The 54,844-nt window shown below is 69.3% G+C and carries 55 protein-coding genes (1 of these 55 cut by a window edge); 23 read left to right on the top strand and 32 right to left on the bottom strand.

Features of this window, described 5'->3' with window-relative positions; all coding sequences use genetic code 11:
• The 6 genes from DID98_RS10790 to kynB all read right to left on the bottom strand — a co-directional run.
• Positions 1-865, bottom strand: partial view of a sugar-binding transcriptional regulator gene (locus DID98_RS10790; protein WP_044844466.1) — the 5' portion only. Its footprint begins 92 nt before the window's first position; only the first 865 of its 957 coding nucleotides appear in the window; it begins with the start codon at positions 863-865; its stop codon lies beyond the left edge, outside the window.
• A 116-nt stretch (positions 866-981) separates the two neighbouring features.
• Positions 982-2,463, bottom strand: coding sequence for a xylulokinase (xylB, locus tag DID98_RS10785; protein WP_124570669.1), 1,482 nt, complete (start codon positions 2,461-2,463; stop codon positions 982-984).
• 127 nt (positions 2,464-2,590) lie between these two features.
• A complete protein-coding gene (gene dalD, locus DID98_RS10780) occupies positions 2,591-3,985 on the bottom strand; it encodes a D-arabinitol 4-dehydrogenase (RefSeq protein WP_124570668.1) in 1,395 nt (464 codons plus the stop codon).
• Positions 3,986-4,562: 577 nt separating this feature from the next.
• A complete protein-coding gene (kynA, locus tag DID98_RS10775) occupies positions 4,563-5,489 on the bottom strand; it encodes a tryptophan 2,3-dioxygenase (RefSeq protein ID WP_124570716.1) in 927 nt (308 codons plus the stop codon).
• 92 nt (positions 5,490-5,581) lie between these two features.
• Positions 5,582-6,838: a kynureninase gene (gene kynU / locus DID98_RS10770; RefSeq protein WP_409362336.1), complete on the bottom strand. Its 1,257-nt coding sequence runs from the start codon at positions 6,836-6,838 to the stop codon at positions 5,582-5,584.
• A gap of 55 nt (positions 6,839-6,893) precedes the next feature.
• The gene (kynB, locus tag DID98_RS10765) at positions 6,894-7,535 is read right to left on the bottom strand and encodes an arylformamidase (protein ID WP_124522983.1); all 642 of its coding nucleotides are present in this window, start codon (positions 7,533-7,535) and stop codon (positions 6,894-6,896) included.
• A gap of 130 nt (positions 7,536-7,665) precedes the next feature.
• Between kynB and DID98_RS10760 the strand changes: the two genes are divergently transcribed.
• A complete protein-coding gene (locus DID98_RS10760; RefSeq protein ID WP_044844460.1) occupies positions 7,666-8,166 on the top strand; it encodes an Lrp/AsnC family transcriptional regulator in 501 nt (166 codons plus the stop codon).
• Here DID98_RS10760 and DID98_RS10755 read toward each other — a convergent pair.
• The 3 genes from DID98_RS10755 to DID98_RS10745 all read right to left on the bottom strand — a co-directional run bounded on the left by DID98_RS10755 (position 8,153) and on the right by DID98_RS10745 (position 11,050).
• A complete protein-coding gene (locus DID98_RS10755; protein WP_044844459.1) occupies positions 8,153-8,662 on the bottom strand; it encodes a flavin reductase family protein in 510 nt (169 codons plus the stop codon). The two genes, DID98_RS10760 and DID98_RS10755, sit on opposite strands and share 14 nt — an antisense overlap.
• A 319-nt stretch (positions 8,663-8,981) precedes the next feature.
• The gene (locus tag DID98_RS10750) at positions 8,982-9,647 is read right to left on the bottom strand and encodes a hypothetical protein (RefSeq protein ID WP_124486956.1); all 666 of its coding nucleotides are present in this window, start codon (positions 9,645-9,647) and stop codon (positions 8,982-8,984) included.
• Positions 9,644-11,050: a selenium-binding protein SBP56-related protein gene (locus tag DID98_RS10745; protein ID WP_124486957.1), complete on the bottom strand. Its 1,407-nt coding sequence runs from the start codon at positions 11,048-11,050 to the stop codon at positions 9,644-9,646. The genes DID98_RS10750 and DID98_RS10745 overlap by 4 nt, the downstream gene beginning before the upstream one ends.
• Before the next feature lie 563 nt (positions 11,051-11,613).
• Between DID98_RS10745 and msrA the strand changes: the two genes are divergently transcribed.
• Positions 11,614-12,174 carry a peptide-methionine (S)-S-oxide reductase MsrA gene (gene msrA / locus DID98_RS10740; protein ID WP_124570667.1) on the top strand — a complete coding sequence of 187 codons (561 nt, stop codon included), beginning with the start codon at positions 11,614-11,616 and terminating at the stop codon, positions 12,172-12,174.
• A 45-nt stretch (positions 12,175-12,219) separates the two neighbouring features.
• On the opposite strand, the gene DID98_RS10735 is transcribed toward msrA, so the two are convergent.
• The 3 genes from DID98_RS10735 to pdxH all read right to left on the bottom strand — a co-directional run bounded on the left by DID98_RS10735 (position 12,220) and on the right by pdxH (position 15,558).
• On the bottom strand, positions 12,220-13,539 hold the full coding sequence (locus DID98_RS10735; protein ID WP_124570666.1) for a DUF72 domain-containing protein: 1,320 nt from the start codon (positions 13,537-13,539) through the stop codon (positions 12,220-12,222).
• A 23-nt stretch (positions 13,540-13,562) separates the two neighbouring features.
• Positions 13,563-14,783 carry a cyclopropane-fatty-acyl-phospholipid synthase family protein gene (locus DID98_RS10730; RefSeq protein WP_124486959.1) on the bottom strand — a complete coding sequence of 407 codons (1,221 nt, stop codon included), beginning with the start codon at positions 14,781-14,783 and terminating at the stop codon, positions 13,563-13,565.
• A gap of 130 nt (positions 14,784-14,913) precedes the next feature.
• Positions 14,914-15,558 carry a pyridoxamine 5'-phosphate oxidase gene (pdxH, locus tag DID98_RS10725; protein ID WP_044848555.1) on the bottom strand — a complete coding sequence of 215 codons (645 nt, stop codon included), beginning with the start codon at positions 15,556-15,558 and terminating at the stop codon, positions 14,914-14,916.
• Positions 15,559-15,686: 128 nt separating this feature from the next.
• Between pdxH and tcdA the strand changes: the two genes are divergently transcribed.
• Complete coding sequence (gene tcdA, locus DID98_RS10720) at positions 15,687-16,544, top strand: tRNA cyclic N6-threonylcarbamoyladenosine(37) synthase TcdA (RefSeq protein WP_044848556.1); 858 nt, start codon at positions 15,687-15,689, stop codon at positions 16,542-16,544.
• 102 nt (positions 16,545-16,646) lie between these two features.
• Here the strand turns inward: tcdA and trxA are convergent, their stop codons facing one another.
• Both trxA and DID98_RS10710 read right to left on the bottom strand, forming a co-directional pair.
• Positions 16,647-17,495 (bottom strand): thioredoxin, encoded by an 849-nt coding sequence (gene trxA / locus DID98_RS10715; protein WP_044848557.1) that lies wholly within the window; start codon positions 17,493-17,495, stop codon positions 16,647-16,649.
• 52 nt (positions 17,496-17,547) lie between these two features.
• Positions 17,548-18,429: a pirin family protein gene (locus DID98_RS10710; RefSeq protein ID WP_124570665.1), complete on the bottom strand. Its 882-nt coding sequence runs from the start codon at positions 18,427-18,429 to the stop codon at positions 17,548-17,550.
• A gap of 252 nt (positions 18,430-18,681) precedes the next feature.
• Here DID98_RS10710 and DID98_RS10705 point away from each other — a divergent pair, with 252 nt between their 5' ends.
• On the top strand, positions 18,682-19,560 hold the full coding sequence (locus DID98_RS10705; RefSeq protein WP_185640843.1) for an EamA family transporter: 879 nt from the start codon (positions 18,682-18,684) through the stop codon (positions 19,558-19,560).
• A gap of 45 nt (positions 19,561-19,605) precedes the next feature.
• Here DID98_RS10705 and DID98_RS10700 read toward each other — a convergent pair whose 3' ends face one another.
• Both DID98_RS10700 and tsaE read right to left on the bottom strand, forming a co-directional pair.
• Positions 19,606-21,141 carry an N-acetylmuramoyl-L-alanine amidase gene (locus DID98_RS10700; protein ID WP_124522990.1) on the bottom strand — a complete coding sequence of 512 codons (1,536 nt, stop codon included), beginning with the start codon at positions 21,139-21,141 and terminating at the stop codon, positions 19,606-19,608.
• Positions 21,123-21,674, bottom strand: coding sequence for a tRNA (adenosine(37)-N6)-threonylcarbamoyltransferase complex ATPase subunit type 1 TsaE (tsaE, locus tag DID98_RS10695; RefSeq protein WP_044848561.1), 552 nt, complete (start codon positions 21,672-21,674; stop codon positions 21,123-21,125). Before tsaE ends, DID98_RS10700 begins: the two co-directional genes overlap by 19 nt.
• A gap of 17 nt (positions 21,675-21,691) precedes the next feature.
• Here tsaE and queG point away from each other — a divergent pair, with 17 nt between their 5' ends.
• The 3 genes from queG to xerD all read left to right on the top strand — a co-directional run bounded on the left by queG (position 21,692) and on the right by xerD (position 24,426).
• Positions 21,692-22,927, top strand: coding sequence for a tRNA epoxyqueuosine(34) reductase QueG (gene queG, locus DID98_RS10690; RefSeq protein WP_124570664.1), 1,236 nt, complete (start codon positions 21,692-21,694; stop codon positions 22,925-22,927).
• 63 nt (positions 22,928-22,990) lie between these two features.
• Complete coding sequence (locus DID98_RS10685) at positions 22,991-23,458, top strand: methylated-DNA--[protein]-cysteine S-methyltransferase (RefSeq protein ID WP_124486964.1); 468 nt, start codon at positions 22,991-22,993, stop codon at positions 23,456-23,458.
• Positions 23,458-24,426, top strand: a complete 969-nt coding sequence (gene xerD, locus DID98_RS10680) for a site-specific tyrosine recombinase XerD (protein WP_185500332.1) — start codon at positions 23,458-23,460, stop codon at positions 24,424-24,426. The genes DID98_RS10685 and xerD overlap by 1 nt, the downstream gene beginning before the upstream one ends.
• Positions 24,427-24,472: 46 nt before the next feature.
• On the opposite strand, the gene DID98_RS10675 is transcribed toward xerD, so the two are convergent.
• Positions 24,473-26,035: a class I adenylate-forming enzyme family protein gene (locus DID98_RS10675; protein WP_124570663.1), complete on the bottom strand. Its 1,563-nt coding sequence runs from the start codon at positions 26,033-26,035 to the stop codon at positions 24,473-24,475.
• A gap of 106 nt (positions 26,036-26,141) precedes the next feature.
• On the opposite strand from DID98_RS10675, the gene DID98_RS10670 reads away from it, so the two are divergent.
• From DID98_RS10670 to plsY, 3 genes are all read left to right on the top strand, one after another.
• The gene (locus tag DID98_RS10670) at positions 26,142-26,408 is read left to right on the top strand and encodes a hypothetical protein (RefSeq protein WP_124570662.1); all 267 of its coding nucleotides are present in this window, start codon (positions 26,142-26,144) and stop codon (positions 26,406-26,408) included.
• Entirely contained in the window at positions 26,405-26,896 is a 492-nt protein-coding gene (gene ybaK / locus DID98_RS10665; RefSeq protein WP_044848566.1) for a Cys-tRNA(Pro) deacylase, read from the top strand. Before DID98_RS10670 ends, ybaK begins: the two co-directional genes overlap by 4 nt.
• A 182-nt stretch (positions 26,897-27,078) precedes the next feature.
• Positions 27,079-27,717 (top strand): glycerol-3-phosphate 1-O-acyltransferase PlsY, encoded by a 639-nt coding sequence (gene plsY, locus DID98_RS10660; protein ID WP_124570661.1) that lies wholly within the window; start codon positions 27,079-27,081, stop codon positions 27,715-27,717.
• A gap of 118 nt (positions 27,718-27,835) precedes the next feature.
• On the opposite strand, the gene DID98_RS10655 is transcribed toward plsY, so the two are convergent.
• Complete coding sequence (locus tag DID98_RS10655; RefSeq protein WP_014896235.1) at positions 27,836-28,321, bottom strand: YajQ family cyclic di-GMP-binding protein; 486 nt, start codon at positions 28,319-28,321, stop codon at positions 27,836-27,838.
• A gap of 136 nt (positions 28,322-28,457) precedes the next feature.
• On the opposite strand from DID98_RS10655, the gene murB reads away from it, so the two are divergent.
• Positions 28,458-29,507 (top strand): UDP-N-acetylmuramate dehydrogenase, encoded by a 1,050-nt coding sequence (gene murB / locus DID98_RS10650; protein ID WP_124570660.1) that lies wholly within the window; start codon positions 28,458-28,460, stop codon positions 29,505-29,507.
• 139 nt (positions 29,508-29,646) lie between these two features.
• On the opposite strand, the gene argF is transcribed toward murB, so the two are convergent.
• Entirely contained in the window at positions 29,647-30,576 is a 930-nt protein-coding gene (argF, locus tag DID98_RS10645) for an ornithine carbamoyltransferase (RefSeq protein WP_124486968.1), read from the bottom strand.
• Between the two features lie 415 nt (positions 30,577-30,991).
• Between argF and DID98_RS10635 the strand changes: the two genes are divergently transcribed.
• Positions 30,992-31,312 carry a DUF3579 domain-containing protein gene (locus DID98_RS10635; protein WP_044848570.1) on the top strand — a complete coding sequence of 107 codons (321 nt, stop codon included), beginning with the start codon at positions 30,992-30,994 and terminating at the stop codon, positions 31,310-31,312.
• A gap of 147 nt (positions 31,313-31,459) precedes the next feature.
• Here the strand turns inward: DID98_RS10635 and rpsT are convergent, their stop codons facing one another.
• Positions 31,460-31,732: a 30S ribosomal protein S20 gene (gene rpsT / locus DID98_RS10630; RefSeq protein ID WP_006482211.1), complete on the bottom strand. Its 273-nt coding sequence runs from the start codon at positions 31,730-31,732 to the stop codon at positions 31,460-31,462.
• Between the two features lie 304 nt (positions 31,733-32,036).
• Here rpsT and murJ point away from each other — a divergent pair, with 304 nt between their 5' ends.
• Both murJ and DID98_RS10620 read left to right on the top strand, forming a co-directional pair.
• Complete coding sequence (murJ, locus tag DID98_RS10625; RefSeq protein ID WP_044848571.1) at positions 32,037-33,587, top strand: murein biosynthesis integral membrane protein MurJ; 1,551 nt, start codon at positions 32,037-32,039, stop codon at positions 33,585-33,587.
• Between the two features lie 8 nt (positions 33,588-33,595).
• Positions 33,596-34,438, top strand: coding sequence for a SirB1 family protein (locus DID98_RS10620; RefSeq protein WP_124486969.1), 843 nt, complete (start codon positions 33,596-33,598; stop codon positions 34,436-34,438).
• Between the two features lie 79 nt (positions 34,439-34,517).
• Here the strand turns inward: DID98_RS10620 and DID98_RS10615 are convergent, their stop codons facing one another.
• Entirely contained in the window at positions 34,518-35,276 is a 759-nt protein-coding gene (locus DID98_RS10615) for an SDR family NAD(P)-dependent oxidoreductase (RefSeq protein WP_124486970.1), read from the bottom strand.
• 237 nt (positions 35,277-35,513) lie between these two features.
• The gene (locus tag DID98_RS10610; RefSeq protein ID WP_124570659.1) at positions 35,514-36,170 is read right to left on the bottom strand and encodes an FMN-dependent NADH-azoreductase; all 657 of its coding nucleotides are present in this window, start codon (positions 36,168-36,170) and stop codon (positions 35,514-35,516) included.
• A gap of 113 nt (positions 36,171-36,283) precedes the next feature.
• On the opposite strand from DID98_RS10610, the gene DID98_RS10605 reads away from it, so the two are divergent.
• Entirely contained in the window at positions 36,284-37,135 is an 852-nt protein-coding gene (locus DID98_RS10605; protein WP_124570658.1) for a LysR substrate-binding domain-containing protein, read from the top strand.
• Between the two features lie 134 nt (positions 37,136-37,269).
• On the opposite strand, the gene adk is transcribed toward DID98_RS10605, so the two are convergent.
• The 4 genes from adk to lpxK all read right to left on the bottom strand — a co-directional run bounded on the left by adk (position 37,270) and on the right by lpxK (position 40,261).
• Positions 37,270-37,932 (bottom strand): adenylate kinase, encoded by a 663-nt coding sequence (gene adk, locus DID98_RS10600; protein ID WP_044848575.1) that lies wholly within the window; start codon positions 37,930-37,932, stop codon positions 37,270-37,272.
• 208 nt (positions 37,933-38,140) lie between these two features.
• Positions 38,141-38,932: a 3-deoxy-manno-octulosonate cytidylyltransferase gene (gene kdsB, locus DID98_RS10595; RefSeq protein WP_044848576.1), complete on the bottom strand. Its 792-nt coding sequence runs from the start codon at positions 38,930-38,932 to the stop codon at positions 38,141-38,143.
• Between the two features lie 116 nt (positions 38,933-39,048).
• Positions 39,049-39,252 (bottom strand): Trm112 family protein, encoded by a 204-nt coding sequence (locus DID98_RS10590; protein ID WP_006750935.1) that lies wholly within the window; start codon positions 39,250-39,252, stop codon positions 39,049-39,051.
• On the bottom strand, positions 39,233-40,261 hold the full coding sequence (gene lpxK, locus DID98_RS10585) for a tetraacyldisaccharide 4'-kinase (protein WP_124486973.1): 1,029 nt from the start codon (positions 40,259-40,261) through the stop codon (positions 39,233-39,235). The genes DID98_RS10590 and lpxK overlap by 20 nt, the downstream gene beginning before the upstream one ends.
• Before the next feature lie 450 nt (positions 40,262-40,711).
• Here lpxK and xseA point away from each other — a divergent pair, with 450 nt between their 5' ends.
• On the top strand, positions 40,712-42,094 hold the full coding sequence (gene xseA / locus DID98_RS10580) for an exodeoxyribonuclease VII large subunit (RefSeq protein ID WP_124570657.1): 1,383 nt from the start codon (positions 40,712-40,714) through the stop codon (positions 42,092-42,094).
• Positions 42,095-42,334: 240 nt separating this feature from the next.
• The gene (sodB, locus tag DID98_RS10575) at positions 42,335-42,913 is read left to right on the top strand and encodes a superoxide dismutase [Fe] (protein ID WP_124486975.1); all 579 of its coding nucleotides are present in this window, start codon (positions 42,335-42,337) and stop codon (positions 42,911-42,913) included.
• Positions 42,914-43,023: 110 nt separating this feature from the next.
• Here sodB and chrA read toward each other — a convergent pair whose 3' ends face one another.
• Positions 43,024-44,235, bottom strand: coding sequence for a chromate efflux transporter (gene chrA / locus DID98_RS10570; RefSeq protein WP_124570656.1), 1,212 nt, complete (start codon positions 44,233-44,235; stop codon positions 43,024-43,026).
• 141 nt (positions 44,236-44,376) lie between these two features.
• Positions 44,377-45,084 carry a Crp/Fnr family transcriptional regulator gene (locus tag DID98_RS10565; RefSeq protein WP_124570655.1) on the bottom strand — a complete coding sequence of 236 codons (708 nt, stop codon included), beginning with the start codon at positions 45,082-45,084 and terminating at the stop codon, positions 44,377-44,379.
• A gap of 81 nt (positions 45,085-45,165) precedes the next feature.
• Between DID98_RS10565 and DID98_RS10560 the strand changes: the two genes are divergently transcribed.
• Both DID98_RS10560 and DID98_RS10550 read left to right on the top strand, forming a co-directional pair.
• Entirely contained in the window at positions 45,166-45,690 is a 525-nt protein-coding gene (locus DID98_RS10560; protein ID WP_124486978.1) for a DUF962 domain-containing protein, read from the top strand.
• A gap of 240 nt (positions 45,691-45,930) precedes the next feature.
• Positions 45,931-46,545, top strand: coding sequence for a bifunctional 2-polyprenyl-6-hydroxyphenol methylase/3-demethylubiquinol 3-O-methyltransferase UbiG (locus tag DID98_RS10550; protein WP_124486980.1), 615 nt, complete (start codon positions 45,931-45,933; stop codon positions 46,543-46,545).
• 16 nt (positions 46,546-46,561) lie between these two features.
• Here DID98_RS10550 and DID98_RS10545 read toward each other — a convergent pair whose 3' ends face one another.
• Positions 46,562-47,836, bottom strand: a complete 1,275-nt coding sequence (locus DID98_RS10545) for an EAL domain-containing protein (protein WP_044845572.1) — start codon at positions 47,834-47,836, stop codon at positions 46,562-46,564.
• Between the two features lie 180 nt (positions 47,837-48,016).
• Complete coding sequence (gene mdtD / locus DID98_RS10540) at positions 48,017-49,456, bottom strand: multidrug transporter subunit MdtD (protein WP_044845573.1); 1,440 nt, start codon at positions 49,454-49,456, stop codon at positions 48,017-48,019.
• A gap of 191 nt (positions 49,457-49,647) precedes the next feature.
• On the opposite strand from mdtD, the gene DID98_RS10530 reads away from it, so the two are divergent.
• Positions 49,648-49,971: a DUF2917 domain-containing protein gene (locus DID98_RS10530; RefSeq protein WP_044845574.1), complete on the top strand. Its 324-nt coding sequence runs from the start codon at positions 49,648-49,650 to the stop codon at positions 49,969-49,971.
• Here the strand turns inward: DID98_RS10530 and DID98_RS10525 are convergent.
• Positions 49,944-51,176 (bottom strand): citrate/2-methylcitrate synthase, encoded by a 1,233-nt coding sequence (locus tag DID98_RS10525; protein WP_124486982.1) that lies wholly within the window; start codon positions 51,174-51,176, stop codon positions 49,944-49,946. The genes DID98_RS10530 and DID98_RS10525 overlap by 28 nt on opposite strands.
• Positions 51,177-51,315: 139 nt before the next feature.
• Here DID98_RS10525 and DID98_RS10520 point away from each other — a divergent pair, with 139 nt between their 5' ends.
• Entirely contained in the window at positions 51,316-52,707 is a 1,392-nt protein-coding gene (locus tag DID98_RS10520) for a CoA transferase (RefSeq protein ID WP_124570654.1), read from the top strand.
• A 37-nt stretch (positions 52,708-52,744) separates the two neighbouring features.
• Here DID98_RS10520 and DID98_RS10515 read toward each other — a convergent pair whose 3' ends face one another.
• Positions 52,745-53,491 (bottom strand): GntR family transcriptional regulator, encoded by a 747-nt coding sequence (locus DID98_RS10515; RefSeq protein ID WP_044845577.1) that lies wholly within the window; start codon positions 53,489-53,491, stop codon positions 52,745-52,747.
• 168 nt (positions 53,492-53,659) lie between these two features.
• Between DID98_RS10515 and DID98_RS10510 the strand changes: the two genes are divergently transcribed.
• Both DID98_RS10510 and DID98_RS35780 read left to right on the top strand, forming a co-directional pair.
• Complete coding sequence (locus tag DID98_RS10510; protein ID WP_124523007.1) at positions 53,660-54,505, top strand: aldo/keto reductase; 846 nt, start codon at positions 53,660-53,662, stop codon at positions 54,503-54,505.
• A 36-nt stretch (positions 54,506-54,541) separates the two neighbouring features.
• On the top strand, positions 54,542-54,844 hold a 303-nt coding region (locus tag DID98_RS35780), incomplete at its 3' end, for a hypothetical protein (RefSeq protein ID WP_185640841.1).

Genomic DNA, 54,844 nt, shown 5'->3' with positions numbered 1-54,844 from the left:
CGTCGCGCTTCTTCGGGCCGCCCGCGAACGCGATCGTCGGGCGCTTCGGCGGCGCGTCGAGCGCGACGCTCGTCACGCGCGCGCTCGTCGACACGTCGACGAGCCGGCCCTGCGCATCGATCGGCACGCCGAGCAGTTCGGCTACCGCGCCGAGCGCGGTCATCTCGTCGCGTTCCTGTTCGGTGATGAAGCCGTCCTCGTAGAGCGGGCAGTGCGGGCCGATGTTGCCGATCCCGACGAACGCGACGTCGGCCTGCGCCGACAGCGCGTCGACGATCCGGTACAGCCGGTGATTGCACCATTGCGCGCGCTCGGCGTCGCTGTCGGCGAACAGCGGCGCGGGCAGCAGGAAGTGCTTGCCGCCGGTCTTCTCGGAGATGTACTGCGCGACGTCGTAGCGGTTCGACGAGCCGTCGGCGGCGATCGCGCCGACCATCGACACGAGCCGGTGCTGCGGCCGCTCGATCTGCGCGATCTGCGCGACCGCCGCCTTCAGCGTCCGGCCGCTGCTGACGGCGATCACCATCGGGCGCGTCTCGTTCAGGTAGCGCTCCATCACCTGCGCGCCGGCGACCGCGAGCTTGCGGTCGATCGCTTCGGCCGCATCGGCATCGACGGGCACGACTTCGCACATCGTGAGCCCGTAGCGTTTCGACAACTGCGCGCCGAGCTCGAGGCAGTCGGCGAGCTGGTGATCGACGCGCACGCGGATCAGGTTCTTCTCGACCGCGAACGCGACGAGGCGCTGCGCGACCGGGCGCGACACCTGCAGCTTCTCGGCGATTTCGTTCTGCGTGTCGCCCGCGACGTAGTAGAGCCACGCGGCACGCGTGGCGAGATCGAGTTTTTCTGAGGACTTGGACACGATAGCGGTTCGGTTCGGATCTGGGGGGCCGCCCGCGGACCGGCCGTCGGGCGGCGCAATGGCATCCACTGTAACGCATGCGCGGCGTGCGGCCGACGGCCGCCCTGCGTCGCCGCCTACGCGAGCCGCGCGCGCGACGGTTCGTAAAGCGGGCGCACGTGGCGATACAGCGCGCGGAACGCGTCGAGGCGCTCGCGCAGCAGCGCATGACGCGCGGCGTCGGGCACGTATTCGGCGCGCACCGGCGGCTTGGTCAGCACGACTTGCGGATCGCCGCCGACGGCGAGCCAGCCCAGCCGCGCGGCGCCGAGTGCCGCACCCGTTTCGCCGCCGCCGTGCTGGCAGGTGCGCACGTCCAGCGCGTCGGCGATCAGCTGCGCCCAGAACGCGCTGCGCGCGCCGCCGCCGATCAGCGACAGCCGGTCGGTTTCGACGCCGGCCGCGTGCAGCGCGTCGAGGCCGTCCGCGAGGCCGAGCGTCACGCCTTCGAGCACCGCGTAGCCGAGATGCGCGCGCTCGGTCGCATGCGTCATCCCGAAGAACACGCCCTGCGCATACGGATCGTTGTGCGGCGTGCGTTCGCCGGACAGGTAGGGCAGGAACAGCGGCGCCGTCGCGAGTGCGTCCGCGTCGAGCGCCGCGATTTCGGCGAGCAGCGCCGGCTCGTCGGTGCCCGTCAGCTTGCAGACCCAGCGCAGGCAGCTCGCGGCCGACAGCACGACGCTCATCAGTTGCCAGCGATCGGGGATCGCGTGGCAGAACGCATGCACGGCCGACGCCGGATTCGGCATGAAGCGGTCGCCGACCACGCTCAGCACGCCCGACGTGCCGAGCGACACGAAGCCGTCGCCCGCGTGGATCGCGCCGATGCCGAGCGCGCTCGTCGCGTTGTCGCCGCCGCCGCCCGCCACCACGACGGCCTCCGACAGCCCGATTTCGCGCGCGACGTCGGCGCGCAGCGTGCCGGACGGCGCGTTGCCTTCGACGATGCGCGGCATCTGGTCGCGCGTCATGTCGCACGCGGCGAGCAGCGCGTCGGACCAGTCGCGGCGCGCGACGTCGAGCCACAACGTGCCGGCCGCGTCGGACGGATCGGACACCTTCGCGCCGGTGAGCCGGAAGCGCAGGTAGTCCTTCGGCATCAGCACGCAGGCCGTTGCGGCAAACACGTCGGGTTCGTGCTTCGCGACCCACAGCAGTTTCGGCGCGGTGAAGCCGGGCATCGCGAGGTTGCCGGCCAGCGCGTGGAGATCGGGCGCGCGTTCGGTGAGCAGCGCGCATTCGTCGGCGCTGCGCATGTCGTTCCACAGGATCGCGGGGCGCAGCACGCGGTCGTCGCGGCCGAGCAGCACCGCGCCGTGCATCTGGCCCGACAGGCCGATCCCGCGCACCTGCGCGAAGGCCTGCGGATGCCGTTCGCGCAGCGCCGCGAGCGCGGCGAGCGTGCCTTGCCACCAGTCGTCCGGATGCTGTTCCGCCCAGCGCGGGTGCGGCCGCGACACGCTGAACGGCGTGCCGGCGGTGCCGACCACGGTGCCGTCCGGAGCAAGCAGCAGCACCTTCACTTCCGAGGTGCCGAGGTCGATGCCGAGATACATGAGCGATCCGTTCCGTCAGTGAGGAGCCGCTACTTTAGCCGCACGCGCGCGCGCCTGCCAACGCAGGTTCGCCCGGATGCGCGGCCGCTCGCGGGCGGCCGGCTGCGAGGCCGCGGGCCGCCATGCGTCAGCGCTGCGCGAGCCATGCGTCGACGCGTGCGAGCCCGGCGCGCAGCGCGTCGAACAACGCCGCGTTGCCGGCGAGCGAGCCCCACAGCGCGCGGCTCGCGCACAGCGCGACGACCGGGTCGTCGGCCTCGACGATCGCCCGCGCGGCGCCGTCGTCCATCACGCCGTCCTGGTACGCATACGGCAGCAAGCCGCGCGCCCAGCGTTCGAGAAAGCGCAGGAACAGCGCCGGCAGCACCGCGGTGGCGACCGGCGCCGCGCCGCGAGCGAGCGATTCGGCGAGCGTCGGCGCGATGAAGCCGGGAATCTTCGAGAAGCCGTCGGCCGCGACGCGCTGGTTCGTGTCCAGCACGTACGGATTGCCGAACCGTTCGAGCACGACGTCGCGGTAGCGTTCGAGGTCGAGCGGGCTCGGGCTGAGACACGGGATCACGTCCTGCGTCACGTAGTCGTGCGCGAAGCGGCGGATCGCCGCGTCGTGCGTGCCTTCGTGGATGTACGTGTGGCCCGCGAGCGTGCCGGCCCACGCGATGCAGCTGTGCGTCGCGTTGAGGATGCGGATCTTCGCTTCCTCGTACGGATGCACGTCGTCGACCAGTTCCGCGCCGGCCAGCTCCCAGCGCGGCCGGCCCGCCGCGAAGCGGTCCTCGATCACCCACTGGATGAACGACTCGCCCATCACCGGACACGCGTCGTCGACGCCGGTTGCCGCGCGCACCCGTTCGCGCACGTCGGCGGTCGGGCGCGGCGTGATGCGGTCGACCATCGCGCTCGGTGTCGCGACGTTCGCATCGAACCACGCGAGCAGATCGGTCTCGCCGCGCCGCTCGAGGAATTCACGCATGCCCGCGCGAAAGCGCGCGCCGTTGTTGCGCAGGTTGTCGCAGCTCTGCAGTGTGAGCGGGCCCGCGCCGCGTTTCGCGCGTTCGGCGAGCAGCGCCGCGAGCGCGCCGTACAGCGTCGTGCGCGCGCCCTGCAGGTCGGCCGCGAGATCGGCGTTCGCGAGGTCGAGCCGGTTGTGTTCGTCGAGGTAGTAGCCGCCTTCGGTGACGGTGAACGACACGATCCGGCACGCCGGGTCGGCGCCGGCGTCGATCAGCGCGGCGAGATCGATCGACCACCGCAGTACGCGCGAGATCGCGCGGACCGTCTCGTACGCGCGCTCGCCCTGCGGCGTGACGGTTTCGAGCGTGTAGGCGCCGTGCTGCGCGGCGAGCGCGTCCATCGTCGCGCGCATGTCGTCGCGGATGTTGCCGACGGTCAGCGACCAGCGTTCGTCGGCCGGCACGGCCGCGTTCACGCGGTGCAGATACCACGCCTGGTGCGCGCGGTGGAACGAGCCTGCGCCGATGTGCAGCAGCACGGGCGCGTGGGCGGAGGGCGATTCGCTCATCCGGTGTCTCCTGTTCGTGCCAGTCTTTCCTGTCGAATACGATCATTTGCTCTTTATGTGAGCGAATGATCGTATTCGGGCGAGCGAAAGTCAAGGCGCGGGCGCGGCATTTCGATGGTGCGCTGCGGCGGCGCGTGGGCGGGGCGGGGCGGAAGGCGGAAGGCGTCAGCGTCCGTCGCGCATCGATGCGACGAGTTCGTCGAGCAGCGAGCTTGCCGACCGGCCCCGACAGGATGCCGAGGCGCGGTCGGAACGCGGTGAGCATGCGCAGCGGATGGTGCGGCGCCGCAACGTATGGCGATATGCCGGCGATCGTCCCGGCGGCACGGCGGTTCGTCGATACGTCGATACGTCGGCCCGTCGGCCCGTCGGCCCGTCGGAAACGCGGCGACCGCGTCGGCATCGGATCCCGCGCGCGGACGGCGCGAGGCCGATCCCGTGCGTGCCCGGCCCTTGCGCGAGCCGGCGGCGCCGGCTGCGGCGGCACATTCCGCGGCGTGCACACGAACGCGCGTTGCCGCGCGAAGGGGAGGCGCCGGCCCGCACGTCGTCGTGACGCGCGGGCGCGAGGCGTGCGTTACAGCGTGGTGCGCACGTGCCAGAGCTCGGGGAACAGCACGACGTCGAGCATCTTGCGCAGATACGGCGCGCCGCTCGTGCCGCCGGTGCCCTGCTTGAAGCCGATGATGCGCTCGACGGTCGTCACGTGGCGGAAGCGCCACTGGCGGAACGCATCCTCGAGATCGACGAGTTCCTCGGCCATCTCGTAGAGCTCCCAGTGCTGCTGCGGGTGACGATAGACCTCGAGCCACGCGGCTTCGACCGTTTCGTCGTGACGCATCGGCTGTGTCCAGTCGCGCTCGAGCCGTTCCGGCGCGATCGGGAAACCGCGCCGTGCGAGCAGGCGCACGACCTCGTCGTAGAACGACGGTGCCTCGAGGGTCGCGCGCACCTGTTCGAGGATGTCGGGCCGGTGCGCATGCGGCTGCAGCATCTGCACGTTCTTGTTGCCGAGCAGGAATTCGAGCTGCCGGTACTGGTACGACTGGAAGCCCGACGACTGGCCGAGATACGGCCGCATCGCCGAATACTCGGACGGCGTCATCGTCGACAGCACGTTCCACGCCTGCACGAGTTGCTCGAGGATCCGCGACACGCGCGCGAGCATCTTGAACGCGGGCGGCAGCGCGTCGCCGCGCACCGCGTCGAGCGCGCCGCGCAGCTCGAACAGCGCGAGCTTCATCCACAGCTCGCTCGTCTGATGCTGGATGATGAACAGCATCTCGTTGTGATCGGGCGACAGCGGATGCTGCGCGTCGAGGATCGCGTTCAGCGACAGGTAGTCGCCGTAGCTCATCGACTTCGAGAAATCGAGCTGCGCATCGTGCCAGCCGGCTTGAGCGGTGGCTTCGCCGGGCACGTGCGGCGCTTCATGAGCCGGTTGGGCCGCGCGTGCGCCCGAGAACGGGCAGCCCGCCGGCGCGTCGTTGCCGGGTGGCTGAATATGACCAGAATTCACGACTTTCTCCAGATTTGAATGACGGGGCGCGGCGCGCAATTCGCACGTCGCGGCGGCGCGCGCCGGGCTGGAAGCGATCAGGTCACCGCGCCGCGCTCGGCGAACTCGGGCGCCTTCCACGCGTCGGTGGCGAGGATGTCGCGCAGCGTCTCGACGGCATCCCACACGTCGACGAAGCGCGTATAGAGCGGCGTGAAACCGAAGCGCAGCACGTAAGGCTCGCGGTAGTCGCCGATCACGCCGCGCGCGATCAGCGCCTGCATCACCTCGTAGCCGTGCGGATGCTCGAAGCTCGCCTGCGAGCCGCGCTGGTGATGCGCGCGCGGCGTGACGAGCTTCAGCGACAGGCCCGCGCAGCGCGTTTCGACGAGCGCGATGAACGCGTCGGTCAGCGCGAGCGACTTGCGGCGGATCGCGTGCATGTCGGTCTGCAGGAACACGTCGAGCCCGCATTCGACCATCGACATCGACACGATCGGCTGCGTGCCGCACAGGAAGCGCGCGATGCCCGGATCGGGCGCGAAGGCCGGCTGCATCGCGAACGGTGCGCGGTGGCCCCACCAGCCGGACAGCGGCTGCGCGAAGTGCGCGAGATGGCGCTGCGGCACCCACACGAACGCGGGCGAGCCGGGGCCGCCGTTCAGGTACTTGTACGTGCAGCCGACCGCGCCGTCCGCGTGCGCGCCGTTCAGGTCGACCGGCACCGCGCCGGCCGAATGCGCGAGATCCCACAGCATCAGCGCGCCCGCATCGTGCACGAGCTGCGTGACGGCCGGCATGTCGTGCATGTAGCCGGTGCGGTAGTTCACGTGCGTGATCATCGCGACGGCCGTGTCCGCGCCGAGCGCGTCGGGCAGGTCCGCCGGATCGTCGATCAGGCGCAGCTCGTAGTCGCCGCCGAGCTGTTCGATCAGCCCTTGCGCGATGTACAGGTCGGTCGGGAAGTTCGAGCGCTCCGACACGATCACGCGGCGCTCCGGCGCGCGTTCGGCCTGGTGGCGCAGCATCGCCGACAGCAGCTTGAACAGGTTGATCGAGATGGTGTCGGTCACGACGGTTTCGCCGGGCGCGCCGCCGATCAGCGTCGCGAGCTTGTCGCCGAGGCGGCGCGGCAGCGCGAACCAGCCGGCGGTGTTCCAGCTGCGGATCAGGCCTTCGCCCCATTCGGCGCCGATCACCTGTTGAGCGCGGGCGGCCGATGCGCGCGGCTGCGCGCCGAGCGAGTTGCCGTCGAGATAGATCACGCCGTCGGGCAGCGCGAACTGGTCGCGCAGCGCGGCGAGCGGGTCGTCGCGGTCGAGGGCGAGCGCGTCTTCACGGGTCTTGATGATCATGATGTCGGGTCAGTAGTTCGCGGACGAGTGGTTCGCGGGTCGATGGTTGGATGAATCAGGAGGATCGGCCGGGCAGCGCGCGCAGCACCGCACGCACGGGGCTCGCGTCGAGCGTCGCGAATTTCAGCGGCAGCGCGATCAGCTCGTAGTCGCCGGGCGGCACGTCGTCGAGCACGATCCCTTCGAGGATCGCCATCCGGTGCGCGCGCACGCGGTGATGCGCATCCATGGTCTTCGAGTCCTGCGGGTCGAGCGACGGCGTATCGATGCCGATCAGCTTGACGCCGTGCGCGGCGAGCAGGTCGACGGTCTCGGGCGCGACCGCGCAGAAGCTGCTGTCCCATTGCGCGACGCTGGCGCGCGCATAGGTGCGCAGCAGCACGCGCGGCGGCACGCCGGCGAGCGCGGCCTCGAGGTCGGCCGGACGCACGACCGGCGATGCGCCGATGCAGTGGATCACGCGGCACGGGCCGAGATAGGTGTCGAGCGGCACCGCGCCGATCGGCGCGCCGTCGGCATCGTAGTGAAGCGGCGCGTCGCAGTGCGCGCCGGTATGCGGCGACAGCGTCAGGCGCGCGACGTTGACCGGCGAGCCGGCCTCCATCCGCCATACGCGTTCGACGGAAACCGGCGTGTCGCCCGGCCACACGGGGGTGGCGGGGCTGACGGGCGGCGAGATGTCCCAGAGTGTGTCCATGGCATGACGAGTCGGTGAATCGATGCTTCGAATGATAGGTGGACGCTCGCAGAAAGTGCTTGCGAAATAAACATGGACAATCCGCCCGATTGGCAGATAATTCGACTCAGAGGGAAAACGGGGACCAAAAATGCACGCGATCACGCTCGATGCCACCGACTGCCGGATTCTGGCGGTCCTGCAGGAAGAGGGCAGAATCAGCAATCTCGATCTGGCGGAACGCATCTCGCTTTCGCCATCCGCCTGTCTGCGCCGGATGCGCCTGCTCGAGGAGCAGGGCGTGATCGAGCACTATCGCGCGTGCCTGAGCCGCGAGAAGCTCGGCTTCGAGCTCGAGGCGTTCGTGCAGGTGTCGATGCGCAACGAAGAGAATCAATGGCACGAGCGCTTCGCGGAGGCGCTGCGCGAATGGCCGGAGGTGGTCGGCGCGTTCGTCGTGACGGGCGAGAGCCACTACCTGCTGCGCGTGCTCGCGCACAACCTCAAGCACTATTCGGATTTCGTGCTGAACCGGCTCTACAAGGCGCCGGGCGTGATGGACATCCGTTCGAACATCGTGCTGCAGACGCTGAAGGACGAAGCGGGCGCGCCGGTCGGGCTGGCGCGCATGGGGGCGATCAAAGCGGTGTGAGGCCGTGGAAGCCGCCGCCGTGGAACACGAGCGGCGGAGCGGCATCCGACACGGCACGCACGCCGCAGCGTTCCACTTCGCCGACGAAGATCACATGGTCGCCTTCGTCGTAGCGGCTGCGGTTGTGGCATTCGAACCACGCGAGCGCACCGTCGAGCACCGGCATGCCCGAGTTGCCGGCCGCGTGCGCGATCCCTTCGAAGCGGTCGCCCTTGTAGGTCGAGAAGCGCTTGCACAGGTCGAGCTGCGACGCCGCGAGCACGTTCACCACGTAATGGCTGTTGCTGCGGAACACCGGCGTCGACGCCGATTTGTGCGCGAGGCTCCACAGCACGAGCGGCGGATCGAGCGACACCGAGTTGAACGAGCTCGCGGTGATGCCGATCAGCTGCCCGGACGGCGCACGCGTCGTGATGACCGTGACGCCGGTCGCGAACTGGCCGAGCGCCTGGCGAAAGGCGGCCGAGTCGAAATCGGGCGGGGTGGCATGCTTCATCGGGCGGCCATCCGGATCGAAACGGACAGGCGCGGCGCGCGGCGGGTGCGGGAGGCGCGGCGGACGAAAGGCGGCAAGGCCAGGGCGGTCGGTCGGGAAGTGGTGCGCATGGCGCGATTTTAGCGGAATCGCGACCGCCGGGCCCGTGCGGACGGTGCATTGCGGGGCCAGCGTGAGGTAGCGAACACAGTCGCGCGGCGCCGCGATCGGGCCGGCGGCGGCGTTTCTGGCGTGTTTTATCGCGCGCGGTCGGTGGCCCGCCCATGCGGCAGGCCATCCGCCACGCCATGAATCCCGCGCGGCAGCCGCCGCGCGTGCGCTACCGCGCCGCCGCCAGCCCGAGCGACAGCACACCCGTCAGGATCAGGCTCGACGCCCACACCGCATCGAGGTTGAACCAGCTCCGCGCGACGAACTTCAGCCCGAGATAGCGGTACACGAGCCACGCGAGCACGCCGCCCGTACCGATCATCGCGGCCGCGTGCACGGCCGCGACGACGAGCGCCATTCCGAGATGCGCGTCGACGAGCGTGGCCGCCGCGCGATCGCCGGCGTCCGTGTCGAGCCCGCAAAGCCCCAGATAGATCGGCACCAGCATCAGCCCGGCGCCGTGCGCGAGCGCGACCGCGAACGACCACAGCCCGAGCCGCGCGGGCGGAATCCGCGCGAGCGCACGCGGGTGACGCCGCCGGATCAGCAGCACCGCGCCGAAGCCGATCACGAGCGCGCTCGCGCCGATCCGGATCGCCGACTGCCATGCAAGCAGCGCGGCGAGCAGCCCGAACGGCAGCATCACCATGAATACCGCGAGCGCATGGCCGAGCGCGAGATAGCCGAGCGCCGCGACGAGCGCGCCGTCGCGGCGCGTCATCAACGCGTTCGACACCGCGAGCGGCCAGCCCATCGCCGGATTGAGCCCGTGATAGACGCCGCTCGCGAGCACGGCCGCCCACAGCGCGAGCGGCGCGGAGAGGCCGGCGCTCAACGCTTGACCGACGGATAGCAGAACGAGTCGGTCGAGCAGTCGCCGCCTTCCAGCCGGATCTGGTGCGCGCGATAGCCGTCGGGGAACTCGACCCAGTAGTCGTCGGCGAGCGTCAGCCCGCCGTCCGGCCCCGCATGCGCGAGCACCTGCGCGGCCGGCACGCCGTCCGGATAGAACTGGTCGTCCCACGTCGAGTAGAGCGAGTTGGTCCAGTACACGCGCCGGCCGTCGCGGCTGATTTCCACCATCTGCGGGCCGCCGGCGAACGCGCGGCCGTTCGAGTGCGGCGCGCGGCGCACGATCCCGCCGATGCGCACCGACCCGGCGAGCACCGGGTGACGCGGATCCGACACGTCGTACTGACGCATCTCGCCCGTGCCCCAGCACGATACGTACAGGAAACGGTCGTCGAGCGACAGGTCGATGTCGGTCACGAGCGGCGGCACCGCGCCGAATCCCTGGAGCAGCGGCGGCAGTTCGTCGGCGGCGGCCGGCTCGGGCGGGATCGTCGCGGTCTTCTCCACATGGAACTGGCCGTCCTCGCGCCACCAGGTCCAGATCGATCCTTCGAGATTGGTCGTGTCGACCACGACGCCGACGAACCCGTATTCGCGCACCGGATCGTGCGCGGGCCGCACTTCGAGCGCCATCTGGTGCTGCGCGCCGAGATCGATCGTCTGCACGTTGCGCCGCGCGCGCAGGTCCCAGAAATGCAGCCGGTGGCCGTAGCGGTTCGCGAGCAGGTCTTCCGGCACGATGCCGTTCTCGAATTGCGGCGGCAGCGCCCATTCGCTCGACACCATGTAGTCGCGCGGCAGGTTCCACCAGAAGTCGTAATGCTTGTCCTGCGGGCCGCGGTCGATTTCCCAGCGGCCGAGCACGTCGAAGGTCTCGCAGTCCATGATGAAGATGCCGGGCGCGCCGTCGGTGCCGTCCGGGCCCGCGCCGCCGAGCGTGCTCACGTAGATGCCCTCGGGGCCGCAATGAACCGTGTGCGGCCGCGAATAGCCGGTCTTCGCGAACACCTCGCCGGGCTCGATGATCTTGTGGATGCGCGCCTGCGTCGGGTGCGGCTTCGTGTCGATCACGTAGATCCGAGACGAGCGCAGGCCCGGAATGATCAGGAAGCGGCGCTCGAGAAACGCGTGACCGGTCAGCGGTGACAGCGACGACGAGCACGCATTCCAGCCGAAGTGGTGGAATTCGTCGCCGGTGTTCGGCATCGTCACCGTGTGCACGATCTTGCCGTAGGTCGCCGAGCCGGGTTTCACGTCGATCACGGCGAGCGCGTCGGGCCTGGAAAAATCGGGGCTCAGCAACAACGTATAGGCAAATTCCTCCGCCGGCGCCTGCATCGCAAGTTCCGGCGAAGCGTGAAAGGTCGGGTCAGGCCGCATGCTCATCGTGGTGCCTCTCTCGGTTGTATCGGATCACGGGCGCACGGCCGTTCACTGCGGGCGTGCGGGTCGAACAGGTTGCGTGACGGGAATGCACAGGCGGTGGCGCGCGATTGCAGGACGCGCGGTGCGGTGCATCAGGTCGGGAAAGCGGGGAAACGCGGCGCGCCGGATCGTCGCGCAGGCGCCGCAACGGGCGTACGGTGACGCGAGGGTGCGGTGAAGGCGACGGCGCGCGGGGCACCGGCGGCCGGGCCCGTCATGCGGGCGATTTCTGCTGAGGCGTGCATATCGATGTTCCGGCAGATGTTGTTGGCATCAGGGCGGGCATGCATCGGACGCTGCGTGCAGCCGGACGGTGTGCCGTCGCGGCGAAGCGTGCCTAAGTGTAGTCGAGAAACGCGCAGCCGGTGGCGCGCGGCGCGCATGCGGTTCTGCCGGATTCGCGCGCGAGTGAGATACTTGAACGCTGCCGCTGCGCGCCGGGCAACCGGGCAGCGACGATAAGGACCGGCGGCGCCGGCGCGCGCCTGCGTGCCGGCCGCCGTCTTCAACGAGGTACTGATTTCATGGTGAACGAGATGCTTGAAACCGCGACTGTGGGCGGCGGGTGCTTCTGGTGCACGGAGGCCGTGTTTCTCGACGTCGACGGCGTGACGGCCGTCCAGTCGGGCTATGCGGGCGGCCATACGCGCAATCCCGGCTATCGCGACGTCTGCGACGGCGACACCGGTCACGCCGAGGTCGTGAACGTGACGTTCGATCCGGCGCGCATCGGTTATCGCGAGATCCTCGAGATCTTCTTCGCGACGCACGATCCGACCCAGCTGAACCGGCAGGGCAACGACGTCGGCACGCAATACCGGTCGGTCGTGTTCACGCATTCCGACGCGCAGCGCGACGTCGCGCTCGACGTGATCCGCGAACTGGAGCGCGAGCAGGTGTTCGGGCGGCCGATCGTCACGCAGGTCGTGCCGCTCGACGGCAACTACTGGCCGGCCGAGGACTATCATCAGAACTATTACGCACGCAATCCGGGGCAGGGCTACTGCTCGGTCGTGATCGGGCCGAAGCTCGCGAAATTCCGCCAGAAGTTCTCGCACCGGCTGAAGTCGCAGCGCGGCGCGTAATCGGCGCGTCAGCCGCAAGCGGCGCGGGCACCCGCATCGCGACCCCTACGCCGCCTCGCTGCGCCAGTGCGCGCACGCGGCGGCGATCTCGCGCGCGAGCGCGAGGCACGACAGCGGCGCGGAGCCTTCCGCCTTGTTGTTGATCGTGATGATCACCGGCTGTCCGGCCAGCGCGTAGCGCGCGGCCAGCTCGGCGAGCGCCGCGCGCGTGGCCGGGTCCTCGTCGACGAGCTTGTCGAACGGCTCGTACTTCGCTTTCGCCTGTTCGTACTTGAAGCCGCCGTGCAGGCTCCAGCGCACGATCAGCGGGCCCGGCGCATCGCCGTCGAGCAGCGCGAGCGCGGCCGCCTGGCGCAGCGGGTCTGGCATCCGCGCGTGCAGGCCGACGCAGTAGCGCACGCCGAGCGCCGCGAGCGCGCGGATGAAGCGCGGCGTGAGCAGGCTCGCGTCGCGGATCTCGATCGCGTAGCGCGTGCCGTCGGCGTCCGGCGGCAGCGGCGGCAATGCCGCGAAGAATGCCGACAGCCGGTCGATCAGCGCGGCCGGCTCGGCGAGCAGTTGATCCGGCATCGGCGAGAACTGGAACACCAGCACGCCGGCCTTCCGGCCGAGCCCTTCGAGGCACGGCTGCACGAATTCCCGGGTCGCGAGCTGCGCGTCGAGGAAGGTCGGGTTCGGGCCCGACGGCTCGCCGCGCCTGCCGCGCACGACCGCGTCGGTGACGGACGCCGGCGCCTTCACGACGAAGCGGAAGTCGTCCGGCACCTGTTGCGCGTAGCGCAGGTAATCGGCCACCGACAGCGGCCCGTAGAACGAGCGGTCGAGGCTTACGCTCTTCAGCAGCGGATGCGCGCCGTACGCCTCGAGCCCTTCGCGCGACAGCTTCGTCTGCGCGAAATCGCCGTCGTAGACGATGCCGTCCCAGCCGGGGAAATACCACGACGACGTGCCGAGCCGCACATTGGGCGGCAGCGCGGCCGCGGCGGCGGCGACTTCCGCGGAAACCGGGGCGGGCGGCACGCCGCGCCGGCGCCGGCTTTTCTTCGGCGGCGCGGCCGGTGGAGACGGCTCGTCCCACAGCAGGCCGGAGGCGGGGGGCGGTTCCACCGGCTCCTGGTCGGCGCAAGGGCGGGGCGATGCACGGCCGGGGCGCGCGGGCGACTTTGCCGGCCGCGCAGTGTCGTGCTCGTCCGGCGTCGCGCGTTCGCCGGCAGCGCTGTCGCCATCCGCGGGCGCGGCCGCGCGCGCGTCGTCGGGCGCCGCGCCGCCGAACAGGTCGAACTGCCCGTCGGCGTGCGATCCGTCCGGTTCGTCGCGCTGCTGTCGTTGCGGCGGCGTGTTGCGCCGCGTCCTGCCGTCACCCATGCATGCCCAGCGTGAAGTGCCGCCTAGCGCGGCAGCGTGTGTTCGTACATGTAGCGCCGCGACCACGGCAGCGTTTTCGCGCTGCGTCCGGCCTTGCGGCACACGATCTGGAAGATCGACACGTCGTCGTGTTCGAACGCATACGCGCAACCGGCGAGGTACACGCGCCAGATGCGGAATTTCTCGTCGTCGACGAGCGCGCGCGCCTGGTCCGCCTTCGCCTCGAAGTTCTCGGTCCAGATGTCGAGCGTGCGCGCATAGTGCCGCCGCAGGCTTTCGACGTCAATCGCCTCGAGCCCGCCGCGCTGCGCCGCTTCGAGCGCGAGGCTGATGTGCGGCAGCTCGCCGTCCGGGAACACGTAGCGGTCGATGAATTCGCCGCCGCCGAGCGCTGTTTCGCCGCTTTCCGCGTCGGTCGACGTGATCCCGTGGTTCATCGCGATGCCGTCGTCGGTCAGCAGGTCGTGCACGCGTGAGAAATAGAGCGGCAGGTTCTTGCGGCCGACGTGCTCGAACATCCCGACGCTCGTGATGCGGTCGAACTGCCCGTCGATCTCGCGGTAGTCCTGCAGGCGGATCTCGATCTTGTCCTCGAGCCCGGCGGCCTTCACGCGCGCGGTCGCGAGATCGAACTGGTTCTGCGACAGCGTCACGCCCAGGCACGTCGCGCCGAACTTCTGCGCGGCGCGCAGCACGAGCGCGCCCCAGCCGCAGCCGATGTCGAGCAGGCGCTGGCCGGGCTCCAGCTGGATCTTGGTCAGGATGTGGTCGATCTTCTTGATCTGCGCGGTCGCGAGATCCTCGTCGCCGTTCTCGAAGTACGCGCACGAGTACACCATGTTCTCGTCGAGCCACAGCTGGTAGAACTCGTTCGAGACGTCGTAGTGATACTGGATCGCCTTCCGGTCGGTGTTCTTCGTGTGATTGAAGTAGCGCTTCACGCGCGCGAGCTTGCTCGCGCTGGTGACCGTGCTGCGCGCGAGCGAATAGCTGATGTTGATGATGTCCGACAGCCGGCCTTCGATGTCGATCTTGCCCTTCACGTACGCCTCGCCGAGATTGTCGAGGCTCGGTTCGAGCAAGAGCGGCAGCGCCGACGCGCTGTTGACCTTCAGCGTGACCTGCGGTGCGCTGAAGGTGCCGAAATCGAGTTGATCGCCGTTCCACAGCACGAGGCGCGCCGGTATGTTCGCTTTCGCCCGTACTTCGTCCGCCCACTGTGCCAGCTTCTTTTCCCAGAACATTTGGATTCTCCGTTTGTTCGTTGAATCGAATACAGCCAAGTATCTTGACCGGCGCCCGCCTCCTGCGAGGCGGGCGCCCGGATGCAACACGAGACACGACCGGCAAGCGGCACCGCGGCCGCGGTTCGGCTTACGGCGACAGGCGCGAGATCGTCCAGCCCGACGCCGCAGCGGCGTCGCGCGTATAGAGCAGGCGGTCGTGCAGCCGCGACGGGCGGCCCTGCCAGAACTCGATCGCGTCGGGCACGACGCGATAGCCGCCCCAGTGCGGCGGGCGCGGCGGGTTCTCGCCGTAGCGTTCGGCCACGTCCTTCTCGCGCGCTTCGAGCGTCGCGCGGCTGTCGATCACGGCGCTCTGCTCGGACGCCCACGCGCCGATGCGCGAGCCGAGCGGGCGCGACGCGAAATAGCGGTCGCTTTCGTCGGCGCTGGTCTTTTCGATCCGGCCCTCGATGCGCACCTGGCGCTCGAGTTCGATCCAGTAGAACAGCAGTGCCGCGTACGGATGGGCGGCGAGGTCGCGCCCCTTGCGGCTTTCGTAATTGGTAAAGAAGACGAACCCGCGTTCGTCGACAGCCTTGATGAGCACGATGCGTGCCGACGGCCGGCCGTCGTCGCCGACGGTGGCGAGCGTCATCGTGTTGGGCTCGGGGAGCTTGGCGGCGAGCGCCTCCTTGAACCAGCGATCGAACTGGGCGAAGGGGTCGGGGGCGGCATCGGCTTCGTCGAGCGAAGCACGCGAATAGTTGATGCGGAGATCGGCGAGAGTCGTCATGTTATGCGAACGCTTCAATCTGGGGCCAGTATAGCTAACGCGCGAGAATCGTGCGTGCACAGTGGCGCGTGCCGGCGGGGAGTTCAGGCAAAATAGAGGGCTGCTCGACTTACGTTTTCCTTGCTGCCATGTCCGCTGCCGACACCGCCCCGCTCAGTTCCTCTGATCTTACCCCGACCCCGACAATCCAGCTTGACGTGGATCGCGAGCGCCGCTTCGGCGGCATCGCGCGGCTGTACGGCGCCCCGGCGCTCGCCGCGTTCGAGGGCGCGCACGTGGCCGTGATCGGCATCGGCGGCGTCGGGTCGTGGACGGCCGAGGCGCTCGCGCGCAGCGCGATCGGCACGCTGACGCTGATCGATCTCGACAACGTCGCCGAAAGCAATACGAACCGGCAGATCCACGCGCTCGACGGCAATTACGGCAAGCCGAAGGTCGACGCGATGGCCGAGCGGATCGCGCTGATCGATCCCGCGTGCCGCGTGAACCGGATCGAGGATTTCGCGGAACCCGACAACTTCGACGCGCTGCTCGGCGGCGGCTTCGACTACGTGATCGACGCGATCGACAGCGTGCGCACGAAGGTCGCGCTGATCGCGTGGTGCGTCGCGAAAGGGCAGCCGCTCGTCACGGTCGGCGGCGCAGGCGGGCAGCTCGACCCGACGCGCATCCGCATCGACGATCTCGCGCTGACGATCCAGGATCCGCTGCTGTCGAAGGTGCGTGCGCAGCTGCGCAAGCAGCACGGCTTTCCGCGCGGGCCGAAGGCGCGCTTCAAGGTCAGCGCCGTGTATTCGGACGAGCCGCTGATCTATCCGGAAGCGGCCGCGTGCGACATCGAGGATGGCGCGGAACCGTCCACCGCCGCGCATGTCGCGGGGCTCAACTGCGCGGGGTTCGGTTCGAGCGTGTGCGTGACCGCGAGCTTCGGTTTCGCGGCCGCCGCGCATGCGTTGCGGGCGATCGCGGCGCGGGCCGCGGGTTGATCGGGGCGTCGAGCGACGCGCCAAGGAATGTTGCGGCGCGGCGGACCCGCCGCGCGCGACGAGGCGAGTCGGCCAGGCCATCGCGGCCCGGCCGTTCGTTCGTCAGTTGAGCGCCATGCTCAGCTTGCGCCGCCACGCGGCGACGAGTTCCGGGCGATCGCCCGCCAGCTCGAACACCGAGATCATCGTGCGGCGGCCGAGGTCGTCGCCATACGCGCGGTCGCGCAGCACGATTTCGAGCAACTGCTCGAGCGCGCCTTCGTACGCGCGGCGCGCGATCAGGCTCTGCGCGAGGTCGAAGCGTGCGTCGAGATCGGCGGGGTTCGCCGCGATGCGCGCCTCGAGCGCGTCGGTCGGCGGCAGGTCGGCCGTCGCGTCGAGCGCATCGAAACGGGTCTTGATCGCCTGGTAGCGCGGATCGGTGCCCTGCACGGTCTGCGGCGACAGGCGTTCGGCCTCGGCGCGTGCGGCGTCCACCTGGTTGTTCGCGAGCAGCAGTTCGATCAGGTCGAGCCGCGCGTCGTCGAAGCCGGGGTTCAGCGCGAGCGCCGCTTCGAGGTGGGTGATCGCATCGTCGTAGCGCGATTCGGCGATCGCGTATTGTGCGGCGCGGCGCTCTGCTTCGTCGGGCGCGGGCAGCAGCCGGTCGAGGAACGCGCGCAACTGGCCTTCCGGCAGCACGCCGATGAACTGGTCGACCGGGCGCCCGTCGGCGAACGCGATCACGTGCGGGATGCTGCGCGTCTGGAAGTGCGCGGCGAGCTCCTGGTTCTCGTCCACGTTCACCTTCACGAGCTTCCAGCGGCCTTCGTAGTCGGCTTCGAGCTTTTCGAGCAGCGGACCGAGCGTCTTGCAGGGGCCGCACCACGGCGCCCAGAAGTCGACCAGCACGGGCGTGTCCAGCGACGCCTCGATGACGTCTTTCTCGAAAGTGGCAAGCGTGGTGTCCATGTCGTTCTCTTCGGTTCGAATGTCGTCAGGATGGGGGCGGCGCGCCCCTTTTTCAACGCGGCTTCGACTCGGGCAGCGGAATCCACTCGGTTTCGCCGGGCACCTTGCCCATTTCCTGGTTCGTCCACGCCCGTTTCGCGCGCTCGATCGCGTCGCGGCTGCTGGCGACGAAGTTCCATTCGATGAAGCGCTCGCCGTCGATCTTGTCGCCGCCCAGCAGCATCGCGCGCGCGCCGTTGCCGCTCGCGAGCGTGACGGTGGCGCCCGGTGCGAGCACGGCCATCTGCTCGGCCGGCACCGGCGTGCCGTCGATCGACAGGTCGCCGTCGACCACGTAGACCGCGCGTTCCTCGTGCGACGCGTCGAGTTCGAGGTGGCCGCCGGCCGCGAATTCGGCGGCGACGTACAGCGTGCGCGAGAACGTCGTGACGGGCGAGCGCAGGCCGAACGCGTCGCCGGCGATCACCGTGAGCGACACGCCGTTTTCGTCGCGCTTGGGCAGCGTGTCGGCCGCATGGTGCTCGAACGACGGCTCGGTGGTCTCGTTGGCAACCGGCAGCGCGACCCAGGTCTGGATCCCGTGCACCGTGTGGCCGCTCGCGCGCTGCGCGTCGGGCGTGCGCTCCGAATGGACGATGCCGCGGCCGGCCGTCATCCAGTTCACGTCGCCCGGCACGATCTCCTGCAGCGAGCCGAGGCTGTCGCGGTGCAGGATCGCGCCGTCGAACAGGTAGGTGACGGTGGCGAGCCCGATATGCGGATGCGGGCGCACGTCGAGGCCGGTGCCGGCCGGCAGCGTCGCGGGCCCCATGTGATCGAAGAAGATGAACGGGCCGACGAGGCGTGCGGCGAGCGCGGGCAGCGTGCGGCGCACCTGCAGGTTGCCGATGTCGCGGATGTGCGGCTTCAGCAGGGCTTTGATCGGATCGGTCATGGCGGGCCTCGTGGGGAACGGCAGGAATGCCGGTCATTGTACTGGCGGCACGGCGGCCACGCGTGCAACGGGCAGCCGGATATCCGCCGCGCGATGCGGCCGCGGGGCAGGCACGCGTCGTGCGGCGCGTCCACGGCGCCGTGCCTGGCGCCGATTCCATGTGCGCCGCGCGGGTATCGGGTCGCGCGGCGAAATTCGGTAGACTGAGCGGCGTTCAGGAAACCATCCGACAAAATCGAGGAGACGCCGATGATGGCCCCGAAGGACTTGCTGCTCGCGCTGGTCGTGATCCTGGCGTGGGGCGTGAACTTCGTCGTGATCAAGGTCGGCCTGCACGGCATGCCGCCGATGCTGCTCGGCGCGCTGCGCTTCACGCTCGCCGCGGTGCCCGCGGTGTTCTTCGTGCGCCGGCCGCAGATTCCGTGGCGCATGCTGATCCTGTACGGCGCGACGATCCAGCTCGGCCAGTTCGTGCTCCTGTTTACCGGCATGTACGTCGGCATGCCGGCCGGCCTCGCGTCGCTCGTGTTGCAGTCGCAGGCATTCTTCACGCTGGTGTTCGCGATGCTGTTCCTCGGCGAGCGGCTGCGCGTGCAGAGCCTGGTCGGGCTCGCGGTCGCCGCGGCCGGACTCGTCGTGATCGCTGCGCAGGGCGGCCGCGCGATGACGCTCGCGGGCTTCCTGCTGACCCTCTGCTCGGCCGCGATGTGGGCGTTCGGCAATATCGTCACGAAGAAGCTGGGCAAGGCCAACCTGGTGTCGCTCGTCGTGTGGGCGAGCCTCGTGCCGCCGGTGCCGTTCTTCCTGCTGTCGCTGTGGTTCGAGGGGCCGCAGCGGATCGAGGCCGCGCTGCTCGGGCTGAACGGCGCGTCGATCTTCGCGGTCGTCTATCTCGCGTTCGTCGCGACGCTGCTCGGCTACGGCTTGTGGAGCCGCCTGATGTCGCGTTATCCGGCCGCCCAGGTCGCGCAGTTCTCGCTGCTGGTGCCGATCGTCGGGCTCGCGTCGTCGGCGCTGCTGCTCGACGAGCATCTGACGGACGCGCAGCTGATCGGCGCCGCGCTCGTGATGGGCGGGCTCGCGGTGAACGTGTTCGGCGGGAAGCTCGCGCGCCGCTTCGCGGCGTCGTGACGCGCCGGCACGCAGCGCGTGCCGGCGGCGGGGAAGGGTGGCCGGTCAGGCCATCCGGCTCTTCGCGAGCGGCGGATTCGCGGCGAAGTAACGCTTGATGCCGCGGAAGATCGCGTCGGCCATCTGGTCGCGATAGCTGTCGTCGTTCAGCCGGCTTTCCTCTTCCGGATTGCTGATGAACGCCGTCTCGACGAGGATCGACGGAATGTCGGGCGCTTTCAGCACCGCGAACCCGGCCTGCTCGACCGAGCCCTTGTGCAGCTTGTTGATGCCGCCGACTTCCTTCAGTACGTAGTTGCCGTAGCGCAGCGAATCGCGGATCTGCGCGGTCGTCGACATGTCGAACAGCGCGCGGCTGACTGCCGCGTCCTGGGTCTTGATGTTGATGCCGCCGATCAGGTCGGACGAGTTCTCCTTGTTCGCGAGCCAGCGCGCCGCGGCGCTCGACGCGCCGTGGTCGGACAGCGCGAACACCGACGAGCCGCGCGCGGACGGCGTCGTGAACGCATCGGCGTGGATCGACACGAACAGGTCCGCGCCGACGCGGCGCGCCTTCTGCACGCGCACGTTCAGCGGCACGAAGAAGTCGGCGTCGCGCGTCATCATCGCGCGCATGTTCGGCGCGCCGTCGATCTTCGCGCGCAGCTTCTTCGCGATGTCGAGCGCGACGTGTTTCTCGTACGTGCCGCCGCCGCCGATCGCGCCCGGATCCTCGCCGCCGTGGCCCGGGTCGATCGCGACCGTCAGCAGGCGCACGGTGCCGCCCTTGCCGGATTTCGGCGCGGTGAACTTGTAGGTATCGCCGTCGTCCTCGCTGTCGTCGCGGCGCGCGATGACGGGCGGCGGCTTGACGGCCGGCTTCGCGGGCGTGGCAGGCGAAGACGGCGTCGCGGCGGCCGGCGGCGTGCGCGGCGCGGCCGGCGTGTTCTGCGCGAAGCGCTGGAAGAACGCGTCGCTGTTGTCGTTGCCCGCGACGGGCGGCGTCGCCGGCCCGTTCAGCGCGCCCGGCGGCTGCACCTGCTGCGCGCGCGCGGTGTCGTTGAGCGCCTGTTCCTTGCGTTCCGTCTGCGCGATCAGGTCGGTCAGCGGATCGGGCGCGACGGCCGGATACAGGTCGAACACGAGCCGGTACTTGTAGGTGCCGACCGGCGGCAGCGTGAACACCTGCGGCTTCACCGAGCCTTTCAGGTCGAACACCATCCGCACCACGTGCGGCTGATACTGGCCGACGCGCACCGACTGGATCTGCGGATCGTTCGGCGCGATCTTCGACACGAGGTCGCGCAGCGCCTGGTCGAGGTCGAGCCCGTTCAGGTCGACGACGAGCCGGTCGGGACCCTGCAGCAGCTGTTGGCTATTCTGCAGCGGCTGGTCGGATTCGATCGTGACGCGCGTGTAATCGCGCGCGGGCCATACACGCACGCCGAGCACCGACGACGCGTGCGCGAGCCGCGGCGCGACGAGGCCGAGCACCAGCGTCGACGCGCCCGCGCACAGGATCTGGCGGCGCCGCCAGTTGTGCGTGGCGGTGGCCGCCGATTCGATCGAGCGGAACGGTTTGATCAACATCTTTCGAGACATGCCTTTCCTGAAGCGCTGTACGCACGGACGGTGAGGGCGCGGCCGTCGCCATCCACGTCGAGCGAGAAAACCAGATCGGGCACGCCGAGCAGGGGGCCCGCCTGCTGCGGCCATTCGACGAGGCAGATCGCGCTGGAATTGAAATACTCGCGAAAGCCTGCATCGGACCATTCGGCCGGATCGTTGAATCGATACAGATCGAAGTGATAGACCTCAAGTTCCCCGTCGTCGCGCGCGAACGCGTACGGTTCGACGAGCGTGTAGGTCGGGCTGCGCACGCGCCCCGGGTGGCCGAGGCCGCGCAGGATCGCGCGCACGAGGGTCGTCTTGCCCGCGCCGAGGTCGCCGATCAGCTGGATCTGCAGCCCGTTGAACGCGTGTGCATGGGCGAGTTCGCTACGCGCCGCGTCGAGCGCGTGCGCGAAGCGGGTGCCGAAGGCCTCGGTCGCCGCTTCGTCGGCGAGTGCGATCACGCGCTCCGCGAGCGGGGCGGGCAGCGTGTCGGCATGAGGCGTATGGGACGTGGCTGGCATTCTCGTAAAATAGTGCGATGAACCGATTACCGGAACTCGCCGCATCCGACAGGCCTTCGACTCGTGCCGAAGGCGCGGCGCCGTGCGCGCTCGATGATGCGACGTTGGCTGCGCTCGCCGCGCGCATCAGGGCGTGGGGGCGCGAATTGGGTTTCGGGGCGATAGGCATCAGCGATACCGATCTCTCGGATGCCGAAGCAGGCCTCGCCGCCTGGCTGGAAGCCGGGTACCACGGCGAAATGGATTATATGGCGAAACACGGGATGAAACGCGCGCGGCCGGCCGAACTTGTGGCCGGTACGCGACGCGTGATTTCCGCGCGGCTCGCCTATCTGCCGGCCGAAACGCTCGCCGCCGACGCGCCCGATGCGTCATCGGGCGCGCTCGCGCCGCACGACTGGCGCGCACGCGAGCGCGCGCGTCTCGACGATCCGCAGGCGGCCGTCGTGTCGATCTACGCACGCGGCCGCGACTATCACAAGGTGCTGCGCAACCGGCTGCAGACGCTCGCGGAGCGCATCGAGCGCGAGATCGGCGCATTCGGCTACCGCGTGTTCACCGATTCGGCGCCGGTGCTCGAGGTCGAGCTCGCGCAGAAGGCCGGGGTCGGCTGGCGCGGCAAGCACACGCTGTTGCTGCAGCGCGACGCGGGTTCGCTGTTCTTCCTCGGCGAAATCTACGTCGACGTGCCGCTGCCGACCGACGCGCAAACGGTGCCCGAGCGCGCGCCCGAGACGCCCGGCGCGCACTGCGGCAGCTGCACGCGCTGCATCGGCGCGTGCCCGACGGGCGCGATCGTCGAACCGTATCGCGTCGACGCGCGCCGCTGCATCTCGTACCTGACGATCGAACTGAAAGGCAGCATTCCGGAGCCGCTGCGGCCGATGATCGGCAACCGCGTGTACGGTTGCGACGACTGCCAGCTCGTGTGTCCGTGGAACAAGTTCGCGCAGGCCGCGCCCGTCGCCGATTTCGACGTGCGGCACGGGCTCGACCGCGCGACGCTCGTCGAGCTGTTCGCGTGGGACGCCGACGCGTTCGACACGCGGATGCAGGGCAGCGCGATCCGGCGCATCGGTTACGAAAGCTGGCTGCGCAATCTCGCGGTCGGGCTCGGCAATGCGTTGCGCGCGCCGGCCGATCGGCTCGCACCCGAAGCGCGCACCGCGATCGTCGCCGCGTTGCGCGCACGGGCCGACGATCCGTCGCCGGTCGTGCGCGAGCATGTCGAATGGGCGCTGCGTGCCGCATGAAGGCGGCGTAAAGTGTCGTCGGCGCGCGGCGGCGCCGCGTGTTTCACCGGTCAGGAGAAGTTCATGTTCAACGCAGTCATCGACGCGCCGTTCGGCAAGGTCGGCATCCGCACCGATGCCGCGGTGGTGCGCGAGATCGTCTATCTGCCCGAGTCGGTCAAGTCGGTCGATCCGGATTCGCCGCTCGCGAAGCGCGCGGTCGAGCAGATCGAACGTTATTTCGAGCGTGCGTCGGCGCGCTTCGACCTGCCGCTTGCCGACGTCGGCAGTGCATTCCAGCACCGCGTGTGGAACGTGATCAGCGACATTCCGCCGGGCACGGTGCTGACCTACGGGCAGGTCGCGAAGCGGATCGGCAGCGCGCCGCGCGCGGTCGGCCAGGCGTGCGGCGCGAACTATTTCCCGCTCGTGATCCCGTGTCATCGCGTCGTCGCGGCCGGCGGCCTCGGCGGTTTCGCGAATCACGACGACAATGGCTATTACCAGAAAGTGAAGCGCTGGCTGCTGGCGCATGAAGGCGTGCCGTACTGATGAGCGAACCGTTGCTTTCCCCCGATTCCGATTCCGCATCCGACGCCAGCGATGCCGCGGCCGCCGCATCGCCCGCGCTGCTCGCGAGCCGCGCGTCGATCGACGTGTTCTGCGATGCGCTGTGGCTCGAGCATGGGCTCGCGCGCAACACGCTCGATGCGTACCGGCGCGACCTGGCGCTGTTTTCGCAATGGCTGGCCGCGACGCACGACACGTCGCTTGACTCGGCCGACGAAGCGATGTTGACGGGCTACATCGCCGCGCGCAGCGACGGCAAGGCGACGTCGTCGAACCGGCGGTTGTCGGTGTTCCGGCGCTATTACGGCTGGGCCGTGCGCGAGCGTCACGCGAGCGCGGACCCGACGCTGCGGATCACGTCGGCGAAGCAGGCCGCGCGGTTTCCGTCGACGCTGTCCGAGGCGCAGGTCGAAGCGCTGCTCGGCGCGCCCGACATCGGCACGCCGCTCGGCCTGCGCGATCGCACGATGCTCGAGCTGATGTACGCGAGCGGGCTGCGCGTGAGCGAGCTCGTGACGCTGAAGACCGTCGAGGTCGGGCTCAACGAGGGTGTCGTGCGTGTGATGGGCAAGGGTTCGAAGGAACGGCTCGTGCCGTTCGGCGAAGTCGCGCACGGCTGGATCGAACGCTATCTGCGCGACGCGCGGCCCGCGTTGCTCGGCGCGCGCGCGGCCGACGCGCTGTTCGTGACCGCGCGCGGCGACGGGATGACCCGCCAGCAGTTCTGGAACATCATCAAGCGCCACGCGCAGCAGGCCGATGTGCGCGCGCACCTGTCGCCGCATACGCTGCGCCACGCGTTCGCGACGCACCTGCTGAACCACGGCGCCGACCTGCGGGTCGTGCAGCTGCTGCTCGGCCACAGCGACATCTCGACCACGCAGATCTACACGCACGTCGCGCGCGAGCGGCTGAAGACGCTGCACGCGCAACACCACCCGCGCGGTTAGCGCGGCGCGCGCCGGCCTACGCGCGGGATGCGGCCGGCGCCGCGCGTCACGCGAGTTCGCGCAGCTTGTGCTTCAGCACCTTGCCCGTCGATGCGGCGGGCAGCGCATCGAGCACACGGATGCGCGCGGGGCGCTTGTACGGCGCGAGCCGTTGCGCGCACCACGCCTGCAGCGCGGCCTCGGTCGCGGCCGCGCCCGGCACCAGCTCGACGAACGCGAGCACTTCCTCGTTGCCCTCGACCGCACGGCCGACGACGGCCGCCTGCACGACGTCCGGGTGCGCGTTCAGCACCTGTTCGACCTCGACCGGATACACGTTGAAGCCCGAGCGGATGATCAGCTCCTTGCTGCGGCCCGCGATCGTCACCGAGCCGTCCGCTGCCTGGCGCGCGAGATCGCCGGTGCTGAGCCAGCCGTCCGGCGACACGGCCGCGCGCGTCGCGTCCGCGTTGCGGTAGTAGCCGAGCATTACGTTCGGCCCGCGCACGCGGATTTCGCCCACTTCGCCCGGCGGCACGTCGGTGCCGTCCGGTGCGACGATCCGCATCTCGACGCCCGGGATCGGCACGCCGACCGAGCAGTCGGTACGCGGCGCGTCGAGCGGCGTCTGCGTGATCGTCGGGCTGCTCTCGGTCATGCCGTAGCCGTTGTGCAGCGGCACGCCGTATACGCGCTCGACGCGCGCCTTCAGGTCGGCGTCGAGCGGCGAGCCGCCCGAATACGCGAAGCGCAGCCGCGGCGCATGCCATGCGTGCGCGTGCGTGTGCAGGTGCTCGAGCAGTTTCGCGTGCATCGCGGGCACGCCCTGGAAGATCGTCACGCCTTCGTCGGCGAGCGCGACGCGCACGGCCTCCGGCGCGAAGCGCGGCGCGAGCCGCAGCGTCGCCCCCGCGTACAGGCTGCCGAGGCAGACCGATGCGAGCCCGTACACGTGCGACACGGGCAGCACCGTATAGACGACGTCGTCGGGCGACACGCCGCGCAGCGCGCTCGACGTCGCCGCGATGAACAGCAGGTTGCGGTGCGACAGCATCACGCCTTTCGGCGTACCCGTCGTGCCGGTCGTGTAGATCAGCGCCGCGCACTGCGCGGCGCCGTCGGGTGACACCGGCTCGTCGGGCGCGCTCGCGTCGACGCGGTACGACCACGTGCCGATGTCGACCGGCAGCGCGTCGGCGGGCGTCGCGCCGTGGCGCGCCGCGTGCGTGCGCGCATCGGGCGATGCTTCCGTCGCGAACGCGATCAGCTTCGGCCGCGCGTGCGCGGCGATCGCATCGAGCTCGCCGGCCGACAGCCGCGCGTTCGACACGAGCGCCCAAGCGTCGACGCGCGCGGCTGCGAACAGCAGCACGATCTGCGCGACGCTGTTTTCCGCGACGATCATCACGCGATCGCCGCCGCGCACGCCGAGGCGCGCGAGCCGCTCGGCGGCCGCATCGACGGCCCGCGACAGCTCGCCGTACGACAGGCGGCGCGCGTCCTCGATCAGCGCCGGGTGCGCGGGCGCTTGCGCGGCCCAGCGGGCGGGCACGTCGGCGATGCGGCCGGGCAGCGCGGCGAGCAGTGCCGCGACGTCGAGCGGCGCGGATGAGCGGACAGGCGAGGACATGGCGTCTCCAGAAGAAGGCCGTGCAGTGGCGCGGCGAGTTTTGCGAACGATCGTGCCATGGCGGCGGGCGCGCCACAATCGGTCAATCGGGCAATAGCACTTCGCGATGTCCGCAATGATGCCGGTGTGGTGCGGTGCGGTGCGAATCGGCTCGACGCGGCTGCGGCTGCGCTCGCCCGGAACAAAAGGGCCGCGAGTATACCGCCGGCGGCCGGTACGCTGTCGCGAAGGCGAAGGCGAAGGCGAAGGCGAAGGCGAAGGCGAAGGCGAAGGCGAAGGCGAAGGCGTGATGCGCTCGTGCGCAATGGCGTGCGATGCATGCGATGGCCGCAACGCCGCCCGCCGGTCGTTCGCCATTAAAATGCCGCCATGAGCAAATCCAGACACGTGTCCGAGACACCCGCGACCCAGCTGCTGCGCCGCCACGGCGTCGCGTTCGGCGAGCATCCGTACGATTACGTCGAGCACGGCGGCACCGGCGAGTCGGCGCGCCAGCTCGGCGTCGACGAGCATAGCGTCGTGAAGACGCTCGTGATGGAGGACGAGCACGCGAAGCCGCTGATCGTGCTGATGCACGGCGACCGCACGGTGTCGACCAAGAACCTCGCGCGGCAGATCGGCGCGAAGCGCGTCGAGCCGTGCAAGCCCGACGTCGCGAACCGCCATTCCGGCTATCTGGTCGGCGGCACGTCGCCGTTCGGCACGCGCAAGACGATGCCCGTGTACGTCGAGTCGACCATCCTCGAATTGCCGACGATCTACCTGAACGGCGGCCGCCGCGGCTACCTCGTCAGCCTCGCGCCGGCGGTACTCACGACGCTGCTCGGCGCGACGCCCGTGCAGTGCGCGAGCGTCGACTGAGGGTTTCACCTTCGTGGCAGGCCGCGCTCGTTCGGTAGAATGGGCGCCGTTTCGGCCGGTCGGCCCGCACGGCCGGCTGCCGCGGCCTGCCGGCGGTTCGCCGCGGCGGCGCCTGCCCCGACGGGCCGGCCCGCCGCGCCCGGCCGTCCCTTTACCGATACGTTGAAAGAAGAGTTTTCCGCATGCAGATCCTGCTCGCCGCACTTGTTGCCTACCTGATCGGTTCGGTGTCGTTCGCCGTCGTCGTCAGCGCCGCGATGGGCCTGGCCGATCCCCGTTCGTACGGGTCGAAGAATCCCGGCGCGACCAACGTGCTGCGCAGCGGCAACAAGAAGGCCGCGATCCTGACGCTCGTCGGCGACGCGTTCAAGGGCTGGTTCGCCGTCTGGCTCGCGCGGCACTTCGGGTTGCCCGACGTCGCCGTCGCGTGGGTCGCGATCGCCGTGTTCCTCGGCCACCTCTATCCGGTGTTCTTCCGCTTCCAGGGCGGCAAGGGCGTCGCGACAGCGGCCGGCGTGCTGCTCGCCGTGCACCCGGTGCTCGGCCTCGCGACCGCGCTGACCTGGCTGATCGTCGCGTTCTTCTTCCGTTACTCGTCGCTCGCGGCGCTGGTGGCGGCCGTGTTCGCACCGGTGTTCGACGTGTTCCTGTTCGGCACCGGCCACAACCCGGTCGCGTGGGCCGTGCTCGCGATGAGCGTGCTGCTCGTGTGGCGTCACCGCGGCAATATCTCGAAGCTGCTGGCGGGGCAGGAAAGCCGGATCGGCGACAAGAAGAAGGCGGCATCCGACGGCGGCGCGCAGGACGGCGGGAAGGCCTGAGGAAGGGGATTGCCGCCGCCGCCCGCCGGGGCGCCCCGCATGCGGGGCCCGGCGGCGCGGCGTGACTGGTCGACGGCGTGGTCGACGGCGCGCTTGACGGCGCGGCCGACCGCGTCGATCAGTCGCGGAAGTTGTTGAAGTCGAGCGGGGTGTCGGTCACGTCCTTGCGCAGCATCGCGATCACGCTCTGCAGGTCGTCGCGCTTCGTGCCGGCCACGCGCACCGCGTCGCCCTGGATGCTCGCCTGCACCTTGATCTTGCTGTCTTTCACGAGCCTGACGATCTTCTTCGCGAGGTCGCCCGTCACGCCCTTCTTCACGGTGACGACCTGCTTGACCTTGTCGCCGCCGATCTTCTCGACCTTGCCGTAGTCGAGGAAGCGCACGTCGACGTTGCGCTTCGCGAGCTTGTTGATCAGCACGTCCTTGACCTGGCCGAGCTTGAAATCGTCGTCGGCGAACAGCGTCAGCTCGCGCTCCTTCTGCTCGACGCGCGCGTCGGAGCCCTTGAAGTCGAAGCGCGTCGAGATTTCCTTGTTCGACTGCTCGATGGCGTTCTTCACTTCGATCATGTTCGCTTCGGAAACGACGTCGAACGATGGCATGGCATTCTCCCTTGAGATGCGGGCGCCCGGCTCGCGCGCGGGCACTCGCTATAATTGCGGACTGTTTGCCATTTTACCGATGCCCCTCCGTTTGCCCAAGGCCGGCCGTATGCCCGCCCGGCGGACGTGACCGCGAATGCCGATGCCTCCTGACGATTCCGCCCTGTCGCTGCTCCCCGACCATCCGCTCGCCGCGCATAACACGTTCGGCATTGCCGCGAAGGCGCGCTTTGCCGCGCGCGTCACGCATGCGGCGCAGTTCGAGGCGCTGCACCGCGACCCGCGCGTCGCATCGCTGCCGCAGCTCGTGCTCGGCGGCGGCAGCAACGTCGTGTTCACGCGCGATTTCGACGGCGTCGTGCTGCTCGACGAGATCGCCGGCCGTCGCGTCGTGCGCGAGGACGACGACGCATGGTACGTCGAGGCCGGCGGCGGCGAGACCTGGCACGCGTTCGTCGCGTGGACGCTCGAGCACGGGATGCCGGGCCTCGAGAACCTTGCACTGATTCCGGGCACCGTCGGCGCCGCGCCGATCCAGAACATCGGCGCATACGGCCTCGAGATGAAGACCTATTTCGACTCGCTGGTCGCCGTCGAGCTCGCGACGGGGCGCAGCGAGCGCTTCGACGCCGCGCGCTGCGGGTTCGGCTATCGCGACAGCTTCTTCAAGCGGGAAGGGTGCGGCCGCTTCGCGATCGTCGCCGTGACGTTCCGGCTGCCCAAGCGCTGGACGCCGCGGCTCGGCTACGCGGACGTCACGCGCGAGCTCGACGCACGCGGCATCGCGCCGGACGCCGCGACCCCGCGCGACGTGTTCGACGCCGTTGTCGCGATTCGCCGCGCGAAGCTGCCCGATCCGCTCGTGCTCGGCAACGCGGGCAGTTTCTTCAAGAATCCGGTGATCGACGTCGCGCAGTTCGACGCGCTGCGCGCGCGCGCACCCGAAGTCGTGTCGTATCCGCAGCCGGACGGGCAGGTGAAGCTCGCGGCCGGCTGGCTGATCGACCGCTGCGGCTGGAAAGGGCGCGCGCTCGGCGCGGCGGCCGTGCACGACCGGCAGGCGCTCGTGCTGGTCAATCGCGGCGGCGCGACGGGCGCCGACGTGCTCGCGCTGGCGCGCGCGATCCAGGACGACGTGCGCGAGCGCTTCGGCGTCGAGCTCGAACCCGAGCCCGTGTGCCTGTAACGCGGTGTTGCGCCGCGCGGTTCATTCGCGTTCGTCCGACCCAACAAAAAAGCGCCGATCGTCGTCGATCGGCGCTTTTTTCCGCATGCCGCGCGGATGGCGGCATGCGCGCGGCATGCGCACGTAATGCGTGCGGCGGTCAGTGCTTGAGGCGGCCGAGCAGCAGGAACTCCATCAGCGCCTTTTGCACGTGCAGGCGGTTTTCCGCCTCGTCCCACACGACGCTCTGCGGGCCGTCGATCACGCCGGCCGTCACTTCCTCGCCGCGGTGCGCGGGCAGGCAGTGCATGAAGAGCGCGTCGGGATTCGCGTGCCCCATCATTTCCTCGTCGACGCACCAGTCGGCAAACGCCTGCTTGCGCGCTTCGTTCTCGGCTTCGAAGCCCATGCTCGTCCACACGTCGGTCGTCACGAGATCGGCGCCCTTGCACGCTTCGTTCGGATCGTCGAACACCTCGTAGAACGGCGCGCTGTCCGGCGCCACCAGCTTCATGTCGAGCGCATAGCCCGGCGGCGTCGACAGGCGCAGCTTGAAGCCGAGGATCTGCGCGGCTTCGATCCACGTGTACAGCATGTTGTTCGCATCGCCGACCCACGCGACCGTCTTGCCGGCGATCGGGCCGCGGTGCTCGTAGTACGTGAAGATGTCGGCGAGCACCTGGCACGGGTGGTATTCGTTGGTCAGGCCGTTGATCACCGGCACGCGGGAGTTTTCCGCGAAGCGCGTGATCACGTCCTGCTCGAACGTGCGGATCATGATGATGTCGACCATCCGCGAGATGACCTGCGCGGAATCCTCGACCGGCTCGCCGCGGCCGAGCTGCGTGTCGCGCGTGCTCATGAAGACCGCGTGGCCGCCGAGCTGGAAGATGCCGGCTTCGAACGACAGGCGCGTGCGCGTCGAGCTCTTCTCGAAGATCATCGCGAGCGTGCGGTCGTGCAGCGGGTGATAGGTCTCGTAGTTCTTGAACTTGCGCTTCAGGATACCCGTGCGTTCGAGCACGTACTCGTAGTCTTCCAGCGAGAAATCCTTGAACTGCAGGTAGTGACGAATGGTTTTGGCGGTCATGAAACGAAATACGGCGGGTCTGAACCGGCCGCGCGGCCGGACGGCGCCGCCGTCGGGTGTGGATAACTCAAAGCAGCATAAAGGATTTTCTGTGCTTTGACGAGCCGCGACGAAAACCGGGTTGGGATCGTGGCGCACGCTGGAAGGCGCCGGAAGAGGGGCGGCGAGACGACGCGCGATGCCGCGCTGCGGTATAATCCAAAAGTTTTCTCCAGCCCGGCAGGCAAGCCTCTTCGCGCTCTGCCGGACACAAGCCATGCGCTGCACAAATCCGGTGCGGCGCGTCGGCGGCACGCCTCGACAGCCTGTTTTTTCGGGATATCGGAGCGCGAGTGCCGCTGTCCGCTCGAGCTTTGTGTTCGCGTATCCGGGCGCTGTCGCCTGGACATCGCCGGGCCGTCACTTGGGTAACCACATGGCTGAAACCCCTCCGACCGAATTCTTCATCCAGGGCATTACGAAAGACGGGAAAAAGTTTCGCCCGAGCGACTGGTCGGAGCGTCTGGCCGGCGTGATGGCCTGCTTCGGGCCCGGTGCGAGCGGGCCGAACGCGCGCCTGAAATATTCGCTGTACGTGCGCCCGACGATGCTCGGCGACCTCAAATGCGTGATCCTCGATTCCCGGCTGCGCGACGTCGAGCCGATGGCGTTCGATTTCGTGCTGAATTTCGCGAAGGACAACAACCTCGTCGTCACCGAGGCGTGCGAGCTGCCGGACTACCACGAGAAGAAGTGAGTTCGACGGGCGAGGGCGCGTGCCGCGCCCCTGCCTGGCGGTCGCCCGGCGCGATGCGCGGGCGACGCACAGCAAAAAAGCCCGCCTAGGCGGGCTTTTTTGCGATCGCAGGAAACAGGAGCGCCCGCCGAAGCGGGCACGCCGGATTTACGCTGCTGCCTGCAGACCCTTGACGGCTGCGGCGAGGCGGCTCTTGCTGCGAGCGGCCTTGTTCTTGTGAACGATCTTCTTGTCGGCGATCGTGTCGATCGTCTTCACGGCAGCCTTGAACAGCTCGGCAGCCTTTGCCTGGTCGCCGGCTTCAACAGCCTTGCGAACCGACTTGATCGCGGTACGGAATTTCGAGCGCAGCGCCGAGTTGTGCGAATTTGCCTTCGCGGCTTGGCGGGCGCGCTTGCGTGCTTGTGCGGAGTTAGCCATGACGGTTCCTTATCCTGTCCTGTTTCCAGAGCTTGGAGCCTGACGGCCAAGCGCTGCTTTTCGATCCGTCCCCTGAGAGCGATTGCCCAGGGGCGCATAAAAAACGGTGATTTTAACCGAGGCCGAGACATGAAAACGACAGGCGCCGTGCATGTAACAGGCTCAGAAACCGGCGATTATAGCAACAAAATCAAGCGCGTGGCAAGGTCAACGTGACGTCGGCCGGACGGGGGCGCCGGCGACGCGCGCCCTTTTCGCCATCCGTCCGTGCCGGGCCACGCAACGTCCGTATAATAAGCGCCCCATGAATCTATTCCGAGCCCTGCTGACGGTCAGCGGCTTCACGCTGCTGTCGCGCGTGACCGGACTGGCCCGCGAGACGCTGATCGCCCGTGCGTTCGGCGCCAGTCAATACACCGACGCGTTCTACGTCGCTTTCCGCATTCCGAACCTGCTGCGCCGCCTGTCTGCCGAAGGCGCGTTCTCGCAGGCGTTCGTGCCGATCCTGGCCGAGTTCAAGAACCAGCAGGGGCACGATGCGACCAAGGCGCTCGTCGACGCGATGTCGACCGTGCTCGCGTGGGCGCTCGCCGTGTTGTCGGTCGTCGGGATCGCCGGCGCGTCGTGGGTCGTGTTCGCGGTCGCGTCCGGCCTGCATACCGACGGGCAGGCGTTCCCGCTCGCGGTCACGATGACGCGGATCATGTTCCCGTACATCGTGTTCATCTCGCTGACGACGCTCGCGTCAGGCGTGCTCAATACCTACAAGAGCTTCTCGCTGCCGGCGTTCGCGCCGGTGCTGCTCAACGTCGCGTTCATCGCCGCGGCCGTGTTCGTCGCGCCGCACCTGAAGGTGCCGGTCTACGCGCTCGCGTGGGCCGTCATCGTGGGCGGCGTGCTGCAGTTCATCGTGCAGCTGCCGGGGCTGAAGAAGATCGACATGGTGCCGCTGATCGGCCTCAACCCGGTGCGCGCGCTGCGTCATCCCGGCGTGAAGCGGGTGCTCGCCAAGATGGTGCCCGCGACGTTCGCGGTGTCGGTCGCGCAGCTGTCGCTGATCATCAACACCAACATCGCGTCGCGGCTCGGGCAGGGCGCGGTCTCGTGGATCAACTACGCCGACCGCCTGATGGAGTTCCCGACCGCGCTGCTCGGCGTCGCGCTCGGCACGATCCTGTTGCCGAGCCTGTCGAAGGCGCACGTCGACGCCGATTCGCATGAATATTCGGCGCTGCTCGACTGGGGGCTGCGCGTCACGTTCCTGCTCGCGGCGCCGAGCGCGCTCGCGCTGTTCTTCTTCGCGACGCCGCTCACCGCGACGCTGTTCAACTACGGCAAGTTCGACGCGCATACGGTCACGATGGTCGCGCGCGCGCTCGCGACCTACGGGATCGGTCTCGTCGGCATCATCCTGATCAAGATCCTCGCGCCGGGCTTCTACGCGAAGCAGGACATCAAGACGCCGGTGAAGATCGCGATCGGCGTGCTGATCGTCACGCAGATCTCGAACTACGTGTTCGTGCCGCTGATCGGCCATGCGGGCCTCACGCTGAGCATCGGCGTCGGTGCCTGCCTGAACTCGCTGCTGCTGTTCCTCGGGCTGCGCAAGCGCGGCATCTACCAGCCGTCGCCCGGCTGGCTGCGCTTCTTCGTGCAGCTGATCGGCGCGGCGCTCGTGCTCGCCGGCCTGATGCACTGGTGCGCGATCAACTTCGACTGGGCCGGCATGCGTGCGCAGCCGCTCGATCGCATTGCACTGATGGCCGCGTGCCTCGTGCTGTTCGCTGCACTATATTTCGGTATGTTGTGGGTGATGGGCTTCAAATACGCTTACTTCAGAAGGCGCGCCAAGTGACGACCGCAATGACCCGCGTCCTCGACTACTTCAGCACGCTCGTGGCGGACGACGACAGTCTGCCCGTCACGGAAACCGCGCTGTCGCTTGCGCAGGACGCGTATCCCGACCTCGACCTGCAGGGTACGCTGGCCGAAATCGACATCCTGGCCGCGCGGCTGAGCCGCCGGCTCGGCGACGATGCGGACCTGAAGGACCGCGTCGCCGCGCTCAACGCATTCTTCTTCCGCGAACTCGGCTTCGCATGCAATCACAACGATTACTACGACCCCGATAACAGCCACCTGAACGCGGTGCTGAAGCGGCGGCGCGGGATTCCGATCTCGCTGTCGGTGCTGTACCTGGAGCTCGCCGAGCAGATCGGCGTGCCGGCGCGCGGCGTGTCGTTCCCCGGCCACTTCCTGCTGCGCGTGACGCTGCCGGACGGCGACCTGATCATCGATCCGACCAACGGCCATTCGCTGTCCGAGGCCGAGATGGTCGAGATGCTCGAGCCCTACGTCGCGCGTGCGGCGGGCGCGGTCGACAGCGCGTTGCGCGCGCTGCTGCAGCCGGCCACCAGCCGCGAGATCATCGCGCGGATGCTGCGCAACCTGAAGACGATCTATCTGCAGACGGAACGCTGGCAGCGGCTGCTCGCGGTGCAGCAGCGGCTTGTGATCCTGCTGCCGGAACAGCTCGACGAAGTGCGCGACCGCGGCTTCGCGTATGCGCGGCTCGACTACCTGCGCCCCGCGCTCGAGGATCTCGAGCAGTATCTCGGCGAGCGGCCCGATGCGGAGGACGCGACCGTCGTCGAGTCGCAGGTGACCGAGTTGCGGCAGCGGATGCAGCGCGACGGCGAGGACTGAGCCGTCGCAGTCTCACCGGCGCCCCGAACGTCGACACGCCCGCATCGCGGGCGTTTTTTTTGCAGCTGCTTGCTTGCACTTACTTCGGCTGCATCCGGATCGCGCCGTCGAGGCGGATCACTTCGCCGTTGAGCATCGGATTCTCGACGATCTGGCGCACCAGCATCGCGTATTCGTCCGGTTTGCCGAGCCGCGGCGGGAACGGCACCATCGCGCCGAGCGCGTCCTGCACGTCCTTCGGCATGCCGAGCAGCATCGGCGTCTCGAACAGCCCGGGCGCGATCGTCATCACGCGGATGCCGTGGCGCGACAGGTCGCGCGCGATCGGCAGCGTCATGCCAGCGACACCGGCCTTCGACGCCGCATACGCGGCCTGGCCGATCTGCCCGTCGTACGCGGCGACCGACGCGGTGCTGACGATCACGCCGCGTTCGCCGCCGGCGTTCGGCGCGGTCGCGGCCATCGCGGCGGCCGCGAGCCGGATCATGTTGAAGGTGCCGACCAAGTTGACGTTGATCGTCTTCGCGAACACGTCGAGCGGATGCGCGCCGTCCTTGCCGACGGTTTTCGCGGCGGGCGCGATGCCCGCGCAATTCACGAGGCCGCGCAGCGTGCCCGCGCGCGTCGCGGCGTCGACGGCCGCCTGCGCATCGACCTCGCTCGATACGTCGCAGCGCACGAATACGCCGCCGAGTTCGCCCGCGAGCGCCGCGCCGGCTGCTTCGTTGAGGTCGGCGAGCACGACCTTGCCGCCGGCCTGAGCGAGCATGCGGGCCGTTCCGGCGCCGAGGCCCGATGCGCCGCCCGTGATCAGAAAGACGTTGTCGCGAATCTCCATCACTGTCTCCTTGGTTGGGTCCGATGCCGGTCGATCGGAGGCACGGCCGCCGCGCCGGTTCGTGCGGCGCACGTATTCGATCGATTGTACGGGGCGCCGCCGGATGCCGGCGAGACCGGCGCGGTCGTGCGAGGTCGGACGAAACGGATGGCGCAGGCGGAAAAAAGGTTCATCGAAGATTGCCGGCGAACACGTGGAAGACCGTCGGCGCTCGGCGGTCTCCAGCCGTTGGCCAGTTCAGCCGTCAACCGAAGCTGATGCTGAAGCCGCGTGTACCAGCGTCACTGCCTGTTCGCGCGCAGCCTCCCTGCCCGCGTGATCGATTTCGGGTCCAAACAGCGTTTTCTCGACGACGATCGATTCGATGTCGGTGATACCGATGAAGCGCAGCCACGCCTCAAGAAACGGCCGCTGATAGTCGAACGACTCGGCGGGCGTGCTCGATTGCCTTGAATAGTCGAGGCCTCTCGCATAGATCACGACGGCTTTCTTGCCGTTCAGCAATCCCGCCAACCCACGCTCGTCGAATGAGAAGAGGAGCCCGCGGTGGGACACGGCGTCGATGAAATGCTTGAGCTTGTACGGGATGGAAAAATTCCACAGCGGCACGGAGAACAGCAGCGTATCCGCGTCTTGCATCCGCTGCGCCAGCTGGCGGAAATCCGCCCACGCTTGCTGCTGGCCTTCGCTGAGCGGCGTGCCGCTCAAGTCCGCGTATTTGGCATCGAGCGCATCGCCGTCGAGTTCCGGCAATTGCGTCGCCCACAGATCGAGCACGTCGACCCGATGCACCGGATGCGCGTCGCGCCAGGCTTCCAGATACGCGTGCGCAACGTCGAGTGATGCGGACCGCGACTTGCGCGGGGACGATTCGATATGAAGCAAGGTCGACATGGAACGACTCCTGACGGGTTGACGGCCCTCATCAGAACATAGTTCGATTCGAAATATAAACGAAGTATCATCACGCTACTCAGTAGAATTCGCACTGTATTGCGGGACATCTCATGTTCGATACCGTTTTGCTGCGCTCCTTCGTGGCCGTCGTCCAGGAAGGCGGGTTCACGCATGCCGCGGCCCGTCTGAATCTGACGCAGTCCGCGGTCAGCGCGCATCTGCGCCGCCTGGAAAAACAGGTCGGCCGTGACCTGCTCGTGCGCACCACGCGCTCGGTCGCGCTCACGGTGGACGGCGAGCTGCTGCTGGGTTACGCGCGCGCCATCCTCGCGCTCAATCAGGACGCGCGGGCGCAACTGCTGCGCGAACCGAGCGCGGGCACGATCCGCGTGGGTCTGTCGGAAGACCTCGCCAACGTCAGGCTGATGCATGTGATGAAGGCGTTTGCCGGGCGGTACCCGCGCATCGCATTCAGCATCAGAGTCGGTATCCCGGGCGATCTGCTCCAGGCGCTGGATTACGGTGAACTGGATGTGGTGATGGGCGGGCGCTGCCACGGCGGGCCCGCCGGACGCGTGCTCTGGCGCGAGCCGCTCGTGTGGGCCGGTGCGGATTGGGCGTCGCTCACGCCTGGCGTACCGGTGCCGATTGCGCTGCTGCCGGAACCCTGCCCGTATCGCGAGGCCTCGCTGGCAGCACTGGCCCGAGCGGGCGTGGATTACCGGATCGTGCTCGTGTGCCCGAGCGGCGCCGGCCTGTGCGCCGCCGCGCACGCGGGCCTTGCGGTGACGCCGATCGTGCACACACAACTTGCGCACGGCTTGCGTGCGATTCCGCCGGATGCCGGCCTGCCGGCCCTGCCCGATGTCGAGTTCACGATGTTCGCGGCGCCGGGCGCGTCGGCCAGGGTTGTCGATGAACTGGGCAACGCAATCGTGCTGGCATTCGCGCACAACGGGTGACCACGTTCATCGCGGCGACAGCGTTGGGATTTGCGCGGCCAGAGGCACATGCATCGTCGCCGGTTCACGCAATTCCACGATGAACCAAAAAAAAGCCGCCCCGAAAGGGCGGCTTGCGGTGCACGACGCGGTGCTTACTTCAGTGCGTCGAACGCACGCTCGCGGATTTCGTCCACGCTGCCGAGGCCCGAGATCTTGCGATACTGCGGGGCCTTCAGGCCGTTTTCCTCGCCGCGCTGCGCCCAGTCGCCGTAGTACGTGATCAGCGGCTTGGTCTGCGCTTCGTACACTTCGAGACGCTTCAGGACGGTTTCTTCCTTGTCGTCGTCGCGCTGGATCAGCGGTTCGCCCGTCACGTCGTCCTTGCCCTCGACCTTCGGCGGGTTGAACTTCACGTGGTACGTGCGGCCCGATGCCGGGTGCGTGCGGCGGCCGCTCATGCGCTCGACGATCTCCGAGAACGGGACGTCGATTTCGAGCACGTAGTCGATCGCGACGCCGGCTTCCTTCATCGCGTCAGCCTGCGCGATCGTGCGCGGGAAGCCGTCGAACAGGTAGCCGTTCGCGCAGTCGGCTTCCTTCAGGCGCTCCTTCACGAGGCCGATGATCAGCGCGTCCGGCACGAGCTTGCCGGCGTCCATGTAGCCCTTCGCCTCGACGCCGAGCGGCGAGCCGGCCTTGACGGCCGCGCGCAGCATGTCGCCCGTCGAGATTTGCGGGATGCCGAACTTTTCCTTGATGAAGTTTGCCTGGGTACCCTTGCCCGCGCCGGGCGCACCCAACAGGATCAAACGCATGGTGATATCTCCGGTATGTAGATTCGTGTGGCGAGACGCAAAAGCGTCGGCGACAGCGTGCGCGGGGCTTGCCTTGCGCGCGGCGGACCGGTCTGATGCGGCGCGTCGGCGAAAGGCGACGCGCGGCTGCCGGGACGGGCCGTGGCAGGGTCAAGCTAGGACGCGCGGGTCGCGGACGGCTCGCACAATCGCCTGATTATGCCACGGGTTATTTTGAACCCGGCCGAAAAAGGGCCTGCACGCGTGCGAGATCGGCCGGCGTATCGATGCCGGCTTCGGGTGCATGCTCGGTGATCAGCACCGCGATGCGCTCGCCGTGCCACATCGCGCGCAGCTGTTCGAGCTGCTCGGCCTGCTCGATCGGCGCCTGCGCGAGCGACGGATAGGTGCGCAGGAAACGCGCGCGATAGGCGTAGAGTCCGATGTGGCGATAGACCGGAAAGGCCGGTGCGGGCATGGCCGCGACGTCGGGCCAGTGCGGCTGGTACGCATCGCGGCTCCACGGAATCGGCGCGCGCGAGAAGTACATCGCGACGTTGCGCGCGTCGAGCGCGACCTTCACGATGTTCGGATTGAACACGTCGGCCGCGTCGTGGATCGGGTGCGCGGCGGTCGCGATCGCGCAGTCCGGGTGCGCGGCGAGGTGCGACGCTACGTCGCGGACGAGCGCCGGGTCGATCAGCGGCTCGTCGCCCTGCACGTTGACGACGACGGTGTCGTCGCTCCACCCGAACGTCGCGGCGACTTCCGCGAGCCGGTCGGTGCCGGACGGATGGTCGGCACGCGTCAGCACCGCTTCGAAACCGTGCTCGCGGGCCGCGTCGAGCACGCTCTGCGCGTCGGACGCGACGAGCACCTGCTGCGCGCCCGCTTCGCGCGCGCGCTCGGCGACGCGCACGACCATCGGCTTGCCGCCGAGATCGGCGAGCGGCTTGTTCGGCAGGCGCGTCGACGCGAGCCGGGCAGGAATGACGGCGATGAAGGGCTGCGGATGAGTCATCGGGGCTGAGCGGTGAGAAGAGCGGGGCGGGCGGCGCGTCGAAGGCGGGCCGCCCGGCAGGGCCGGCACGCGGCCGCGAAGAAGCGCGGCCGGGCGCCGGTGCAGCGGTGCGGCGTTTAGCTGCCGGCCGGGCCGGCGGGGTCGACCGGCGTGCCTTCGACGGTCTGGCGCGCTTCGTCGACGAGCATCACGGGGATGCCGTCGCGGATCGGGTAGGCGAGCTTGTCCGCGTTGCAGATCAGCTCCTGCGCGGCGCGGTCATAGTGGAGCGGGCCTTTGCAGATAGGGCACACAAGGATTTCAAGCAGGCGAGCGTCCACGGAGTTTCTCCACAACGAGGGCAATGAGGCGAGGATCGAGCGCGGCTTCGACGGGGACGACCCACAGCCGAGCGTCGCGCCAGGAAGCGCCCAATTTTACTGCATCCTTCTCGGTGATCAGGATCGCATCGACCGCGTCGTCGACGAACGGATTGTCGGCGAACGCGTAATGGTCGGGCAGCGCGCGCGTCGCCGGCGCGAGGCCGGCCGCACGCAGCGTCGCGAAGAAGCGTTCCGGCGCGCCGATGCCGGCCGCGGCGAGCACGCGCTCGTGCGCGAACTGCGACAGCGGGCGGCGCAGCGCCGGCTGGTCGAGGTGCCACGCGGCGCCCGGCGTGAGCGCGAGCGCATAGGTGTCGGGCCACGGCGGCAGCGCGCCGCTGTACGGATCGTTGACGAGCGTTGCGTCGCGGTGGCGCGACAGCGGCTCGCGCAGCGGCCCGGCCGGCAGTAGGAAGCCGTTGCCGCCTAGCCGGTGGTCGAACACGACGAGCTCGACCGTGCGCGCGAGGCGGTAGTGCTGGAGGCCGTCGTCGCTGACGATCACGTCGACGTCCGGGTGCGCGGCGCGCAGCGCCTGCGCGGCCGCGACGCGGTCGGGGCACACCCATACGGGCGCGCCGGTGCGGCGCGCGATCAGCAGCGGTTCGTCGCCGGCCGCGCTCGCGCGCGACGCGGGCGTGACCGCGGTGGGCGCCTTCACGTTCGCGCCGTAGCCGCGCGACACGACGCCCGGCGTGAAGCCGGCAGCGCGCAGCGCGTCGACGAGCGCGATCACGGTCGGCGTCTTGCCGGTGCCGCCGACGGTTACGTTGCCGACCACGACGACGGGCACGCCGACGTCGACCGGTTGTTTCCAGCCCTGCGCGTAGGCCGTGCGGCGCAGGGCCGCGCACAGGCCGAACACGCACGCGAACGGCGTGAGCGCCCACGCGAGGGCGCCGCGTCGCTGCCATTCGCGCGTGAGGCGCGCTTCGAGCCGCGCGAGCGGGCCGCCGGGCGCGCTCATCGGGCCGGGCGCGGCGCGTCTTGCGCCGCGGCGTGGGACGGATTCGTCAAGACGGATTCTCCGTGGGGCGGCGCATGCCGCAAGGGGTTCGGAAGGCGGCACTCTAGCGCGCCGCACGCGGGCGCGGCAAGCGCGGCCGGGCGACGCACCCGATGGGGCCGGAACGGAGCGGGCTGTGGATAACTCTGTGAAAAACTCCCGGCCTGTCCGCGTGAAACGCCCGCCGGGCGGACATCGAATCGGCGGCAAATCAAACTGCAAGGTTTAAAAAACTATAAAAATCAATGCGTTGTGAGGAATCGTCTGGGTTTTTCCGCGGTTTTGAAGCGTTTTTGATGGACGATTGCCAGAGTGTGGACACCTTTCAAATGGTGCAGCGCGGGCGGCCGGCGCTGGACGTCGCGCGCGTGTCGGACTATCGTGTCGCCGCCAGCATTCATCCGACCGCCCATGCTTTCCGACTCTCCTTTTTCCGCTCCCGGCGCGACCCGCGGCGGCGACGAAGTGATTCCCGTTTCGGCGCTCAATCGCGCGATTTCGACGATGCTCGAGCGCTCGTTTCCGCTGCTGTGGATTTCGGGCGAAGTGTCGAATTTCACGCGCGCCGCGAGCGGCCACTGGTATTTCTCGATCAAGGACCAGCAGGCGCAGATGCGCTGCGTGATGTTCCGCGGTCGCGCGCAGTACGCGGAATTCACGCCGCGCGAAGGCGACCGGATCGAGGTGCGCGCGGTCGTCACGATGTACGAGCCGCGCGGCGAAGTGCAGCTCAACGTCGAGGCCGTGCGGCGTACCGGCCAGGGGCGCCTGTACGAGGCGTTCCTGCGGCTGAAGGCGCAGCTCGAGGCCGAAGGCCTGTTCGCGCCCGAGCGCAAGCGGCCGCTGCCGGCGCACCCGCGCGCGATCGGCATCGTCACGTCGCTGCAGGCCGCCGCGCTGCGCGACGTGCTGACCACGCTCGCGCGCCGCGCGCCGCACATCCCGGTGATCGTCTATCCGGCGCCCGTGCAGGGCGCGGGCTCGGCCGAGAAGCTCGTCGCGGCCGTGCAGGCGGCGAACGCGCGGCGCGAGGTCGACGTGCTGCTGGTCTGTCGCGGCGGCGGGTCGATCGAGGATCTGTGGTCGTTCAACGACGAAGCGCTCGCGCGTGTGATCGCGGCGAGCGAACTGCCGGTCGTCAGCGGCGTCGGCCACGAAACCGATTTCACGATCGCGGACTTCGCGGCCGACCTGCGCGCGCCGACGCCGACCGGCGCGGCCGAGCTCGCGAGTCCGCAGCGCGCGTTGCTGTTGCGCGAGGTGGCCGACCGGCAGCGCGCGCTTGCGCGCTGCCTGGAACGCGGGCTCGAGCAGCGCGCGCAGCAGCTCGACTGGCTCGCGCGCCGGCTCGTCAGCCCGGCCGAGCGGCTGCAGCGGCAGCGCACCCACGTCGAGCAACTGGCGGTGCGGCTCGCCTCGGCCGCGTCGCGGCCGGTGCGCGACGCGCGTGCGCGTTTCGCGCTCGCGCAATTGCGCTGGCAGCGCGCGCGGCCCGACCCGGCGCAGGCGCGTCAGGCACTCGCCGGGCTGTCGCAACGTCTCGCGGTGGCGCTGCAGCGCCGTCACGAGCGCGATACCGCGCGCGTGACGGCCTGCGCGGCGCGGCTCGAGGTGCTGAGCCCGCAGCGCACGCTCGAGCGCGGCTACGCGGCGCTGATCGACACGCAGACCGGCCGCGCGGTGCGCGCGCCGAATGCGCTGAAACCGCAGCGCCGCCTGACCGTGCATCTCGCCGAAGGCTCGGCCGACGTATCGCTCGCCGACGTGCAGCCGCGGCTGACCGATACGATCTGACGGCGGCGGCGTAAGCGGAACGAAGGTCGCGCGTCCTGCGCTCCGGATGGTCCGGCGCCCGGCGCGGGAACGGATGCTGCGCATCCGTCTTCTGGTCCTGCCGGATGAAGCGGGAACGCCGATTTTCTGCATACCGCGGATAAATGCCCGTGAGTTTGCGGGGATATTCGGACTCGCCTACAATCGGACGCTCGGCAGCATTCAACACAGCCTCCCTACATACTCAACGAAGGAATCGCCATGGCTCATACGCTCCCGCCGCTCCCGTACGCTGAAGACGCACTCGCGCCGACCATCTCGAAAGAGACGATCGAGTACCACTACGGCAAGCATCATCAGGCTTATGTGACGAACCTGAACAATCTGATCCCGGGCACGGAATTCGAAAACCTGTCGCTGGAAGAGATCGTGAAGAAGTCGTCGGGCGGCATCTTCAACAACGCCGCGCAAATCTGGAACCACACGTTCTTCTGGAACAGCCTGTCGCCGAACGGCGGCGGCGCACCGTCGGGCGCGCTGGGCGACGCGATCAACGCGAAGTGGGGTTCGTACGACGCGTTCAAGGAAGCGTTCTCGAAGGCCGCAGTCGGCACGTTCGGTTCGGGCTGGGCATGGCTCGTGAAGAAGGCTGACGGTTCGCTCGACATCGTGTCGACGAGCAACGCCGCCACGCCGCTGACGACGGCCGACAAGCCGCTGCTGACGATCGACGTGTGGGAACACGCGTATTACATCGACTACCGCAACGCACGTCCGAAGTTCGTCGAAGCGTTCTGGAACATCGTGAACTGGGACTTCGCAGCGAAGAACTTCGCGTAAGTCCATGCGTACTGCGCGCCGTTGCGGCGCGCGGCACCCGAAGAAAAGCCCTCGTCACGAGGGCTTTTTTGTTTTGGTCGGGCGGGAATCGATGCGTGGCACTTGCCGGATCAGGCGAGCGCCGTCGCCAACCAGCCGAGCGCCGCGCTCGCGATCACGACGGCCCACGGCGGCACCCGCCAGAACACGAGTGCGACGAACGCGACGAGCGCCGCCGCGAAGTCGCGCGGCGACACGATCGTCTCGCTCCACACCGGGTGATACAGCGCGGCGAGCAGCAGCCCGACCACAGCCGCGTTTACGCCCGCGAGCGCGGCCTGCATGCGTGTGCTGCGGCGCAGGCGTTCCCAGAACGGCGCGGTGCCCGCGACGAGCAGGAACGACGGCGCGAAGATCGACACGAGCGCGATCGTCCCGCCGAGCCAGCCGTTCGGCGCGTCGCGCAGCGACGCACCGAGGAACGCCGAGAACGTGAAGAGCGGCCCCGGCACGGCCTGCGCGACACCGTAGCCGGCGAGGAACGCCGAATCGCCGACCCAGCCCGGCGCGACGACGGCTGCCTGCAGCAGCGGCAGCACGACGTGCCCGCCGCCGAACACCAGCGCGCCGGTGCGAAAGAATGCGTCGGCCACCGCGACGGGGTGCGAATGCAGCGCGCCCGCCGCGAACGGCAACGCGACGAGCAATGCGGCGAACAGCACGAGCCACAGCGCACCCGCGCGATGCGACACGTGCAGCGGCAGCGGATCGTGCGCGCCGCGCTCGGGCTGCGGCAACAGTACCAAGCCGGCCGCGCCGGCCGCGACGATCACGGCCACCTGCAGCCATGCGGCCGGCACGAGCAGCGCGAGGCAGGCCGCGACCGCCATCAGCGTGGCGCGGCGCGCATCCGGGCACAGCGTGCGCGCCATGCCCCACACCGCCTGCGCGATCACCGCGACCGACACGATCCGCAACCCGTGCAGCGCGCCGCCCGCGACCGGCATGCCCGCAGCGTGCATGCCGAGTGCGAACAGCATCATCAGCAGCGCCGACGGCAGCGTGAAGCCGAGCCATGCGGCGAACATTCCCGCATAACCCGCGCGCGACAGGCCGATCGCCATCCCGACCTGGCTGCTCGCGGGCCCCGGCAGGAACTGGCACAGGCCGACGAGATCGGCATACGCGCGTTCGGTCAGCCAGCCGCGCCGCGTGACGAACGCGTCGCGGAAGTAGCCGAGATGCGCGACGGGCCCGCCGAACGACGTGAGGCCGAGCCGCAGGAACGCGACGAAGACAGGCCACGCGTGGCGGGAAGGGGCGGTAAGGGTGGACGTGTTCAAGCGCGTATGCGGGGAAAAGGACGAACGAGCCGCCACGATAGCGCGAAGCGATGACGGCGGGAATGCGGCGTTGCGGCGATCGCTCGATGGCGTCACGACGGGCGCGTCAGGACGGAGGCGGCGCGTCGTCAGTGCGTGCCGTCAGTGAGTGCCGTCAGGCAGCCCGCTCGCCCGGCGCAGCGCATCGACATCGACGAGTTCGATCTCGCCGACATGCAGCCGCACGACGCCGTCGGCCTGCAGCGCCTTCAGCAGCTGGTTGGTGGTCTGCCGTGTGAGCGACAGCATCGCCGCGAGCTTTTCCTGCGACAGCCGGATGCGCGTGCGGCCGGCGCTGATCCCGCCGTAGCCGTCGGCGATCATCAGCAGCCGTGCCGCAAGCCGCTGCGCGGCCGGCATCACGCTCATCGATTCGACGGTCAGGAAGCTCAGCCGGAGCTTTTGCGCCATCAGCAGCGCGAACTGCCGCCAGTATTGCGGCGTCGTGTCGAGAATCGCGAGCAGCGCGCGCTGGGGGACGTGCAGCAGCAGCGTGTCGTCGAGCGCGATCGCGTCGTGCGTGCGCGGCTGGCCGTCGAACAGCGCGATCTCGCCGAACCACGTGACGGGTTCGGCGACCGTCAGCAGCGCTTCCTTGCCCTGCGGATCGACCGCGCCTATGGTGAGGGCGCCGGCCAGCACCGCATACAGCCCGCATGGCGGGTCGCCGCGGCGGAACAGCGCGTGGCCGGCCGGCAGGTGCAGCAACGCGGCGCGGGCGAGCAGGTCGTCGCGCAACGCCGGCGGCAGCGCGGCGAACCAAGGGTGCGCTTCGATCTGCGGCAGGTACGGGGCGAGCGGCGAGGGCATGGGCACGCGATGTCGGGTAGCTGACAGAGGTTCCTGGGCGTGACGCGCATCATAGCGCCCAATGATCGTTCAGGAGACGCCATGAAGACGCTCGAAGACCACCTTTCCCAGTATGCGGCCTACCATCGCGACGCGCGCAACATCGCGACGCATCTGGTCGGCATTCCGATGATCGTGTTCGCGGTCGAGGTGCTGCTGTCGCGGCCGGCGCTCGGCACGCTGGCCGGTGTCGCGCTGTCGCCGGCGCTGCTGCTCGCGGTGGCGTTCGCGGTGTTCTACCTGCGCCTCGACCTGCGCTTCGGGGCGGTCATGACCGCGCTGTTCGCCCTCGGCCTGTGGGCCGCGCAGACGCTCGCGCTGCTGCAGACCGCGCAATGGCTCGGGATCGGCATCGGCGCGTTCGTGGTCGGCTGGATCGTACAGTTCGTCGGGCACTGGTTCGAGGGGCGCAAGCCCGCGTTCGTCGACGATCTGGTCGGGCTGATGGTCGGGCCGCTGTTCGTCGTCGCCGAAGTCGCGTTTTTCGCGGGCCTGCGCGGCGACGTGCGCCGCGAGGTCGAGCGGCGCGCGGGGCCCGTGCACGGCGGCGCGCATTCGCATGTCTGACGCGTCGGCCGCGCCGGCCTGCGGGTTCGGCGCGGACGCGGTCGGCTGCGCCCTCGGCGGCCGGTTCGCGGCGGCATCGCGGCCGGCCCTGGCGCGGCGATGCGCCGTGGGCCGAACTGACCGCGCCGGCGACCTGCGAGCGGCGCGGGGCCGCGCGTCGCCCGCCATCCCACGCGCGACGCGCAACGGCTAAGATGCGGGGTGCGTCGCACGACAGGACGCGTACGCGGAGCAATCGCCATGGTGGATCGCCCGACTCTCGATGCCTACGAAGCCCATGCCGCGCAATACGCGCAGGACTGGCTCGACCAGGCCGCCCCCGACGACATGTATGCACTGCTCGAGCAGTATTTCTCGCCCGGGCCGACGGCCGACGTCGGCTGCGGTGCGGGACGCGACGCCGCGTGGCTCGCTTCGCGCGGATTCGACGTGCGCGGCTACGATGCGAGCGCCGCGCTGCTCGCCGAGGCGCGCTTGCGCCACCCGTCGCTGACCTTCGAGCTGGCTGCGCTGCCGGCGCTCGCCGGCGTGCCGGCCGGCGCGTTTCGAAACGTGTTGTGCGAGACGGTCGTCATGCACCTCGAACAGGCGGATGCTGCAGCGGCGGCCGCGCGGCTGGCCGGGTTGCTGATGCCCGGCGGCACGTTGTACCTGAGCTGGCGGGTGGCCGGCAACGGCGCGCTGCGCGACGAGCGCGGCCGCTTGTATACGCCGCTCGATTCGGCGCGCATGCATGCGGCGCTCGGCGCCGGCATGCACGTGATCGACGAGCACGAGGTGGTCAGCGCGTCGTCCGGCAAGCGCGTGCACCGGCTGATCGCGCGCCGCGCCAACGCCCTCGACGGCGCCGCGTGAGCGCGGCCGCGCGAACTCATTCGCGGCTGAGTGCCGCTTCCCAGTTGATGTCGACGCACAGCACCTGCATGCCGGTCGCGGCCGGCGCGGCGATCGATGCGGTCACGCACAGGTGCGCTTCGTTGATCGACAGGTACGGCGGCGTCAGATGCACGCGGCCGGGCGCGCGCATCGCGTGGATGAAGTAGGGGCGGCGCTCCCAGCTCGCGCCTTCCGAATGCAGCAGCGGCCGGAAGCGCTTCGCCCGCTGCGAGACGCTGCCGCGCGCGAGCACGTTGTCGCCGATCTGGCGGCCCGATGCATCGAGCAGGAAGCAGCGCGCGGTTTCCGGCAACCCGAGCACGGCGCCGGCCGCGTCGATCAGCGATTCGCCCGCGACGAGCTTCCGGCTGGCTTCCTCCAGCGCGGCGACATACGGTGCGAGGCGTTCGGCCTGCGTGCGCTCGCGTTGCGCGACGCGCAGCCGCAACGCGGCCGACAGCGTATCCATGCAGCCTGCGGCGGCCTGCGGTTGCACGGGGTCGACGCTCGGCCCCGCGAAGTACTGTCCCTGCACGAAATCGACGTCGCATTCGAGCGCGATCATCGCGTCGCGCTCGGTCGAGAGCCCGCCCATCAGCACGAGCTGGCCGGATTCGTGCAGCAGCGACACGAGCCCGGGCAGTACGCGCTCGAGATGCGAGTGTTCGCTCGCCTGCGCGAGGATCCCGCGGTCGAGCGTGACGATGTCGGGGTGCAGGTGCCACACGCGGTCGATGTTCGAATGTTTCGCGCCGAAGCCGCCGAGCGCGATCAGGAAGCCGGCCTTGCGCAGCCCGTCGACGATCGCCGCATAGCGCGGCGTCTCGCCGCCCGCCTGCTCGGGCACCTCGAGCACCACGCGATGCGGCGGCAGGCCGAGCGCCTTCAGGTTCGCGAGCAGCGCGTCGCCATAGACGGTGTCCATCAGCGCCGCCGGGTGCAGGCTCAGGAAGAGCCATTCGTCGTGACTGTCGAACGCGTGGAAGTTGCCGAGATGCAGCGATTCGGCGAGCCGGCCGAGCTCGAGCAGGTCGCCGCGCCGCGCCGCCTGCGTGAACACCTCGTGCGACGCGACCTGGCGGCTGTCCTCGTCGTGCGCGCGCAGCGACGCGTGATAGCCGATCGCGCGGCGGTGTGACACCGAGAAAACGGGCTGGAACACGCTGAACACGGTGTATGCGCCGTACAGCACGGTGCGCCGCTTCCCGTCGTCGCCGGCGACGGGGCGGGGCGGCTGGAAGCCGGGTGGATCGATGTCGATCATGCTCATGATGTCGGCCGAAGGAAGACTGCCAGTTTACCTACAGAATAGGCGAGCAAGAAGCATGCACGGCATCGTGCCCCGTGCGGCGGGCCGTCGCGGCCGGCAGGGCGCGCGCGGTGCAGCCGTGCTGCACCGACATGGTGCGCGGCGCGCCGCCGTGGCGATTGTGGCGGCGCGCGCCGTGCGTCACGCGCGTTCGGACGGATCGGTCTTGTGCTGCGTGCCGCCGCGGATGTCGGGCGCGAGTTGCGCGAAGATCCACGCGGACGCGGCCGTGATGATCCCGACACAGATGAAGGTCGCATGGAACGCGGGCAGCGTGTTGCTCGGCGTCACCGTGCGCAGCATCCCGGTGAAGGTGGCCAGCAGCGCGCCCGCGACCGTGACGCCGAGGCTCATCGACAGCATCTGCACGAGCGAGAACAGGCTGTTGCCGCTGCTCGCGCCGCCGGTGCCGAGATCCTTCAGCGTCAGCGTGTTCATCGCGGTGAACTGCATCGAGTTGAAGCCGCCGAACAGCGCGAGATGGACGACCTTCACCCACACCGGCACCGTGTCGCGCATCAGCGCGAAGCTCGCCATCATCACCCCGACCATGATCGTGTTCGCGAGCAGCACCTTGCGGTAGCCGTGCTGCGTGATCAGGCGCGTGATGATCCGTTTCGAGAACATCCCGGCCGCCGCGACCGGCAGCATCATCAGCCCGGCCTCGAATGCCGAATAGCCCAGGCTCACCTGCAGCAGCAGCGGGATCAGGTACGGCATCGCGCCGCTGCCGATCCGTGCGAACAGGTTGCCGAGCAGGCCGACGCTGAACGTATGGATCTTGAACAGCTCGAGCGAGAAGATCGGCTGCGGCGCGCGCACCGCGTACAGCCCGTACGCGACGAAGCACGCGAGGCTCAGGATCAGCAGCACGAGCACGGCCGCATGCTGCATCCCGAGATCGGCGAGCCCGTCGAGCGACAGCGAGATCGCGACCATCCCGATCGTCAGCAGCAGATAGCCCTTCAGGTCGAAGCGGCCGACGGCCGGGTTGCGCGCGTCGGGCATCGAGTAGAAGGTCGCGACGCAGCCGGCGACGCCCACCGGCACGTTGATCAGGAAGATCCAGTGCCACGACGCGATCTTCACGAGCCAGCCGCCGAGCGTCGGCCCGATCAGCGGCCCGATCAGCCCGGGAACCGCGACGAACGACAGTGCGGGCAGGTAGCGTTCGGCCGGGAAGGTGCGCAGCACGGCCAGCCGCCCGACCGGCAGCAGCATCGCGCCGCCCACCCCCTGCACGACGCGGAACACGACGAGCTGCGACAGCGTATGCGCATTCGCGCACAGCAGCGAACCGAGCGAGAACACCAGGATCGCGCTGAAGAACACGCGCCGCGTGCCGAACGTGTCCGCGAGCCAGCCCGAGACGGGAATCATCACCGCCATCGTCAGCGAGTAGGCGATCACGACCGACTGCATCCGCAGCGGCGATTCACCGAGACTCACTGCCATCGACGGCAGCGCCGTGTTGACGATCGTCGCATCGAGCGTCTGCATGAAGAAGCCCGTCGCAACGAGCCAGAGCATTATGGTGAGGTTCTTTTCGCCGGGAGCGGCGGCGGGCGGACGTTGGAACATGGGGACGGACCGGTGGCGCGGGACAGCCGCCATTGTAGGCAAAGCCGCCGTGCCACGCAGGATCGGTCCGGACGCCTGTCCGGCGGCGGACCGATACAGTTCAGTCGAAAGTGTCTGCAGGCGTATCTGTCCGTGTGTCGCCACGGTCCGAAATACTGGCGTCATCGAACCCACGCGACCCGGAGGCGGCCATGCGCGAACTGCGACTCTACGAGATGGACGGCAACGAACCGGCCGGGCGGTGGCGAATCGTCGATCGCACCGCGTTGCAGGTCGCGGACGGCGGTCTGTGGGTGACGATCGAGGGCCGGCCCGACGATCACTGGTTGCATGCCGGCGAGACCCTGGCGCTGCTGCCCGGCATGCGCGTATGGATCAGCGCGGCGGCGGGCGGCGCGGTGTTCGCGTTCGGCCCGCAGGCGGCGCCGGCCGTGCAGGCCGCGCCGAGCGCGTGGCGGCGGCTCGCCGCATGGCGCGGCGGCCGCGCTCAGGCAGCCGCGTCGCTGCCGACGTAGCGCGCGCGGGGCCGGATGAGCTTGCCGTCAGCGTACTGCTCGAGTGCGTGCGCGATCCAGCCCGCGGTGCGGCCGGCCGCGAACAGCGTGAACGCGGCGCCGTCGGGCAGCGCAAGCGTGCGCTCCAGCACCGCGAGCGCGAAATCGATCGACGGCCGCAGGCCGGTCGCCGCCTCGACGCGCGCGGCGAGCGCGCGGGCCATGCGCAGCGGTGCCCGGGCGGGCAGCGTCGCGTGCAGTGCGTCGAGCAACGCGCGTGCGCGCGGATCGCCGTCGGGATAGAGCGGATGCGCGAAACCGGACAGCGCCGTGCGTGCGCCGTCCGCGCGTTCGTCGTGTGCGACGCGCAGCGCGAGGTAGCGGTCGAGGTCGGCGGCCCGCGCGGCTTCGTCGAGCAGGGCGCCCGCGCGGAACGTCTCGCCGCCGTGGCGTGGGCCCGACAGCGCCGCGAGCCCGCCCGCGATCGCACCGAACAGATGGGTGCCGGTCGACGCGATGCAGCGCACCGCAAAGGTCGACGGGTTCAGTTCGTGATCGGCGCACAGCACGAGTGCGCGGCGCAGCAGGTCGGCTTCGTCGCGCCGCCGGATCCGCCACGCGGCGGCGAGCTGTCGATGCACGGGCGCGTCGCCCGGTGCGATGCCGGCCAGCGCGGCCGTCGTCACGCGCAGCAGCAGCGTGGCCGCGTCGAACTGCGCGTCGCGCCCCTGCGCCCACAGGCGCGGCAGCGAGGCGGCCGCGGCGGGGAGCAGCACCAGCGTGCGCTCGAGCGGCGCGAGATGGGCCCAGCGGCGGGCCCAGTCTTCCCACTGGGCGGTGTCGAAACCGATCGACGCAAGGCCTGCCGCCGCGAGCCGCGCGGGCGGACAATCCCACAGGCGGGCCGCCGTTTCCTCGAGCGTCGCGTCGTTCGCGAGCGCAATCGCATCGGCGCCGCGATAGTGAAGGCGCCCGTCGGCGATTTGCGTGATCCGCGATTCGAGCACGGGCACGCCCCAGTCGAGCGAGCGTTCGGCGACGCCGCCCGCGCGTTTTGCATCGGCGCGGCGGCGCGCGAGCAGGCGCACCTCGTCCGCGTCGTAGCGGCGGCGCTTGCTCGCGCCGTCGGGCAGCGAGCGCAGCAGGCCGCGGCTCACATACGCGTAAAGGGTGCTCACGCTGACACCGAGGATGCCGGCGGCTTCCGGCGCGCTGAGGGACGTCATGCCGATCGCTCCTGTCGGGGCGCATGAAGCGCGGCCCGGCTACAACTATTCGTTATGCGTTGATTCGCGCAATCAAGATTGATCGCGCCTGTCGCGAATTCTAGACTCGAATGCGTCTCCTCCACGGCGCGCTTCCACCATGACCCCCGAACTCGCATTGACCCACTTGTGGCAACTGGCGCACGGCGAACCGCGCGCACTGGCCCGCGCGGCCGTGGCGGGGCAGGACCCGACGCTGCCGTCGGCATTCCACGTCGGCACGCTCGCCGCGGCGACGATCGCGGCGGCCGGGCTCGCGGCGGCCGAATGCCACCGGCTGCGCACGGGCGTCGCGCAGCGCGTCGACGTGTCGATGCGCGACGCGCTCGTCGCGTTTCGCAGCGAACGCTACCTGCGCGTGGACGACGGCCTGCCGCCCGAGCCGCGCCATCCGGTGACGGGCTTCTACGAAACGCGCGACGGGCGCTGGATCCAGCTGCATGCGAACTTTCCGCATCACCTGCACGGGATTCTCGACGTGCTCGGCAGCGGCCCGCAGCGCGATGACGTGGCCGCGGCGATCCGCACGTGGGACGGCGCGGCACTCGATACCGCGCTCGCCGAGGCCGGCCTGTGCGCGGCATTGATCAGAACCCCTGACGAATGGGCGGCGCACGACCAGGCACGGGCACTCGCGTCGCTGCCGCTGTTCGAGATCGAGCGGATCGGTGACGCGCCCGTCGAGGCGATCGGCCACGGCGCGCCCGACCAGCCGCTCGCGGGCGTGCGCGTGCTCGATCTCACGCGCATCATCGCGGGGCCGGTCGCGGGCCGCACGCTGGCATCGCACGGGGCACAGACGCTGCTCGTCAACGGCCCGCACCTGCCGAACATCGCGTCGCTCGTGATCGACAACGGGCGCGGCAAGCGCTCGACGTGGATCGACCTGCGCGAGGTGGGCGGTGTCGCCACGTTGCGCGCGCTCGCACGCGACGCCGACGTATTCCTGCAGGCCTATCGCCCCGGCGCGCTCGCGGCGCGCGGGTTTTCGCCGCAGGCGCTGGCGGAGCTGCGACCCGGCATCGTCTGCGTGTCGGTGTCCGCATACGGGCACGCGGGGCCGTGGTCGATGCGGCGTGGCTTCGACAGTCTCGTGCAGTCGGCGAGCGGTATCGCGTGGCACGAGCAGCACGCCGCGCACGCGGACGGCCCGCGCCATCTGCCATGCCAGGCGCTCGATCATGCGACGGGTTATCTCGCGGCGTTCGGCGCGATGATCGCGCTCGCGCGCCGTGCGACCCAAGGGGGGAGCTGGCACGTGCGGCTCTCGCTCGCGCAGACGGGGCGCTGGCTGCAATCGTTCGGCACGGTGCCGGACGGCCTGCGGGCGCCGGATTTCACGTTCGACGACGTGCGCGACCGGATCGACCGGAGCGCGTCGCCGTTCGGCACGATCGATGCCGTGCGTCCGGCCGAACGCCTGTCGGCGACACCGCCGCGCTTCTCGAGGCCGCCCGTGCCGCTCGGCACGGACGAAGCATGCTGGTTGTGAGCGCCGGCGGCGCCGTACGCGGTGAGTATTGCCGGCGTTACTTGCGCAGTTCGACGACGAAGTCGTAGTAGTCGTTGCGGCAGTAGGTATCGGTGAGTTCGATCGCGCGCTGGTCGGCCGTATAACCGATCCGCGTGATCAGCAGCAGCGCGTCGTGCGGCGCGATGCCCATCTGTTGCGCGATCTCGTCGGTCGCATTGACCGCGCGGAAATGCTGCAGTGCGCGCACGATCGGCGTGCCGCGCGCTTCGAGATAGCTGTACAGCGAACCGCCGATCGCCTGCGGATCGGGAATCAGCGTGGCGGGGAACGTCGAATTCTCGACGGCCATCACGATGCCGTCGGCGAGGCGCAGGCGTTTCAGCCGTGTAACGGAGGCGGCCGGCGACAGGCCGAGCTGGATCACTTCGTCGCGATTCGCGGGCTGGATTTCGCGCTCGAGCCATTGCGAACTCGGCTTGAAGCCGCGGCGCTCGAGCATCTCGCTGAAGCTCGACAGCCGCGACAGCGGATCCTCGTAGCGCGGCCGGATGAAGTTGCCGGCCCCTTGCGTGCGGCGGATCAGGCCCTGCTCGACGAGCAGCGCGATCGCCTTGCGCGCGGTAATGCGCGACACGCCGAGCGCTTCGGACAGCACGCGTTCGGACGGCAGCGCCTCGCCGGCCGCCCAGCGATTGTCGTGGATCGCGTCGCCGAGCTTGCGGGCGAGCTGCAGGTAGAGCGGCGTGTCGTTGTCGGGGTCGGGGCGCAGGTCCTGCCAGCGGTCGTCCGTGGGTGCCTTCATGGAATGGGTATCGATCAGGGTGCCGGCCATTCTAAGTCATCATGCGGTGCCGTTATAGCCGGTTTTTGCCGCGTAACAGGTGGACGCCGCACCGATTGACTACACTGATGCGTCGTATTTGATGCTTCGGCCGCGGGTGCGCGGCCACGAATCCGCAGCGAGGAGCACATGACAGACACGATCGCCACGGTCGTCCTGCCGGACGGTGAGACGATTCCGAAACTCGGCCTGGGCACCTGGGAAATGGGCGAGCGGCCCGCGCGCCGGGCGGACGAGATCGCCGCATTGCGCGAGGGGATCGATCTCGGGATGACGCTGGTCGATACCGCCGAGATGTACGGCGACGGTGCGACCGAGGCACTCGTCGGCGAGGCGCTCGCCGGCCTGCGCGACGACGTGTTCCTGGTCAGCAAGGTGTATCCGCATCATGCGAGCCGGCGCGGCGTCGTCGCCGCGTGCGACGCGAGCCTCAAGCGTCTGCGTACCGATCGTCTCGACCTGTACCTGCTGCACTGGCGTGGTTCGGTGCCGCTCGAGGAGACCGTCGAGGGGTTCGAGGCGCTGCGACGCGCGGGCAAGATCCGCCACTGGGGCGTCAGCAACTTCGATACGGCCGACATGGCCGAGCTCGTCGACGAGGCGGGCGGGGGCGCGTGCGCGACCAACCAGATTCTCTACAACATCGCGCGGCGCGGCCCGGAATTCGACCTGCTGCCGTGGCTCGCCGATCATCGGATGCCGGCGATGGCCTACAGCCCGGTCGATCACGGACGGCTGCCGAAGCGTTCTCCGCTCGATGAAATCGCGCGGCAGCGCGGTGTGTCGGTCACGCGCGTCGCACTCGCCTGGGTGCTTGCGCAGCCGGGCGTGTTCGCGATTCCGAAGACGTCGCGGATCGAGCACGTGCGCGACAATCGCGCCGCGCTCGATCTCGTGTTGAGCGATGACGAGCGCGCGCAACTCGACGGGTACTTCCGTCCGCCGCGCAGCAAGCGCGCGCTCGAAATGCTCTGACCGCGTCGGGGGCAGGCGATGCGTCGGTCAGTGGCCATGGCCACTGGACGATCCGCCGTTGCCGCCATTGCCGCCGGCACTGCCGCTTCCATTGCCATTGCCGACGCCGTTGGCGCCACCGTTGCCAGCGCCGCCGCTACCGTTGCCATTACCGTTGCCACCGCCGTTGCCGTGACCGCCGGTGCCATGGCCGCCGGTGCCATGGCCGCCGCCGCCGGAACCACCGCCGGAACCGCCACCGGAACCACCGCTGGAACCGCCACCGGAACCGCCACCGGAACCACCGCCGGAACCGCCACCGGAACCACCGCCGGAACCGCCGCCGCCACCGCCGCCGGC

Source organism: Burkholderia sp. Bp8984 (assembly GCF_003853755.1).
GTDB lineage: Bacteria > Pseudomonadota > Gammaproteobacteria > Burkholderiales > Burkholderiaceae > Burkholderia.
Note: the sequence above shows the minus strand (reverse complement) of the source record. Positions and strands in the feature narration are given on the sequence as shown.

Excerpts from the sequence above, each read along its gene's own strand:
- xylB (WP_124570669.1), bottom strand. The coding sequence starts at position 2,463 with ATGTATCTCGGCATCGACCTCGGCACCTCGGAAGTGAAGGTGCTGCTG.
- dalD (WP_124570668.1), bottom strand. The coding sequence starts at position 3,985 with ATGAGCGAATCGCCCTCCGCCCACGCGCCCGTGCTGCTGCACATCGGC.
- kynU (WP_409362336.1), bottom strand. The coding sequence starts at position 6,838 with ATGATCATCAAGACCCGTGAAGACGCGCTCGCCCTCGACCGCGACGAC.
- kynB (WP_124522983.1), bottom strand. The coding sequence starts at position 7,535 with ATGGACACACTCTGGGACATCTCGCCGCCCGTCAGCCCCGCCACCCCC.
- DID98_RS10760 (WP_044844460.1), top strand. The coding sequence starts at position 7,666 with ATGCACGCGATCACGCTCGATGCCACCGACTGCCGGATTCTGGCGGTC.
- DID98_RS10755 (WP_044844459.1), bottom strand. The coding sequence starts at position 8,662 with ATGAAGCATGCCACCCCGCCCGATTTCGACTCGGCCGCCTTTCGCCAG.
- DID98_RS10745 (WP_124486957.1), bottom strand. The coding sequence starts at position 11,050 with ATGAGCATGCGGCCTGACCCGACCTTTCACGCTTCGCCGGAACTTGCG.
- msrA (WP_124570667.1), top strand. The coding sequence starts at position 11,614 with ATGGTGAACGAGATGCTTGAAACCGCGACTGTGGGCGGCGGGTGCTTC.
- DID98_RS10735 (WP_124570666.1), bottom strand. The coding sequence starts at position 13,539 with ATGGGTGACGGCAGGACGCGGCGCAACACGCCGCCGCAACGACAGCAG.
- DID98_RS10730 (WP_124486959.1), bottom strand. The coding sequence starts at position 14,783 with ATGTTCTGGGAAAAGAAGCTGGCACAGTGGGCGGACGAAGTACGGGCG.
- pdxH (WP_044848555.1), bottom strand. The coding sequence starts at position 15,558 with ATGACGACTCTCGCCGATCTCCGCATCAACTATTCGCGTGCTTCGCTC.
- tcdA (WP_044848556.1), top strand. The coding sequence starts at position 15,687 with ATGTCCGCTGCCGACACCGCCCCGCTCAGTTCCTCTGATCTTACCCCG.
- trxA (WP_044848557.1), bottom strand. The coding sequence starts at position 17,495 with ATGGACACCACGCTTGCCACTTTCGAGAAAGACGTCATCGAGGCGTCG.
- DID98_RS10710 (WP_124570665.1), bottom strand. The coding sequence starts at position 18,429 with ATGACCGATCCGATCAAAGCCCTGCTGAAGCCGCACATCCGCGACATC.
- DID98_RS10705 (WP_185640843.1), top strand. The coding sequence starts at position 18,682 with ATGGCCCCGAAGGACTTGCTGCTCGCGCTGGTCGTGATCCTGGCGTGG.
- DID98_RS10700 (WP_124522990.1), bottom strand. The coding sequence starts at position 21,141 with ATGTCTCGAAAGATGTTGATCAAACCGTTCCGCTCGATCGAATCGGCG.
- tsaE (WP_044848561.1), bottom strand. The coding sequence starts at position 21,674 with ATGCCAGCCACGTCCCATACGCCTCATGCCGACACGCTGCCCGCCCCG.
- queG (WP_124570664.1), top strand. The coding sequence starts at position 21,692 with ATGAACCGATTACCGGAACTCGCCGCATCCGACAGGCCTTCGACTCGT.
- DID98_RS10685 (WP_124486964.1), top strand. The coding sequence starts at position 22,991 with ATGTTCAACGCAGTCATCGACGCGCCGTTCGGCAAGGTCGGCATCCGC.
- xerD (WP_185500332.1), top strand. The coding sequence starts at position 23,458 with ATGAGCGAACCGTTGCTTTCCCCCGATTCCGATTCCGCATCCGACGCC.
- DID98_RS10675 (WP_124570663.1), bottom strand. The coding sequence starts at position 26,035 with ATGTCCTCGCCTGTCCGCTCATCCGCGCCGCTCGACGTCGCGGCACTG.
- DID98_RS10670 (WP_124570662.1), top strand. The coding sequence starts at position 26,142 with ATGTCCGCAATGATGCCGGTGTGGTGCGGTGCGGTGCGAATCGGCTCG.
- ybaK (WP_044848566.1), top strand. The coding sequence starts at position 26,405 with ATGAGCAAATCCAGACACGTGTCCGAGACACCCGCGACCCAGCTGCTG.
- plsY (WP_124570661.1), top strand. The coding sequence starts at position 27,079 with ATGCAGATCCTGCTCGCCGCACTTGTTGCCTACCTGATCGGTTCGGTG.
- DID98_RS10655 (WP_014896235.1), bottom strand. The coding sequence starts at position 28,321 with ATGCCATCGTTCGACGTCGTTTCCGAAGCGAACATGATCGAAGTGAAG.
- murB (WP_124570660.1), top strand. The coding sequence starts at position 28,458 with ATGCCGATGCCTCCTGACGATTCCGCCCTGTCGCTGCTCCCCGACCAT.
- argF (WP_124486968.1), bottom strand. The coding sequence starts at position 30,576 with ATGACCGCCAAAACCATTCGTCACTACCTGCAGTTCAAGGATTTCTCG.
- DID98_RS10635 (WP_044848570.1), top strand. The coding sequence starts at position 30,992 with ATGGCTGAAACCCCTCCGACCGAATTCTTCATCCAGGGCATTACGAAA.
- rpsT (WP_006482211.1), bottom strand. The coding sequence starts at position 31,732 with ATGGCTAACTCCGCACAAGCACGCAAGCGCGCCCGCCAAGCCGCGAAG.
- murJ (WP_044848571.1), top strand. The coding sequence starts at position 32,037 with ATGAATCTATTCCGAGCCCTGCTGACGGTCAGCGGCTTCACGCTGCTG.
- DID98_RS10620 (WP_124486969.1), top strand. The coding sequence starts at position 33,596 with ATGACCCGCGTCCTCGACTACTTCAGCACGCTCGTGGCGGACGACGAC.
- DID98_RS10615 (WP_124486970.1), bottom strand. The coding sequence starts at position 35,276 with ATGGAGATTCGCGACAACGTCTTTCTGATCACGGGCGGCGCATCGGGC.
- DID98_RS10610 (WP_124570659.1), bottom strand. The coding sequence starts at position 36,170 with ATGTCGACCTTGCTTCATATCGAATCGTCCCCGCGCAAGTCGCGGTCC.
- DID98_RS10605 (WP_124570658.1), top strand. The coding sequence starts at position 36,284 with ATGTTCGATACCGTTTTGCTGCGCTCCTTCGTGGCCGTCGTCCAGGAA.
- adk (WP_044848575.1), bottom strand. The coding sequence starts at position 37,932 with ATGCGTTTGATCCTGTTGGGTGCGCCCGGCGCGGGCAAGGGTACCCAG.
- kdsB (WP_044848576.1), bottom strand. The coding sequence starts at position 38,932 with ATGACTCATCCGCAGCCCTTCATCGCCGTCATTCCTGCCCGGCTCGCG.
- lpxK (WP_124486973.1), bottom strand. The coding sequence starts at position 40,261 with ATGAGCGCGCCCGGCGGCCCGCTCGCGCGGCTCGAAGCGCGCCTCACG.
- xseA (WP_124570657.1), top strand. The coding sequence starts at position 40,712 with ATGCTTTCCGACTCTCCTTTTTCCGCTCCCGGCGCGACCCGCGGCGGC.
- sodB (WP_124486975.1), top strand. The coding sequence starts at position 42,335 with ATGGCTCATACGCTCCCGCCGCTCCCGTACGCTGAAGACGCACTCGCG.
- DID98_RS10565 (WP_124570655.1), bottom strand. The coding sequence starts at position 45,084 with ATGCCCTCGCCGCTCGCCCCGTACCTGCCGCAGATCGAAGCGCACCCT.
- DID98_RS10560 (WP_124486978.1), top strand. The coding sequence starts at position 45,166 with ATGAAGACGCTCGAAGACCACCTTTCCCAGTATGCGGCCTACCATCGC.
- DID98_RS10550 (WP_124486980.1), top strand. The coding sequence starts at position 45,931 with ATGGTGGATCGCCCGACTCTCGATGCCTACGAAGCCCATGCCGCGCAA.
- DID98_RS10545 (WP_044845572.1), bottom strand. The coding sequence starts at position 47,836 with ATGAGCATGATCGACATCGATCCACCCGGCTTCCAGCCGCCCCGCCCC.
- mdtD (WP_044845573.1), bottom strand. The coding sequence starts at position 49,456 with ATGTTCCAACGTCCGCCCGCCGCCGCTCCCGGCGAAAAGAACCTCACC.
- DID98_RS10530 (WP_044845574.1), top strand. The coding sequence starts at position 49,648 with ATGCGCGAACTGCGACTCTACGAGATGGACGGCAACGAACCGGCCGGG.
- DID98_RS10525 (WP_124486982.1), bottom strand. The coding sequence starts at position 51,176 with ATGACGTCCCTCAGCGCGCCGGAAGCCGCCGGCATCCTCGGTGTCAGC.
- DID98_RS10520 (WP_124570654.1), top strand. The coding sequence starts at position 51,316 with ATGACCCCCGAACTCGCATTGACCCACTTGTGGCAACTGGCGCACGGC.
- DID98_RS10515 (WP_044845577.1), bottom strand. The coding sequence starts at position 53,491 with ATGAAGGCACCCACGGACGACCGCTGGCAGGACCTGCGCCCCGACCCC.
- DID98_RS10510 (WP_124523007.1), top strand. The coding sequence starts at position 53,660 with ATGACAGACACGATCGCCACGGTCGTCCTGCCGGACGGTGAGACGATT.